Origin of the sequence: Pseudomonas sp. LS-2 (assembly GCF_003605735.1) — a bacterium.
Lineage (GTDB): Bacteria > Pseudomonadota > Gammaproteobacteria > Pseudomonadales > Pseudomonadaceae > Aquipseudomonas.
This window is the reverse complement of the sequence record NZ_QXTJ01000043.1, coordinates 1-56,039: the sequence shown is the minus strand read 5'-3', so window position 1 is coordinate 56,039 and position 56,039 is coordinate 1. Positions and strand designations below refer to the sequence as shown.

Genomic DNA, 56,039 nt, shown 5'->3' with positions numbered 1-56,039 from the left:
GACGTCATTGCCAGCCTCGCCGATCAACACATCGACGCGCGCAAGCGCAGCGAGAAGACCGGCGTTGTGATCAGCGTCGCCACCGGCGATATCAATCGCGCCGTGCGGGTGCTGGACGCCGCAGGCCTGCCGCGACGTTCGCGCACCAGCCTGGGAGAAATCTTCAAGAAAGAAGGGGTGATTTCCACGCCCCTGGAAGAGCGCGCGCGTTATATCTACGCGCTGTCTCAGGAGCTGGAGGCCACGCTGTCACAGATCGATGGCGTGATCGTGGCGCGGGTTCATGTGGTGCTGCCAGAGCGCATCGCCCCCGGTGAACCCGTGCAACCGGCTTCGGCGGCGGTGTTCATCAAACACACCTCGGCGCTGGACCCCGACAGCGTGCGCGGGCGCATTCAGCAAATGGTCGCCAGCAGTATTCCCGGCATGTCCGGGGAGCCGCTGGACTCGAAGAAATTCGCCATCGTCTTCGTGCCTGCCGCCGAGTTTCAAGAGACCGAACGACTGGTCAATTTCGGCCCGTTTCTGGTGGACAGCGACCACCTCGGGTTCTGGAACAGCATGCTTTGGGTGGCGCCCTTTGCCGCCCTGCTGATTATCGTACTTCTGGTCCTGGGCATTCGGAGTGACTGGCGTGGGGCTGTGTTGCAGCGTATCGGGCTCGGACGCGGCGAGCGGTCGAACTTGCCGGTTCGAGCCTGATGCACAGCGCCGAGGACCGCTGGATTCAATGGTGGTGCGCGCCCTGGCAGTGGGCACATCCGGACTGGACCTCGCGGTTTCTCGAGTGCAGTGGGTTGCCGCCAACCGACCTCAGCGATCTGTTGCGGGTTCGTCCCGCAGCGTTTTTGCAGAGTGTCGGGATCGCGCCCAGCCAGCCGCCAGCGCCCGTCGAGGCGCTGCTGCAATGGCTCGCGCTGGATGCCGATCGGCAACGACAGGCGTTGAACCTGGCGGGGCGGATCTGTCTGATCGGCACTGCTCAAAGCGAGACCGGCAGTGCACCCGATAGCGAGCCCGCCCAGCACGAAACCTGGTGCCGATCAGTCGCCAAGGCATTACGCCCCGGCACCTGGCTGGACGGGAACACTGATGATCCGCGCCTGCTGCTCGCCACCTGGATTGGCGAAACATGCTGGCCAAGGCTGCGCCTGAGCTGGCCGCCGGACACCGTGCCGCAGACAGTTGCCCACCTGCCGTCGAACAAACTGCAGACCCTCTGGCAGGCGGTGCTGTGGCGGGTCATGACCCCATAACTTCCGTGCCTCGCACGTCATCCCAGGAATTGCCTATGCTCGCCAAACGCAGCCTTGTTCTGTCGTCGTCTGCGGTTCTCGCCGAAACCGTCCTGCGCCGTGAAGACCTTGCCGACATGCAGTTGGCGAGCGAAGTGCTGCGCCATGCGCAGCAGCAAGCGCAGGACATCCTCATCGACGCCCGGCAACAGGCACGGCAAGAACAGGATCAGGCGCTTGCGCAGTTCTGGGGCAGTGCCAACCGGTTTCTGCAGGACCTGCAACTGCAACGACAAACGCTGCAACAGGAGGCGATGGCGGCGGTGGAAGCGTTGCTCACCGCCACCCTGACGCGACTGCTCGATGATACCTCCCTGGCCGAGCGAACCCGCGCGCTGGTCAGGCACCTGGCGGCCAGTCAGCCCGATGAGGCAACGGCGACACTCAGTGCTCATCCAGACCTGTTGGACGAGCTGCGCCAGTGGCTGGCCGAGAGTCGCTTTGCCGAGCACTGGCAGCTCAAGGCCGACCCGTCACTGGCACTGCACAGTCTGCGGCTGAGCGATGCCAATGGCGCGTTCGACGTCGACTGGTCGCGCCTGCGTTGCGGTTTGCTGGGCACGCCGTCAGCCTGATGAGCATTGGCCGCTCGCTCGTGACCGTTTATGGAACCAGAGTGTGGGCTGCTTCCACTCAGGGGATGAACCCTACAGTTGGAGTGCCGGCATGATCAGTTTCAAATCCCTGCAAAACCACCTCGACCACTCGTTCAGTCGCGCCCAGTCGGAAATGGACGACGCCGCCGAAGCCGCCTCGGACAGCGGCACCATGGAAGACCTGCGCGCCTTCAACGACGCGTCCCAGCAAACCAACGTAGCCAACATGATCCTCAATGAGGGGCTGCGCGCCAAACACGGCATCACCAAAGCGATCATCGACGGCGTTCAGTGATCGCACAGCGTTCTTCAATCGGTGGCGCGAGCCGCAAATGGCCTCGCCACCGGACTGCAACCCTCGATACCTGGCAACCAGGAGTGTGAAATGCGCAAGGCTTTTATGTGGTTGCCTTTGCTGATGATCGGAGTGACTGCGCCCACCCTGGCCGCCGTCCCCGAAGCGTGGAAACACACGGCGTACGCCTATGACGCACGGCAGACCGACCTTTCGACAGCGCTGGGCGACTTCGCCAAGGAGTTCGGCATCGGACTGGACATGGCGCCGATTCAAGGCACCCTCGACGGACGCATTCGTGCACAGAATCCCCAGGAGTTCCTCGACCGACTCGGTCAGGAACATCACTTTCAATGGTTCGTCTACAACGAAACCCTGTACATCAGCCCGACCCGCGAGCAGACCTCGGCGCGCATCGAAGTGTCGCCCGAAGCGGTCGATGACCTGCAACAGGCGCTGTCTGACGTCGGCCTGCTGGACAAGCGCTTCGGTTGGGGCGCATTGCCCGACGAGGGCGTGGTGCTGGTGCGTGGCCCGGCCAAATATGTCGACTTCGTGCGCAACTACAGCAAGAAGGTCGAGGCGCCGGAGAAGGCCGAGAAACAGGACGTCGTCGTCTTGCCATTGAAATATGCCAACGCCGCCGACCGCACCATTCGCTACCGCGATCAGCAACTGACCGTGGCCGGGGTCGCGAGCATTCTTCAGGAATTGCTGGAAAGCCGCTCCCGTGGCGAGTCCATCAACGGCGTCAGCCTGGTGCAGGGGCAGGGCAGCACCGCCAGCGGCATGACCGGTGGAACCCATGACAATGGTCTGAACTACGGGGGGCTGGAGAGTGGCGGCTTCGACACCGGTGCCCTCGAACAGGGGCTGGACCGCGTCCTCGGCTCTGGCGGCAAACGGGGCGCCGCGGGCAGTGGCGCCAGCGGTCGCTCGAAGATCCGCGTCAGCGCCGACGTGCGCAACAACTCGGTGCTGATCTACGACCTGCCCAAGCGCAAGGCGATGTACCAGAAACTGGTCAGGCAACTGGACACCCCGCGCAACCTGATTGAAATCGACGCGGTGATTCTGGACATCGACCGCAACGAACTGGCGCAACTGTCCAGTCGCTGGAACTTCAACGCGGGCAGCGTCAGTGGCGGCGCCAATCTGTTCGAGCAGGGCACCAGCTCTACGCTGTTCATCCAGGACGCGGGCAAGTTCGCCGCCGACCTGCATGCGCTGGAAGGCAACGGTGCCGCTTCGGTGATCGGCAATCCGTCGATCCTGACCCTGGAAAACCAGCCCGCCGTCATCGACTTCAGCCGTACCGAATTCATCACCGCCACCTCCGAGCGGGTCGCCGACATTCAGCCGATCACCGCCGGCACCAGTCTGCAGGTGATTCCTCGCTCGCTGGACAAGGGCGGCAAGTCTCAGGTGCAACTGATCGTCGACATCGAAGACGGCCAGATCGACACCTCACAGATCAACGAAGACCAGCCCGCCGTGCGCAAGGGGAACGTCAGCACGCAGGCAGTGATCGCCGAGCATGGCTCGTTGGTGATCGGCGGTTTTCATGGCCTGGAAACCACTGACAAGGTCAACAAGATCCCGTTGCTGGGTGACATTCCGGTGATCGGCAAACTGCTTTTTCAGAACCGCAGCCGCGAACTGAATCAACGTGAACGGTTGTTCATCCTCACGCCCAGGCTGATTGGCGATCAGGTGAACCCGTCACGCTACGTCGAGATCAGCAATCCCCACGATGTTGATGACCAGATGAAACGCATCAAACAGCGCCGTGACGGAGGCGAGGAGCCGACCCGTGGCGATGTGCAGAACGTCTTCACCCAGTTGCTCGACGGTGTGGCGCCGGTGGGGTTCAACAGTGGCGAGACGCTGCCGTTCGAGGCCGACAGCCTGTGCGATCCGGGCCAGGGGCTGGTGCTGGACAAACAGCGCTCCCAGTGGTTTTCGAAGAAGGATTGGGGCGTTGCCGTGGTCGTGGCACGCAACACCACCGGCAAACCGGTGCGCATCGATGAAAGCCGCTGCGGCGGACGCTGGGTCATGGGCGTCAGCGCCTGGCCTCATGCCTGGTTGCAGCCGGGGGCGGAAAGTGAAATCTACATTGCCGTGCGCCAACCCCAGGTGTCGACCAGGGCCACGAGAAACCGACCTTCGCTGCTCAAGGAGGCCACACGATGAACGTGCGTGCTTGCGTGATTCTCCTCGTACTGACCGCCGTGCTCGGGGGCTGCGCGAGTCATTCCGGTTGCTCGGGGTATGCTTGCAAACGCCCGGATTCCAACGACCGGGAACTGGTGATCTGGTGGCCGCCGGACATGCGTCAGGGCATCGACGAGCGCGACCATGAAACGGACTTCACCGTGGTGCCATTGAAGGATTGAGCATGATTCGAGTATCGGAAAAGGCCGCGTTCTACGCCCATCTTGCCGCCGAGCGAACGGCGATCTGGCCGGTGGCAGCGGGGGTGGCGTTCGTCAGCCGACGGGAACACCGTGACTGGGGCATCGCCTTGCATATCGAGGGCCGTGCGCTGCGTCCCGAGCAATTGCGCGATGCGCTGCAACGGCGCATCTCTCAGGCAGAACGCTTCAACGACTATTTCCTGTTTCTCGACGTGCAGCGCGATTTCGTGGTCTGGCACGCCGTGCCGCAGATGCCGGATTCGCAAACCCGCCTGGACAGCATCCGCCAACATGAATTGATACTGGCGGGGCTGGATCATCTGAACGACCTGGAGCCTTGATTCACGGGTCTTTCAAGTCGAACGCAACCGCAGAATCCGCGCCCCGTCGAACGGGTCGGTCAACCAATGGCCGGTCACCCCGAAAGTGGCGTGCAGCCGTTCCGGCGTCAGCACCTCGAACGGCGACCCGAGCGCCACCAGCTGTCCGCCATCCATGACCGCCAGGCGATCACAGGCCAGGGCCTGATTGAGGTCGTGCAGGGCGATGACGGTGGTGACCGGCAACTGATGCACGAGCCTGAGAATCGATAATTGCTGCTGGATATCCAGATGATTGGTCGGTTCATCGAGCAGCAGGATCTGCGGCCGTTGTGCCAGGGCCCGGGCGATGTGCGCGCGTTGGCGTTCTCCGCCTGAGAGGGTGTGCCAGGCGCGGTGGCTCAAGTGGCTCAGGTTAACGTCGGCGATTGCCTGATCGACAATGCGGTCATCGTGATCTGCCCAGGGTGCCAGCGCCGAAAGCCAAGGCGTGCGCCCCAGTTCCACGGCTTGGCGCAGGCTGATGGAGTCACTGGTTTCGGCATGCTGTTCGACCACCGCCAGACGTTGCGCGATCCCACGACGTTGCAGCGCAGACAATGCCCGGCCGTCCAGGCGCACTTCGCCGGAGGTGGGCGTGGCGATGCCCGACAGCAGGCGAATCAGCGTGGATTTGCCCGACCCGTTGGGGCCGACGATGCCGAGGTTTTCCCCCGGCCGGATGGCCAGACTGACGTCGCGCAGCAAGTGCGCGCCCTTGACCGCGTAACTGAGGCCGGTGGCGCTGAGCAGGCTGCCGAGCAAATCGGTACTGGCATTCATCGTGTGCGATTCCCTCGGATGAGGATCAGGGCGAACACCGGCGCGCCGACCAGCGCCGTGATCACCCCGATGGGCAGCACCTGTCCCTTGATCAGCGTGCGCGACAGCACGTCGGCTGCAATCAGGAATAACGCGCCACTCAAGGCACTCAGCGGCAACAGGCGCTCATGTCGAACGCCCGCGACCATGCGCACCGCGTGGGGGATGACCAGCCCGACGAAACCGATGGAGCCGACAATCGACACCATGACCGCCGTGACCAGCGCGGCGGTGGCAATCAGGATGGCCTGGACCTGGCGCACGGGGATGCCCAGCGAAGCTGCCGAGTCCGCGCCGAAGGTGAACGCATCCAGCGAACGGCGATGCCACAGGCAGATCAGCAGCCCGAATAGCACCACCGGCACGGCCAGCGCCACCGAAGACCAGCGCACGCCACTGAGGTTGCCCAACAGCCAGAACATGATGCCGCGGGCCTGTTCGGCACTGGCGGATTTGGTGATCAGGAACGAGGTCAGCGCGTTGAACAGTTGCGATCCGGCGATCCCCGCCAGAATGATCTGACCCGCTGCCGTCTGACCCCGCGAAGAGCGGGCGAGCAGGGCCACCAGCGCGAAGGCGGCGAGGGCGCCGACGAACGCACCCATGGACAGCGAAATCGCCCCGGCGCCCAGCCCGATGATCGCCACCAGCACCGCGCCGGTCGAAGCCCCGGCGGAAATGCCCAGCAGGTACGGGTCGGCCAGCGGATTGCGCAGCAACGATTGCAGCACCACCCCGCAGATCGCCAGACCCGCGCCGCACGCCGCCGCCACGATGGTGCGGGTCAGGCGGTAGTTCCAGACGATGCCTTCATCGATGGCGTCCAGCGGATAGCCGGCAGCCCATAGCTTGTTCGCCAGCACCTGAACGATGACGGGGAGGCTGATCGACGTCTCGCCAATCGCCACACCCGCGACCACCGCCACCAGCAGCACGGCGCTGACCCACAGGCCATGGCCGATCCATCGCCCGGCATTTGTACGGGTCATTGTGCGGTGGTGGCCTTGGCCAGTTGTTCGATGCCATCGAACAGCCGCACGCTGGACTCCATGGCACTGGCGTCCATGATCACGATGCGGTTGTTCTTGACTGCATCCATGTTGCGGGTAACGGGGTCGGACCTGAGAAACGCCAGTTTTTTCTCGTGATCGTCAGCGGGAAAGCGACGGCGGTCCATGCGGGCGATGACCAGGAGAGTCGGGTTGGCCTTGGCGATGGTTTCCCAACCTACGGTCGGCCATTCTTCGTCGGAGTCGATGATGTTGCGCATGACCAGGGTGTCGAGCATGAAGCCGGGAATGCCCTTGCGTCCCGCGACATAAGGATCGGTATTGATATCGGGGCTGGAGAACCAGAACACTGCCGAGAGGTGCTTGCTGCCGTTGCGCGTCGCCTGTTCGACCGCTTTGGCCAGGCGCGCCTGGTAACCGGCAATCAGTTGCTGACCCCGATCCTGCACGTCGAAAATCAGGGCCAGTTGCGCGATGCTCTTGTACAGGGTTTCGATGCGGAACGCCTCCAGCCGCGTGCCGTCAGCACCGACCCGATTGTTCTTGCCCTCGCAGTCGGAGGGCAGGATGTAGGTGGGGATGTTCAGGTCCTGGAACTGCTGACGAGTACTGACCGCGCCTTGGGGACCGACCATCCACTCGAACTGCACCGGGACGAAATCGGGGCGCTTGCCGATCACCGATTCGAAGCTTGGGACATTGTCGGCAAGGCGCTCGATGTGGCTGTTGGCGTCTTCGTACGGCGCCAGAACCTCGTTGAACCACAACGAGGTGCCGACCACGTTCGGGCTCAGTCCGAGGGAATAGAGCATTTCAGTCGCGGCCTGGCCAATGGTCACGGCCTTGTGTGGGGCCTGGGCGAAGGTCAGCGGCACGCCACAGTTGTCGAGGGTCAACGGGTAGTGGGTCGGGGCGGCGAGGGCAGCGGCCGACAGCGTCAGACCGGTGAACAACGAGACAAGGTGGCGCAGCGACATGAACGGCTTCTCCGGTGAACCTGATGGCCGACAGGGCTGGCACCGGAAAGCACATCCCGACTCGCCGCCGAGCAGGCAGACAAGCACAGTTCACACACGAAGCGCGCACGGGTGTCCTTCCCGGACACCCCGCCGGTAGTGATTGACGCTTGCCGGCAGGTCTCCTGACTGGCGCATCGTCGCCACGCTTCGGCCTTCCCGGGATAACCCAGTGGCACATCTGAAGCAGGGCTCAGCGCCTACAGTTGCGGGGACAGTTCCGTTTGAGCCGTGCAGCGCAGGGCTCGCGGATTCCCTATTAATTCCCAGTGGAAACCGGCGGCGGGGATACTAAACGATTTGCGCAACACCGGCGAATCTTCAATGCCCGGCGTTCGATGGGTCAAACCCCGAAGCAGCAGGGCAGATCGAGTGTGTTTCCTCAGTCTGGTGCGCCGGAAAACTTTGTAGCAGTCCGGCTTGCCGGCGGCAGCGATCTGGAGGGCGCCACCGCCGGCAAGCCGTGCGGCTACAGCAGATCGAGTGTGTTTCCTCAGTCTGGTGCGCCGGAAACTTTGTAGCAGTCCGGCTTGCCGGCGGTAGCGATCTGGAGGGCGCCACCGCCGGCAAGCCGTGAGGCTACGGGTGAGGAGTGGACGGTCAGTCGAGGGCGAACGGCCAGCCGATGACCTTTTTCGGGCGTGGCGTCGCATAGGTGCGGACTTTGGAGGTCTTGAGCCCTAACCGCACCAGCGATTCGGCCAGCGCCACCGCCGCAGTCACACCATCGACCACCGGTACGCCGGCGCGATCACGAATCATCTGGTCCAGACCCGCCATGCCGCCGCAGCCCAGGCAGATCACCTCGGCCTTGTCCTTGTTCACGGCTTCGACCGCCTGCTCAGTGATGGCTTCCAGCGCGCGATCAGGCTTTTCTTCCAGTTCCAGCACACTCATGCCACTGGCGCGCACCGATGCACAACGCTCATAGACTCCTGCGAGTTTCAGCCGGTCCTCGATCAAAGGCACCGCGCGATCCAGCGTGGTCACCACCGAGTACTTGTGGCCCAGCAGCATGGCCAGGCTCGCCGCCGCCTCGGTAATGTCCACCACCGGCACCTCCAGCAGTTCCTGCAGGCCTTCGCGGCCATGCTCGCCATAACCCGCCTGGATCACCGCATCATAGGGCTGATCGTAGGACAGCACGCGGTCCATCACCGCGATGGCCGCCAGATAACTCTCGAAGTTGCCCTCCACCGACTCCGCACCAAAGCGCGGGGTCAGGCCGATGATTTCGGTGCCAGGGGATGCGACGCTGCGCGCCTGTTCGGCGATGGTCTGGGTCATCGACTCTGTGGTGTTCACGTTGACGATCAAAATGCGCATGGGTGGAAATCTCTCGCTTGCGGTCAATGCTGGGTATCTTGCACGGCAATGGCCTCGCCACTGACGTCTTTGAAGGTTTTGCGACGCTCGGCCAGCAACAGGTACAACGCTGCGCCTATGGCCGCGCCCATCAACCAGGAAAACGGCGACACCGACTCGAATGCCGGCACCAGCGCGGTGATGGTGGAGATGATCGCGGCCGGGATGAACGCCCACACCGCCCGCAGATTGACCCCGCGCCAATAGTGATAGGCGCCGGTCGGGTCCTCGGTATACAGCTGCGGAACGTCGACGCGACCCTTGCGCAGCAGCCAGTAGTCAGCCGTGATCACACCGTACAGCGGGCCGAGCAGGGCGCCCAGCCCGGACAGAAAATACACGATTACCAGCGGGCTGTTGTAGAGATTCCACGGCAGAATCAGCACCGCCACCGTGGCGCTGAGCATGCCGGCCCGGCGGAACGTCAGGACCCGTGGCGCCAGGCTGCTGAGCACGAACGCCGGGGCGACGAAGTTGGCCATGATGTTCACCGCCACGGTGACAATCAGGAACGCCAGGCAGCCCAGCACCAGAAAGAAGGTGTTGGGGATGGTCTTGATGATGTCGGTGGGGCTCTGAATGATCTGACCGTTGATGGAAAACTGCGCGCCGCAAATGATCACGGTGATGAACGCAAACAGCAGCACGTTGACCGGCAGGCCCCAGAAGTTGCCTTTGCGGATGGTTTTCTTGCACGGCGCCGAGCGCGAGAAATCACAGAAATTCAGAATCAGCGTGCCGTAGATCGCCAGCCACAAGGCGCTGCCGGCAAAAATGCTGCGCCACATCGGCAGACCTTCGAGCGGTGCGCCGTTGGACCAGGCGATGTGCCCGTTGGCCTGAGTGAACATCCACCCCGCAAGGCTGGCGACCGTGAGCAGAATCACCGGCCCGGCGAAGGCTTCGTAGCGTCGTACCATCTCCATGCCGTAGGCGAGAATCACGAACTGCACCACCCAGATGCTGAGGAAGCACAGCCAGCCAAGCGATGACAGGCCGAGCCAGGCGTCGTGATCGTAGTCGGCCAGTGCCGGATCCAGCGCAGTGAGCAGCACCCGTAACACGACCGAGGCCAGATAGGTCTGGATGCCGAACCAGGCGATGGCGATCACGGCGCGAATCAGCGCCGGGATCTGCGCCCCGAAAATGCCGAAACTCACGCGGCTGATCACCGGGAACGGCACGCCGGTCTTCTGGCCCATGTCGCCGGTGAGGTTCATGCACAAATAGACGAACGCCGCGCCGATGGCCAGCGACAACATGATCTGCCAACCGCCAAGACCCAATGCGTAGAGTCCGATGGCGAACGAGTAGTTCGCCAGATTGTGTACATCATTGGTCCACAGGGCGAAGATGCTGTATCCACCCCAAGTTCTGCCTTCGGCTTTGCTGGGGGCGAGGTCTTTGTTGTACAGGCGGGGGCTGAGCGCCGGATGGTCGGCGGTCGTGGCACGGGCGGCAAGGGCAGGATCGAGGGTGTTGTCTACTGGCATGTTCAACAATCTCCGGCGCTATTTGTATTTGTTTTTGTATACAGTGCGCAGGCAAGACTAACTGAAATGACAGATGAGTCAACGAGCAGGTTACAGACAGCGCGGATCGACAGGTTCGCGAAGGCCCGCGAACCTTATCTTTTGATAGCCGCCCGGCCGGGCGGCTACAGAGGGCGTGGCGTGATCAGTCCTTCATCGGCACCGGCGCCTGGGGGGCAATAAACCCCTGATCACGCATCGCTTGCCAGAATCCATCCGGCACCTGGGCATTGAGGGCCGCCACGTCTTCGGCGATACGAGACGGACGACTGGCGCCGGGAATCACCGCTGCCACGAGCGGGTTGGCGAGCACGAACTGCAACGCTGCCGACTTGATGTCCACCTGGTACTGCCGAGCGATTTCCTGAATGTGCGCCACTTTGTCGAGCATGGCCGGCGGCGCGTCCTGGTACTCGAAATGCTTGCCGCCGACCAGCACGCCGGAGCTGTAAGGGCCCCCGACGACGAACTCTGCATTGTGCTCGCGCGCCTTGGCGAACAGGCGTTGCAGCGGTTGTTCATGGTCCAGCAGCGAGTAGCGACCGGCCAGCAGAAAACCGTCCGGTTGCGCCTCGGTCAGATCCAGCGTCAACTCGCAGGGTTCGACGCGATTGACGCCCAGCCCCCAGGCCTTGATCACGCCTTCTTCGCGCAGACGGGTGAGGGTGCGAAAGGCGCCTTTGCGGGCAATGTTGAAATGCTCGATCCACTCGTCGCCGTGAGCGTCCTGCGCGACATCGTGAACGAACACGATGTCCAGTCGGTCGGTGTTCAGCCTCTCCAGGCTCGCGTCAATGGAGCGCATCGTGGCGTCAGCGGAATAATCGGTGATGATCTTGTTTTTCAGGCCGTAGCTGAACGGACCGGCGGCGGCTTCTGTATTCAACTCATCGGAGATCAGGCGCCCGATCTTGGTGCTCAGGGTGTATTGATCCCGCGGCACGGTCGCCAGCGCCTTGCCCAATCGCTGCTCGGACAGGCCGGCGCCGTAGATCGGCGCGGTGTCGAAATAGCGAATACCCTGATCCCATGCCGATTGAACAGTGGCAGCGGCCTCTTCTTCGCTGATCTCGCGGAACATGTTGCCCAGTGGCGCGGCGCCAAAGCCGAGGCGGCCGATGATCTTGTCGTGCAGACTCATGAGGGTGTCCTGTCTGGGGGGATGGAGGTTCGGATACTCCGTAAGAAGTCAGGGTCCGATGTTGTGTAGTGATCCTCCATTGAAGCAGGAGTTCGGCTGTTTGTGATCCGGTGATCCCGTGTAGCCGCAGACGCTGGGCTCAATTACGCATGTAAGGTCCGAGCTTCCCCCTCACACGCGCCATGCAACTTTTCACGCCCTGAGGGCTTCCAACGTTTCAGGCCGCGACGATTAATCCGCAAAGGGAGGGCAGTAGATGAGCGAGCACATCGTCCATTTCCATTGTGGGGTCGATCAGACCAGCACCGACCATTTCCGCGACCGCTGCCTGGAAGCCATCGGCAAGGGCGCCACCGGTCTGCTGCTGAACCTGTCCACCGCAGGCGGCAGCACCGCGCTGGGGTTCACGATCTACAACTTCCTCAAATCCCTGAAGGTACCGATCCGCGCGCTCAACAGCGGCAACATCGAATCCATGGGCATCGTCATCTACCTGGCCGCCGAGGAGCGCATCGCCTGCCCTCATTCGCGGTTCCTGATCCACCCCATGACGTGGTACTTCAGCCAGAGCTCGGTCGATCATTCGCGCATGCGCGAATACCTGCGCAGCCTGGACAACGACCTGCAACGCTACGTGAACATCTATTTGAGTGAAACCCAAGGCGCTGCGCACCCGCTGGACATCGGCCGCTGTCTGTCGGCGGAGGAGAAGGTCATACGCGCCGAGGACTCGCTGGGCTGCGGCATTGCCCATCGCGTCGAACAGCTGCAATTTCCCGAAGACGCGGTGCACTGGACAGTGAGCGCAAGCTAGGCTCAACCTGTGAAAACGGGTCGTGATCGACCCAAACTGAACGACGAGGATCCTGCCATGCACACCCAGCCCCAAACAGTTACGGACACCGGCGCACACCGCGCTGTCCATCCGGCCGAAGAAGACGTTGAAGTGGATGTCGATAACGATCCGGGCAACGAAGATCCCGGGTCTCAGTTTGACCGCGACGCCACCGTGCCGCTGATCGATCCTGATGAATGAGGCGCGCTGAACCCCACACATGAAAAGAGCGAGAGCTTTCGCCCTCGCTCGTTGCGCTGATCGACGTTGAACTGAACGTTGATCAGGATTTGCGGCCTGCGCCACCTTGCGGCATGGAGCCGCCTTTCTTGCTGGCGTCATCACGCTTTGCGTCTGACGTTCTCTGCCGGTCGTTAGCGACATTGCTGCCACCCGAAGCCTGGCCACCTTTTTTGCCTGCGTCGGAGGCTTTCTGGCGATCGTTGGCGAAGTTGCCAGGGTTCGATTTTCCGGTGTTAGCCATGATTACGTACCTCTTGTTATGAGAAAGGCGAGTCATGTGGCTCGCATTAAATGGGATGGGGGTACGCGCCGGTTGGTTTAAACAATTGTTGTCTTACCGGACAAACGGCGTGGGTTCCAGACACGCCGAGCACGTATACGCACAACGCTTTCTGCGCAGCATCCGCCAGCCAGGCCTCTCCCGCAGTTCAAGCGCAAGCGGTGAGGGCTGTGACGTCGTCACATGTGCACTTCGACGGCCAACGGCAGATGGTCGGACAGATGCGTCCAGGGTCGCGTCCCGAGGATTTTCGGGTCATGACTGGTGGCGTTGCGCAGGTACACCCGGTCCAGCCGCAACAGCGGGAAGCGCGCCGGGTAAGTCTTGGCCAGTCGCCCCAGATTGTGCTCGAACGCCTCGTGCAGATACTGACAGCGGCCCAGGCGTTTGTTGCCCTGCAACTGCCAGTCATTGAAATCACCGGCGATGACGACCGGCGCGTGCTCGGGCAGTGAATCGAGCAACGAACACAGCAGGTCCAGCTGTAACTGGCGGTGACTTTCCAGCAGGCTCAGGTGGACGCAGATCGCATGCACTTCCTCATGCCCCGGCACCTGCAATACGCAATGCAACAGGCCGCGTCGTTCGGGCCCGGTGATCGACACGTCGAGATTGCGGTAATGCAGAATCGGGTACTTGGAAAGGATGGCGTTGCCATGGTGCCCATCGGGGTAGACCGCGTTACGACCGTAGGCGAAATCGCTCCACATGCTGTCGGCGAGGAATTCGTATTGGGAGGTCACCGGCCAGTCGTGGTAACGGGCCGCGTGGCGGTCATGGCCGCCCAGCACTTCCTGCAGAAACACCAGATCGGCGCCTGTGCTGCGGACCGCTTCGCGCAACTCAGGGAGGATGAAGCGACGATTGAAGGCCGTGAAGCCCTTGTGGGTGTTGACGGTCAGCACGCGCAGTCGGTGGACGTCGCGCGTCCCCGCCATGTTTACCGGGGGAACGCTGACGTCAGAAGTGTCGGAGGTCACACGCACGCTCCTGTTGCATGGGGATGTGCTATTTCCGACCGATGCGGTTTCCGGCAGTTCAGCTTTTCCGGCTGAAACTGCTCGGCACTCAATTACAGCCGCGTGTCTACGGCGGGCCGTCGCGACAGCAACAGCGTCAGCCCCAGTGCGAGAATCGACAGCAACGCGGCGAAGAAAAAGATCCAGCCATAACCCATGCCCAGCGCGATGGCGCCCATCAAAGGGCCGGCGATGGCCAGCGCCAGATCGAAGAACACTGCATAGGCGCCCAGGCCGGCACCGCGACTGCTGTTGGGCACCTGTTTGATCGCCTCGACACCAATGGCCGGGTAAACCAGTGAAAGGCCGAAACCGGTAAGGCCCGCGCCAATCAGGGCAACCGTGGTGCTGGGTGATAGCCACAGCAGCGCCAGGCCGACGGTCTCCACCGACATACAGGTGATTGCCGAGCGGAAGCCGCCGAAACGGGTGATGGCATTGATGAAGAACAGCCGCGCCACGATGAAGCAGATGCCGAATACCGTCAGGCACCACGCCGCGCCTTCCCAGCCACGGTTGACGTAGTACAGCGTGATGAAGGTTGTCAGCGTGCCATAGCCGATGGACGACAGCGTCAGGCTCAGACCATAAGGCGCAACCCGGCCGAATACCGACCAGAACGCCATACGCTCGCCGCGCACGACGGGGACGGGCGGCTTGTTGCGAATCAACAGCAGCGCACTCAGGGCCAGCACCGTGAGCACCAGCCCCAGACTGACGAAACCCAGCGCGCCGACCATGACCACGCCCAGCGGCGCACCGATGGCAATGGCGCCGTAAGAGGCAATGCCGTTCCAGGAGATCGAGCGAGCGGTGTGCTCCGCGCCGACCTGACCGATGCACCAACTGATGGTGCCGACACCGATCAATCCCTGGGAGCCACCGAGTATCAGCCGGGCGATGACCAGAATCACCAGACTGGCGCTGGCATAGCGCTCCAGCAGCATGGCTGCGAGGGTCATGACGCCACTGATCGCAATGCCCGTCAGCCCGAAGACGATGGCCCGCTTGGTGCCGATGGTGTCGCAGATCCGGCCTGCCACCGGGCGGCTGAGCAGTGTCGCCAGGTATTGCGAACCGATCACCAGGCCGGCGACCACAGCGCTGAAACCCAGCTGATCGTGGACATAGCCGGGCATGACCGCGATGGGCAGGCCGATGCACAGGAAGGCAACGAAGGTATAGAAGACGATGGAGACGATTTGCAGCGTGATCGCCATGGAACTGGTGTTCGAGGGGGGGGCTTTCGGCGGCAGGGCGGCAGACATGGGACTCTTCGCTGGAGCGGTGGGAGTGCTTCATCATGGCTCGGGATGCGCAGAAATGAAAGCTGGCTAACGATTTAAAACTGTCGAATCAAAACGGTCGAACGGCACGGGCCCCGTGCTGCTCTGTATCTCGATCCCCGCCCAATAAAAAGCCCCGTCACCAGGACGGGGCTTTCGGATGCAACGCGTGGCGGCTTAGAACACCACACCCTGACTGCGCAGGTAATCGTCGTACGTACCGCTGAAGTCGGTCACGCCGTTGGGGCTCAGCTCGATGATGCGAGTGGCCAGCGACGATACGAACTCACGGTCGTGGCTGACGAAGATCAGCGTACCCGGGTAGTTCTCAAGGGCCAGGTTCAGCGCCTCGATGGATTCCATGTCCAGGTGGTTGGTCGGTTCGTCCATCACCAGCACGTTCGGCTTCTGCAGAATCAGCTTGCCGAACAGCATACGGCCTTGCTCACCACCGGAGATGACCTTCACCGATTTGAGGATTTCGTCGTTGGAGAACAGCATCCGCCCCAGGGTGCCACGGATGATCTGCTCGCCCTGCGTCCACTGACCCATCCAGTCGAACAGGCTGACGTCGTCTTCGAAATCATGGGCGTGGTCCTGAGCGTAGTAGCCCAGTTCCGCGCTTTCGGTCCACTTCACGGAACCGGCGTCCGGCGTCAGTTCACCCATCAGCGTACGCAGCAGGGTGGTTTTGCCAATGCCGTTCGGGCCGATGATCGCTACACGCTCGCCGGCTTCGACGGTGAAACTGAAGTTCTTGAACAACGTCTTGCCGTCGAAGCCTTTGGACATGTGCTCGATGGTCACGGCCTGGCGGTGCAGCTTTTTGGTCTGCTCGAAGCGAATGAACGGGCTGACGCGGCTGGAAGGCTTGACCTCGGCCAGCTGGATCTTGTCGATCTGCTTGGCGCGGGAAGTGGCCTGTTTGGCTTTGGAGGCGTTGGCCGAGAAGCGGCTGACGAAGGTCTGCAGTTCGGCAATCTGGGCTTTTTTCTTGGCGTTGTCCGACAGCAACTGCTCGCGGGACTGGGTCGCCGCGGTCATGTATTCGTCGTAGTTGCCTGGGAACAGACGCAGTTCGCCGTAATCCAGGTCAGCCATGTGGGTGCAGACGCTGTTCAGGAAGTGCCGGTCGTGAGAAATGATGATCATGGTGCTGTTACGCGCCGTGAGAACGGTTTCCAGCCAGCGGATGGTGTTGATGTCCAGGTGGTTGGTCGGCTCGTCGAGCAGCAGCACTTCAGGATCGGAGAACAATGCCTGAGCCAGCAAAACGCGCAGCTTCCAGCCCGGCGCGACTTCGGTCATCGGGCCGAAATGCTGTTCCAGCGGAATGCCCAGACCCAGCAGCAGTTCACCGGCGCGGGATTCGGCGGTGTAGCCGTCCATCTCGGCGAATTCGGTCTCAAGCTCGGCAACGGCCATGCCGTCGTCTTCGCTCATTTCCGGCAGCGAATAAATGCGGTCGCGCTCGGCCTTGACCTTCCACAGCTCTTCGTGACCCATGATCACGGTGTCGATCACGGTGAATTCTTCGTAAGCGAACTGATCCTGACGCAGCTTGCCCAGGCGCACGTTCGGCTCGAGCATCACCTGACCGCCCGACGGCTCCAGGTCGCCGCCCAGGATCTTCATGAACGTGGATTTGCCACAGCCGTTGGCGCCGATGAGGCCGTAGCGATTGCCGTTGTTGAATTTGACCGAAACGTTCTCGAACAGCGGCTTGGCGCCGAACTGCATCGTGATGTTAGCTGTGGAAATCAAGTGCGTATCCTGCTTGGGTTACAAGTGTGTAGTAGGTGTTTGCCTTCATCCATGGCCCAGCGTCTGGTCGATCCGGATTCGAATCGGCAGCTTCTCTACCGCCTTCCGGAGGGAGGCAGGGCTGAGGCAGTGGGCAAAGGTGGAAGCTGTGTCTCGACGCCATCTTCAGCGGGGTCCGGTCGCGAACGCAGGTTCGTGCCAGCCCTGAAGTGCATGGTCGCGTAGGGGTAATGCGTGTCATGTTGACGCCGCCGATGAATCTGCGGGGCGCTCAGTGCTGACGTAAAGTGCGCGATTGTAACACCGGTCGTTCGGATCTACATCCCGTGCTTCTTCAACGGAGGGGGAGTTAACCCGCTTGATAAGGCTGGCCACCGTCTCGTTACAGCGCCAGTCGCGGTGTATGCTGCTCATCCCTCATTCGGGAGCAAGGGCTTTGAAAGCTTTCGCGTTTCTTCGTGATCCTACGTTTCTCGCCGGTGTGCCCATATTGGTGGTCGGGCTCATTTACGATTTGCCGCTATGTACCGGGTTCGGTCTGTCGTTGGTTGCCTGCGCAATGATCGTCAACTGAGCGGTCAGCCGCACGACATCCCCTCACACTCCCTGAACGGCGCTATACGCGTGCGCTTCGCGATAAACTCCGTTTTTTGCGGCGAAGCCATGGCGCTTGAGCCGCCAGCCATGATGGGAAAGGGTCGAGGGTGTGATCAGAGAACTGAAGACATTTATCTGTGTGGCGCGGCGGGGGACGTTCGCGGCGGCGGGGCAGGAGGTTGGGTTGACCCAGTCGGCGGTCAGTGCGCAGATCAAGAACCTGGAAGAAAGCCTGGGCGTGCAGCTGTTCGATCGGTCGGCACGCGCCGCCACGCTCAACTCGGCGGGGCAGCGGGCGATTCCGCTGGCCGAGGAGATTCTGCAGCTCTTTTCGCGCATGGGGGCGCCCGATACCGGGAATGACTTCCACGGTGCCTTGCGCATCGGCGCCATCGGGACCGTACAGACCGGCATTCTTCCACAAGTGCTCGTCGCGCTGAAGGCCAAAGCGCCTTTCATCGAGGCCAGCCTGATCCCGGGGGTCTCACTCAATCTCCTGAGTCTGGTGGATTCCGGTGATCTGGACCTGGCGATCATCATCAACCCGCCTTTCGCGCTGCCCAAGGACCTGCGTGCCGAGGTCATCGCCCACGAGCAGTTTGTCCTGATCACGCCAACCAACGTGCGCGGCAGCGATCCGATCCAGCTGTTGCGGGACCATCCGTTCATCCGTTACGACCGAAACTCCTTCGGCGGACGGCGGGTGACTCAGTTTCTGCGGGAGCAGAGGCTGCACGTGCGTCAGACCCTGGAGCTGGATGAACTCGATGCCATTGTGAAAATGGTGCGCAGCGGCCTGGGCGTTGCGCTGGTGCCGCTGGCAGGGCTGTGGCTGGAGAACGTGTCGGACGTCAGGGTCGTGCCGTTGGGCGATCTCACGTTTGTCAGGGAAATTGTCCTGGTGACGCGCTATCAGCAGCGTCATGTTCCGCTGCTCAATCTGTTCCGCACCTGCGTGGTCGACGCCATGGCCCGGCACAGCGCCCTCGGCCGGGAAGCCAGAGCCTCTTCGTGATCCCGCCGAGGATGATTGAAACATCAGCCTCCCGCACTGAATCTGCGCGCTATGAAAGAATCTGCCGCAAAACGGTACGAAACGCTGCGACTCATCAAAATTATTGTGGCTCAGCGCGCGAAAAATCCGCTTTTATCACGCGGTCTTTCAGTCAAGAATCAGCTCACGCACAACAACCATCAGGAATACCCGTGAGCCTTTCTCCTTTCCATCTTGCAATCCCTGTTTATGACCTGGCGGCTGCGCGCCACTTTTACGGAGACGTTTTCGGTCTATCAGAAGGCCGCTCGAGCGCGCAGTGGGTCGACTTCGACTTCTACGGCCACCAACTGGTGATTCACGAGCACCCGAAGACCGCGTCTCAGGAATCGGTGCACTCCAATGCTGTGGACGGTCATGACGTTCCGGTCCCTCACTTCGGCATCATCCTGCACTGGGATCAGTGGGAAGCGCTGGCCGACCGCTTGCGTGCCCGGGAGACGAAATTCGTGATCGAACCCTACATTCGGTTCAAAGGGCAGGTCGGCGAACAGGCNTGGAGTTCAAGGCCTTCAAGGACATGAGCCAGCTGTTCGCCAAGTAAGCCTCGCCATTTGATCTCGCGGATCAGCGCGCCACTTCGCTCAAGAACGCTTTGACAATGGACTTCGCCGCCGGGTTGACCTTCAGATTGCCCAGTTCCTTGGCGGTGAACCATCGACAGTCGGCGATTTCATTCTTCGGCATCGGGGTGGCGATGAAGGTGACGGAGACTTCGAAAACGTGGTGCAGCACGGTCTCGCCTTCGAAGCGGGTGATGTAAGAGAGGTCTTCGAGGATCAGACCTGTCTCTTCGCGCAGTTCGCGGGCCGCGGCTTGCGCCGGAGACTCGTTGGCCTCGACCTTGCCGCCCGGGAGCGTCCAGCGGGCCTTGGGTTTGCGCACGTAAAGGATTTCGTTTTCCCGTCGGCAAATCACTGTGGCTCGTTCTTTCATTGGATGTTCCCTCCACCGTACAACCTGTGAGATGCGCGTGATCGGTAGCTCGTCACGCGCTTGTCACAAAAGCTTCATAAAGTGCTTTGAAGCATTTACGGTGCCAACGTTCCCCTTGATTTCACGTCGCTAACGTCCTGATAGAACCTTAGCAGTCCGCTGCCAGATGCAACGTGACATCTGAGTGACAACCTCAAGTCATTGGGAAGGGGTTTTTTGCGGCTGCACGGACTCCTTGTGCTGGCTTTTTTTCTGTGTCGTCTGCTTGTGCGTAGTTGGGGTTTGCGGGGACGACTTGGGTGGGGTGGACTTCTCCATCGAACCCGGCGGAGGAGGATTGGCGGGCTTTTTTTCGTAGCCTTGAGCGTCGCCGCCATTTCCGCCTGCGGGCGATGAGGGATTGACCCCCGGAGGCAGGGCCGACCCCACGTCGCCGGCCGCGACTGCGGGGCTGCTCATCGTCAATCCCGAGCCGAATGTCACGACGGCAACCAGCAACGCCCTGGATATTGTTGATCTGTTCATGGCGAATCTCCCGATTGAAGTGCTGCGTGAGGTTAGGCCGCGGTCTTCATCCCAATGTGCCCGTTGCGTGACGAACGGTCGGCGCGCTTGTTGAAGGGGCCCCGGAAGGGTGACCGTTCCGATGTCAGGCGGTTGCTCCTTTGCTAACCGCCCGATTGTGGCGCGTCGCGCACAACACTGGGGCCTCGTTACCCACGCGTTGAGGTGAACAGTAGCGTCCCGGCATCCCCGCAGCGTCTTCTCGCTTTCCTGTCTTTCCTAGCCCATTGATATCTCTGGATTTTCCGGCGCTGTGTTTTCTCGCCGGTTCTGTGGCACACTTTCTGCTGTCCATTCCGTTGTTACATACCACGTTCCGCTGTAGCGGAATAAACGATACCTCGGCGGAGTTTTTGACATGCATCGCGGACCTTCACTTTTGAAAGCTTGTGCGTTTGTTCTGGCGGCAACAGCTGCTCTGACTTCCACCGTCCAGGCAGCCGACAGCAAACTGGACAGCGTGTTACACCGCGGCCATCTGGTGGTCGGCACCGGCAGCACCAATGCCCCATGGCACTTTCAGGGCGCCGACGGCAAGTTGCAGGGTTTCGATATCGACATCGCGCGAATCGTCGCCAAAGGATTGTTCAATGACCCGACCAAGGTCGAGTTCGTGGTGCAGTCGTCCGATGCGCGGATTCCCAATTTGTTGACCGACAAAGTCGACATGAGCTGTCAGTTCATCACGGTCACCGCCAGCCGGGCGCAACAGGTCGCGTTTACGCTGCCGTACTACCGCGAAGGCGTGGCGCTGCTGCTGCCGGCCAACAGCAAATACAAGGAAATCGATGACCTCAAAGCGGCGGGCGATGGTGTCACGGTGGCCGTGCTGCAGAACGTCTACGCCGAAGAACTGGTGCATCAGGCGCTGCCCAAGGCCAAGGTCGATCAATACGACAGCGTTGATCTGATGTACCAGGCCATCAACTCCGGCCGCGCCGACGCCGCTGCCACCGATCAGTCTTCGGTCAAATACCTGATGGTCCAGAACCCTGGCCGCTACCGTTCTCCGGCCTTCGCCTGGAGCCCGCAGACCTACGCCTGCGCCGTGAAACGTGGCGATCAGGACTGGCTGAACTTCGTCAACACCGCTCTGCATGAAGCCATGACCGGGGTCGAGTTCCCGACCTACGCCGAGTCCTTCAAGAAGTGGTTCGGCGTCGATCTGCCGACACCGGCCATTGGCTTCCCGATGGAATACAAGTAACGCCGCGACATGAATTACGTCCCAACTGACGGGGCAGGGAAGGCCGTGGCGCCTTCCCGTCCCAGGTACTGCTGACCATGAATTATCAGTTGAATTTTGCAGCCGTCTGGCGGGATTTCCCCAGTCTGCTGACGGGGCTGGGTCTGGGCCTCGAACTGGCGTTGATCTCCATTGCCATCGGCTGCGTGATCGGGCTGATGGCCGCGTTCGCCATGCTGTCGCGCTACCGCGCATTGCGTGTGGTGTCCTCGGTGTACGTCACGGTGATCCGCAATACGCCAATTCTGGTGCTGATCCTGTTGATCTACTTCGCCCTACCGAGCCTGGGGATTCGCATGGACAAGATCCCGTCGTTCATCGTCACCCTGTCGCTGTATGCCGGGGCGTACCTGACCGAAGTGTTTCGCGCCGGCCTGTTGAGCATTCACAAAGGCCAGCGTGAAGCGGGTCTGGCGATCGGCCTGAGCGAATGGCAGGTGCGGGCTTACATCATCGTGCCGGTGATGCTGCGCAATGTGCTGCCCGCGTTGTCCAACAACTTCATATCGCTGTTCAAGGACACCTCGCTGGCAGCGGCCATCGCAGTGCCGGAACTGACCTATTACGCGCGCAAGATCAACGTCGAAAGCTACCGGGTGATCGAAACCTGGCTGGTGACCACGGCGTTGTACGTCGCAGCCTGTTACCTCATCGCCATGCTCTTGCGCTACCTCGAACAGCGCTTGGCGATTCGCCGCTAGGAGGCCCGGGACATGTACGAACAACCTACCTGGCTGCATGAACTGTGGATCGCCCGCGAGGCGCTGTGGAACGGTTTCCTCACCAGCGTGCAGTGCGCGGGTCTGGCTATCATTTTCGGCACCGTGATCGGCGTGTTTGCCGGGCTGATCCTGACCTACGGCAAGCTGTGGGCGCGTCTGCCATTTCGTTTCTATGTCGACCTGATTCGCGGCACCCCGGTCTTCGTGCTGGTGCTGGCCTGTTTCTACATGGCGCCGGCGCTGGGATGGCAGATCAGTGCGTTCAATGCCGGCGCCCTGGGCCTGACCCTGTTCTGTGGCTCCCATGTGGCCGAGATCGTGCGCGGCGCCTTGCAGGCGATTCCCCGAGGGCAGCTGGAAGCGGGCAAGGCCATCGGCCTGACGTTCAGCCAGTCCCTCGGTTATGTGCTGTTGCCACAGGCCTTGCGCCAGATCCTTCCGACCTGGGTCAACTCGTCCACCGAGATCGTCAAGGCCTCTACCTTGTTGTCGGTGATCGGCGTCGCCGAACTGCTGCTCAGCACCCAACAGGTCATCGCACGCAATTTCATGACCCTGCAGTTTTACCTGTTCGCGGGATTTCTCTTCTTCGTCATCAACTACGCCATCGAGCTTCTTGGGCGGCAAATCGAAAAACGGGTGGCCTTGCCATGACACAGACTCAAACCGCGACCGCCGCCCCCGCTCTGCTGAGCATCGAAGGGCTGCACAAATCCTACGGCCCCGTGGAAGTGCTCAAGGGCGTAGACCTGAAGATGAACAAGGGCAACGTGGTGACCTTGATCGGCTCCAGCGGCTCGGGCAAAACCACGCTGCTGCGCTGCGTGAACCTGCTGGAAGAGTTCCAGGGCGGTCACATTCGCCTCGAAGGCCAGGACATCGGTTACAGCGACGTCAACGGCAAGCGTGTGCGTCATCCGGAAAAGCTCATTGCCCAGCATCGGGCGATGACGGGCATGGCGTTCCAGCAGTTCAACCTGTTCCCGCACTTGACCGCACTGCAGAACGTCACGCTGGGCCTGCTCAAGGTCAAGAAGCTGCCCAAGGATCAGGCCGTCGCGCTGGCCGAGAAATGGCTGGAGCGCGTTGGCCTGCTGGAACGCCGCAATCATTTCCCCGGTCAGTTGTCCGGTGGTCAACAGCAGCGTGTGGCGATTGCCCGCGCCATCGCCATGAACCCGAGCCTGATGCTGTTCGACGAAGTGACCTCGGCGCTGGATCCGGAGCTGGTCGGCGAAGTGCTCAGCGTGATCAAGGGGCTGGCGGAAGAAGGCATGACCATGCTCCTGGTCACTCACGAGATGCGCTTCGCCTACGAAGTGTCGGATCAGATCGTTTTCATGAATCAGGGCCGCATCGAGGAACAAGGCCCTCCCAAGACATTGTTCGAGCAGCCGAAGTCGGCCCGCTTGAGCGAATTCCTCAAGAACATCCGTTTTTAAACGCTCGATCAAAGGAGATTTTTCATGAGCATTACTCGTTACGGTGCAGGCAGTACCGCAGGTGGCGGCCAGCCACGTCCTTTCGCCCGCGCCGTAGAGGCTGACGGCTGGCTGCATGTGTCGGGACAGGTGCCGGCTCTGGACGGTGAAATCATCGTCGGCGGCATCGTCGAACAGACCCATCAGACCATGAAGAACCTGGTGGCGATTCTGGCCGAAGCCGGTTACGGCCTTGAAGACGTGGTGCGCGTTGGCGTGTGGCTGGAAGATCCTCGTGATTTCTGGAGCTTCAACAAGGTATTTGGCGAATACTTCAAGCCGGAACACGCCCCGGCCCGGGCCTGTGTGCAGGCGAACATGATGGTCGATTGCAAGGTCGAGATCGACTGCATCGCATACAAGAGGAAGGCGTAAGCCGGGTCCAGGCAACTGGCGTGTAGCAGCACGGTTTGCCGGCGGTGGCATTATTGAAACCGCTACCGCCGGCAAGCCGTGCTGCTACGGGATCGCGCGATGATCGCTACAACTGATGCGGCAGGGTCGCGGCGATGTGGCTTAAACTGCCAGCCTTCTTTTTAAAGAGACACCCCCGCTCAATGGAAAGCGCAACCATGACCGAAGACACCATCAAACGCCGGGCCCGTGGTCTGGACAGGGCGTTCGATATTCTCGATTTCCTCAAGGAAAAGGGCACCCCGCTGCGGCCGAACGAAATTGCCAGTGGCATCGGCAGCCCCAAGTCGACGGTTTATGAGCTGGTCAGTTCGCTGCTGGAGCGGCGCATCCTCGAAACCGTCGGCAAGGACGGCCACGTCTACCTGGGGCGTCAGCTGTATTTCCTCGGGCAAGCGCACTTGCGGCACTTCGATTTCACCCGCGAGGCTGAGGTCAGTCTGGGTGAAATCGTCGACCAGACCCGCGAGACCGCGCAGATGTGCCTGCTCAATGGCCGTAAATACACGGTCGCGTTGATGAAGGAGGGCGCGCGGCATTTCCGGATTTCCTCGGACATCGGCGAAGACGCGCCGATTCCATGGACCGCTTCCGGGCGTTTGCTGTTGGGGCACCTGAGCGATCAGGAAATCATCGACCTCATCGACCCTGAAGACTTCATTCTGCCGGACGGTCAGCGACTGCCGCTGGACGTCTTTCTCGCTGAGATTCGCAAGGCCCATGAAGAAGGCTTTTTCTCCTTCAACAGCATCGCCGATACCTTCACCCACTGCTTCGCTGCGCCGGTGAAGGACAAACAGGGCATCTGCATCGCGACCTTGTGCATCGTTGCCCCGAGGGCCGATGCCATGACCCATTACGACGATTACCGACGCGTGCTGATCGACAGTGCCAACGGCCTGGCCCGCCGCGTCAACGATTAGCAACGGTCGTCGGATCAATGATTGATGACCTGCACCGAACAAGAATTGCGGAGAACAGACATGACGATTGCCACAGTTGAAAAGGGCGCCGCCAAACCGGGCGACCAGTTGGTGCTGGATGTGAGCCTGCCGGCGCTGGTGATCCACGACAAGGCGCTGGAGCACAACCTGCGCTGGATGCAGAAGTTCGTCAGTGACAGCGGCGCGGAACTCGCCCCCCATGGCAAGACCAGCATGGTGCCGGCGCTGTTTCAGCGCCAGTTGCAGCACGGCGCCTGGGGCATGACTCTGGCGACAGCGGTTCAAACCCGCGCCGCCTACGCCCATGGCGTTCGCCGGGTATTGATGGCGAACCAACTGGTCGGTGCGCCGAACATGGCGATCATCGCCGAGATGCTGACGGACTCGATGTTCGACTTCCACTGCATGGTCGACCACCCGGACAACGTCAAGGCGCTGGGTGAGTTCTTCGCGCAGAAAGGCCTGCACCTGAACGTCATGATCGAGTACGGCGTGGTGGGCGGGCGTTGCGGCTGCCGCAGCGAAGAGGAAGTCATGGCCCTGGCCGACGCCATCGCTGCTCAGCCGGCGTTGAAGCTGACCGGTATCGAAGGCTACGAAGGGGTGATCCATGGCGACAAGGCCATCAGCGGCATCCGTGCATTTGCAGCGTCGCTGGTGCGGCTGGCCGTGACCCTGCAGGACAAGGGCGCGTTTGCCCTGAATCGTCCGATCGTCACTGCATCCGGTTCGGCCTGGTATGACCTCATCGCCGAAGAGTTCGACAAGCAGCAGGTTCGCGACCGTTTCCTCGCGGTGCTGCGTCCCGGCAGCTACGTGGTACACGATCACGGCATCTATAAAGAAGCGCAGTGCTGCGTGCTGGACCGTCGCCAGGACCTCAACGAAGGTCTGCAACCGGCGCTGGAAGTCTGGGCGCACGTGCAGTCGATGCCGGAGCCGGGCTTCGCGGTGATTGCGCTCGGCAAACGTGACGTGGCGTTCGATGCCGGCATGCCCAACCCGATCAAGCGTTACACGCCTGGCGTGGTGCCTGCTGTGGGCGATGACGTGAGCGCCTGCAGGGTCACGGCCGTCATGGATCAGCACGCCTTCATGACCGTCGCCCCTGGCTGCGAATTGAAGGTGGGGGACATCGTTTCGTTCGGCACTTCGCACCCGTGCCTGACGTTCGACAAATGGCGGGTCGGCTGTCTGGTAGGCGATGACCTGAGCGTGATCGAATCCTTCGACACCTTCTTCTGACCGGAGCCTGCGATGAGCGAATTTGTCAGCCACCGCCATCCGCGCGTGGCCCTGATCGGCGAGTGCATGATCGAGCTGCAGCAGCACGCGAATGGCACGCTCAAACAGAGTTTCGGCGGTGACACGCTGAACACTGCGGTGTACCTGTCGCGCCTGCTCGGATCGGCGTCCCAGGTTGATTACGTCACCGCGCTGGGTGACGACAGTTTCAGCGACGCCATGTGTGCGATCTGGGCCGAAGAAGGTATCGGCCTCAGTCGCGTGCAGCGCCTGCCAAGCCGCTTGCCGGGGTTGTATTGCATCCAGACCGACGCCAATGGCGAGCGCCGTTTCCTCTATTGGCGCAACGAAGCGGCGGTGCGCGAGTGCTTTACCACGCCCGCCGCCGACCCGATTCTCGCGGCGTTGCCGGAATACGACGTGCTGTATTTCAGCGGCATCACTCTGGCGGTTCTGGGGGAGGTCGGGCGTGCGCGGTTACTGTCGACGCTGGGCGACGCCCGCGATCGCGGTGCCCGCGTGGTGTTCGACAACAACTACCGGCCACGGCTGTGGCGCAGTGTCGATCAGGCGCGGCAGGCGTATCGGGCGGTGATGCATGAGGTGGATCTTGCGCTGTTGACCGAAGAGGACGAGCAAGCCCTGTTCGACTACGCCGACAGCGAGCAGATCATGAGCGCTTATCGCGACATGGGTGTCAGCGAGGTGGTCATCAAGCGGGGTGCCCAGAGCTGTCTGGTGCGTGCGGACAACCGGCGTTACGAGATCGCCGCGCAGCCGGTGCAGAAGGTCATCGACACCACGGCGGCCGGGGATTCGTTCAGCGCCGGGTACCTGGCCCGACGTCTGCGCGGCGGCAGTCCGCAAGAGGCCGCCGAAGCGGGGCACGGGTTGGCGAGCCTGGTGATTCAGCATCCTGGGGCGCTGATTCCGCGCAGCGCGATGCCTGCATGACATTCCAGGCTTGCACATGAACACCTGTAGGAGCGCGCTTGCCCGCGATTGCTTTCAGCCAGCCGACGAATCGGGCAGCTGACCCACTGCAATCGCGGGCAAGCGCGCTCCTGCGGAGTCGAGTGCAGTCTCGATTCGGGCGTCGAATGTGCCAGGATCAATCCCGGTAAAACACCTGCACCAGGTGATAGCCGAATTTGCTCTTCACCGGCCCGTGCACCGTGCGCAGGGGCTTTTTGAAAATCACCTGATCAATCGCCCCGACCATCTGGCCGGGGCGCACTTCACCCAGATCGCCGCCGCGCTTGCCGGACGGGCAGGTGGAGTACTTCTTGGCCAGCACATCGAACGCCTCGCCCTTGGCAATGCGTTGCTTGAGCTGCTCGGCTTCTTCTGCGGTCTTGACCAGAATGTGGCGGGCTTGAGCTTTCATGATGAAATCGCCTCGATAAAAAGCGGCGCATTATGCCTTTGCGGCGCGAATTCAGGTAATTTCCTTCACCTTGGTCGGACGAGCGTTACGCTAACCTTCAGCGAACGTTGATGATGGTCGATGGTCGCACCTACAAGCACGCTGTGTAGCGTCGACCTGCAGTCTTCTTAAACCTTTATGTGCGGTGTGAATTATGGATTTCCCGGCGTTGTTGAAGGTTCTTGCCACCCAGGACGGGTCGGATCTCTACCTTTCCACAGGCGCGCCGCCCTGCGCCAAGTTCAATGGCGTGCTCAAACCTCTGGGCACCGAGGCGTTCAAGCCCGGCGACGTGGCGCTGATCGCCGACGGCATCATGGACGCCGAGCAGCGGGCGGACTTCGACCGTGAACTGGAAATGAACTTGGCGTTCTCTCTGTCAGGTGTCGGTCGCTTCCGGATCAACATTTTCAAGCAGCGCAACGAGGTCTCCATCGTCGCGCGCAACATCAAGCTCGACATCCCGAAATTCGAAGACCTGCACCTGCCCAAGGTGTTGCTCGATGTGGTCATGGAGAAACACGGCCTGGTGCTGTTCGTGGGCGCGACCGGCTCGGGTAAGTCCACGTCGCTGGCGGCATTGATCGACCATCGCAATCGCCACGCCAGCGGCCACATCATCACCATCGAAGACCCGGTGGAGTTCATTCACAAGCACAAGAAATCGATCATCAACCAGCGTGAAGTGGGGGTCGACACCCGCAGCTTTCATGCGGCGCTGAAGAACACCCTGCGCCAGGCGCCGGACGTGATCCTGATCGGCGAAATCCGCGACCGGGAAACCATGGAACACGCGCTGGCCTTCGCTGACACCGGGCACCTGGCGATCTCGACCCTGCACGCCAACAACGCCAACCAGGCGCTGGACCGCATCATCAACTTCTTCCCCGAAGACCGTCGTGCGCAGTTGTTGCATGACCTGGGCAACAACCTCAAGGCGTTCGTCTCGCAACGGCTGGTCAAGACCACCGACGGCAAGCGCCGGGCGGCCGTGGAAGTGATGCTCGGCACGCCGACCATCCGCGACCTTATTCATCGCAACGAGCTGACTGAACTCAAGGGGATCATGGAGAAGTCGACGAATCTGGGCATGCAGACGTTCGACAATGCGCTGTACGACCTGGCCATCGAAGGGGCCATCACCGAAGACGAAGCGCTGAAAAACGCCGACTCGGCAAACAACGTGCGATTGCGCTTGAAGTTGCACACTGAAAGCGGCGTCAGCCACATCACCACACCGCCCCCCGCGCCGCAGGCTGCAGCTCAGGTGGATGTGAAGGATTGGGGATTGGTGGATGAGCGGGATGAGCCTGGTGCGTGACGTTGTCTGGATGCTGTAGCAGTCCGGCTTGCCGGCGGTAGCGTTTTCAGAATCGCCACCGCCGGCAAGCCGGACTGCTACAGGGGGCAGCTACAGGGGGCAGCTACAGGGGTCATACCTGGTAGGGTTACCGCGCCAACCAGCCACCATCGATATTCCACGCTGCTCCCCGCACCTGTGCACCGGCCTCGCTGCACAGGAACAGCGTCAGCTCTCCCAGTTGCGACGGCGTAACGAACTCCAGCGACGGCTGTTTCTCGGAAAGCAGATCATGTTTGGCTTGCTCAAGGTCACCGGTTTCAGCACCGCGATCGTCGATCTGCTTCTGCACCAGCGGCGTCAGTACCCAGCCCGGGCAGATGGCGTTGCAGGTGACATGGCTGGTGGCGGTTTCCAGGCCGACGACCTTGGTCAAACCGATCACCCCGTGTTTGGCGGCCACGTACGCCGCCTTTCCCGTTGACCCGACAAGGCCGTGTACCGACGCGATATTAACGATGCGCCCCCAGCCCTTGGCTTTCATGCCTGGCAAGGCGAGGCGGGTGCTGTGGAACACCGACGACAGGTTGATCGCGATGATCTTGTCCCAGCTCTCCACCGGGAAGTCCTCGACCGCGTCCACATGCTGAATGCCGGCGTTATTGACCAGAATGTCCACGCCGCCGAATTCGCGCTCGGCGTAGGCGATCATGTCGGCGATCTGCCCCACGTCCCTGACGTCGGCCGGGTGATGACCGACCTTGCCGCCGAACTGCTTGACCTGTTCGATCACCGCCGATGCATCGCCAAAGCCGTTCAACACAAGGTTGGCTCCGGCCTTGGCAAGGGTGAGGGCGATCCCCAGCCCGATCCCGCTGGTGGAGCCGGTAACCAGCGCGGTTTTACCTTGCAGACTCATGTTGGATTCCTCATACGATGCCGGTTGCATAGAAAGTTCCGATCACCACGAAGACCGCCAGGGTCTTGATGATCGTGATCCCGAAAATATCTTTATAGGCTTCGCGGTGGGTCAGGCCGGTGACCGCGAGCAGGGTAATGACCGCGCCGTTGTGGGGCAGGGTGTCCATGCCGCCGCTGGCCATGGCGGCGACCCGGTGCAGCACCTCCAGCGGAATGTTCGCCGCATGGGCGGCTGCAATGAAACTGTCGGACATCGCCGCCAGCGCAATGCTCATGCCGCCCGACGCCGAGCCGGTGATGCCTGCGAGCAGGGTCACGGTGATCGCTTCATTGACCAGCGGGTTGGGGATGCTCTTGAGCCCGTCGGCCAGCACCAGGAAGCCCGGCAACGAGGCGATGACAGCGCCGAAGCCATATTCGGATGCCGTGTTCATCGCGGCGAGCAAGGCGCCGCTGACCGCGCCTTTGCTGCCCTCAGCCAGTTTCGACTTTACAGTGCCGAAAGCGAACAGCAGCACGAATACNGATCTCGGTCTGCACGGGCGTTGCCATGCCCGGCAACGCCAGGGTGTGGGTCTTGCCGTACCACTGCGGAATCCATTGAGTGAACAGCAGGTTCATCATACCCACCAACAGCAAGGGCGCCAACGCGATCCACGGGTTGGGCAACGTGATGTCGGCCGCGGTTTCCGGCTCGTTGCGCAACTCGGTGCCGTAACCTTCACCCGCCCGTTGCGCTTTGTTGCGCTGACGCTGGAGAAACAGCATGCCTGCACAGAACACGAATACGGTGCCGATCAGTCCCAGCCATGGCGCCGCCCAGGCGGTGGTGTTGAAAAAGGTAGACGGGATGATGTTCTGAATCTGTGGCGTGCCGGGCAGGGCGTCCATGGTGAAGGAGAATGCGCCCAGGGCGATGGTCGCCGGAATAAGGCGTTTGGGGATGTCGCTCTGGCGGAACATTTCCGCCGCGAACGGGTAGACCGCGAACACCACCACAAACAGCGAGACACCGCCGTAAGTCAGCAGGGCACAGACCAGCACGATCACCAGTATCGCCTGGCGTGTGCCTAGCACGCCAATGGCGGCGGCGACGATCGAGCGGGAGAAACCGGAGAGTTCGATCAACTTGCCGAACACGGCGCCGAGCAGGAAAACCGGAAAGTAGAGTTTGACGAAACCGACCATCTTGTCCATGAACACGCCGGTGAAGGCCGGGGCCACTGCTGAAGGGTCGGTCAGCAACACCGCGCCTAGGGCAGCGATGGGGGCAAAGAGGATAACGCTGTAACCACGGTATGCAGCAAGCATCAGCAGCGCGAGCGCTGCCAGGGCGATGATCACACTCATCGAGTGTCTCCTGTTGTTTTTGTTATGACCGCGGTCATGCCGCGTTACAGGAGGTATAGCTACTTTCGTGCCATCGCGCTAACAGGCTGATTCCGAAAGGCTTTTCTGAATTAAGGTGAGAAAGCTTGAAGTCGTTGTCTCTTTATTGAGACATGAGGCGATCTTTCAGTAGCCGTCCGGCTTGCCGGCGGTGGCGATCACAAGGCCGCAACCGCCGGCAAGCCGTGCTGCTACAGGAGTCAGAACGCTATTTCCCGGAAAAGAGACGCCGCGTCTCTTTAATGAGACTCCGCAATCCCTAACGCTGCCATCTTCTTGTAAAGCGTCGAGCGCCCGAGTCCCAGTTGCCGAGCCGCCAGAACCACATTACCCCGGCATTGGGCCAGCCTGGCCTGTATCAACTCCCTGTCGAAGCGTTCACGGGCCTCGCTGTAGGTTTCCTCGGAGAGCGGGGCTGCATGTCTCTCCCACGTGGCGTCTTTTTCGATGGGAACCACGGTGCCAATCGCGGCGCGAATCTCCTCGCTGCTTAGTTGCAGATCGTCACTGAGCAATGCCGCGCGCTCCAGAACGTTGCGCAACTCGCGGATATTGCCAGGCCAGGCGTGCTGGCCCAGCATGGCCATTGCCCCGGCCTGCAGTTCGTGCTGGCTGCGCAACTCCTCCAGGATCGCTTCGCTCAGCGCGGGCAGATCGTCCAGACGCGCGCGAAGGGGAGGCACTTCAATGGGCAGAACATTCAACCGGTAATACAGGTCGGCTCGAAATTCCCCGCGTTTGATCGCCGCCTCAAGGTCAGTGGACGTCGCGGCGATCAGGCGCACATCGCTTTTGATCATCTCGTTGGAGCCTACAGGCTCGTATTCCTTTTCCTGCAGGACTCGCAGCAGCTTGCTCTGTAACGGGAGGGGCATGTCGCCGATCTCGTCAAGAAATAGCGTCCCGCCTTCCGCCAGATACAACTTGCCCTGACGACCCCGGCGATCGGCCCCAGTGAATGCGCCAGGCGCGGTGCCGAAGAACTCCGCTTCCAGCAATGTCTCGGGGATCGCCGCGCTGTTTATGCTGACGAACGCCTTATGTGCCCGTGGTGAGGTGTTGTGAATGGCATGCGCCAGCAACTCCTTGCCGGTGCCCGTCTCGCCCAGCAACAGCACCGGCGAGTCGGTGCTGGCGCTGCGACGGGCGCGACGTTTGACTTCAAGGCTGGCGGCGCTGGTGCCGATGAAGTGAGCGAAGCTGTATTTGGCCTGACGGGCGCGCAGCAACGAGCGGGTCGAGGCGAGTTCCTGCTGCATGCTGAGATAGCGTTTGAGCAAGGGCGACAACGCATGCAGTTCGTCGAACAGCGCAAACCCGATGGCGCCGATCACGCCGCCACTGTCGTCATGAATCGGCAGGCGCATGACCACCAGCGGATCCTTGGCGGTGTCCATCATGTCCAGCAGGATCGGCTGGCCGTTACTCGCCACCTGACGCAAGAGGCTGCCGGGGATGACTTTTTCGCAAGGCTGGCCCACCGCGCGACTGGCGTCCTCCAGACCGAAGCGCCTTGCATAGCGCTCGTTGATCCAGACGATTCGCGCTTCCTTGTCCACGATCACAGTACCTTCACTGGACTGCTCGATGATTTCGAACAGCGAACGGATCGCTAACCTCCGTACGCGTCGGTAATCCTTGAGGCTGTCACTGTCTTTCATGCACTGTTCCGAAGTTCCTGTTTCCCCGGCATCTGGCCGCACAGACTGCTGGTTGTTGCCGGGTTCTCTCAATTGAAACCCGGATGCGCTGCCGCCAGTAGCTCCTTGGTGTAGGGGTGCTGGGGCGCGTCGAATACGTCATGACTGGCGCCCCGTTCCACGACCTTGCCGTCCTTGACCACGATCAGGTCATGGGCGAGCGCCCGTACGACGGCCAGATCGTGGCTGATGAACAGATAGGTCAGGCCGTGTTTCTCCTGTAATTGGCGCAGCAGCGCGACGACCTGCTTCTGCACGGTACGATCCAGTGCGGAAGTGGGTTCATCGAGCAAAATCAAGGCAGGTTTGAGCACAAGGGCGCGAGCAATGGCGATACGTTGCCGTTGCCCGCCAGAAAATTCATGGGGATAGCGATGCCGGCTCAGCGGATCGATGCCGACTTCCTCCAACGCGCGAATCACTTCGTTTTCACAGCAGACCTTGTCCAGCTCGCTGTGCACTTCCAGCCCCTCGCTGATGATCTGCGCCACCGACATGCGCGGGCTGAGGCTGCCGTAGGGGTCCTGAAACACCACCTGCATCTGTTTGCGCCATGGGCGCATCTGCTTCTGGTTGAGGCTGTCCAGCGCGTGACCCTTGAAACGGATACTGCCACGGGATTCCAGCAAGCGCAGGATTGCCTGACCAAGTGTCGATTTTCCCGAGCCCGATTCGCCGACGATCCCTAGCGTTTTACCGCGTTCGATGCTCAGGCTGATGTCGTCGACGGCTTTGAGGTATTCCTGATGGCGATTGAAAATCCCGCCTCCGAGCGAGAACCAGACCCGCAGATTATCGACCTCCAGCACCTTCTCGCGGGTGTCGCGGGGCAGGGGTTCACCGGCAGGCTCGGCGTCCAGCAGCAACTGGCTGTAAGGATGTTGCGGATGCTTGAACAGTGTGTGGCAGTTGGACTGCTCGACGATTTCCCCCGCCCGCATCACGCAGACTTTCTGAGCGATGCTGTGCACCAGATTGAGGTCGTGGCTGATCAGCAGAAGGGACATGTTCAGACGTTGCTGCAGCTCTTTGAGCAGCAACAGGATCTTGCGCTGAACGGTGACATCCAGCGCAGTGGTCGGCTCGTCGGCGATCAGCAGCTCCGGTTCGCAAGCCAGGGCCATGGCGATCATCACCCGCTGCCGCTGACCACCGGAAAGCTCATGGGGATAGGCATTGAGCCGCTTCTTGGGGTATTGAATCCCGACCAGCTCCAGCAACTCGAGAATGCGGACCTTCGCCGCCTTGCCGCTCAGCCCCTTATGCAGCAGCAGGGTTTCGCCGATCTGTTTGGACACCGTGTGCAGCGGGTTTAGCGAGGTCATGGGCTCCTGGAAGATCATCGCGATCTGATTGCCGCGAATCTCGCGCATCAGCTTGCCATCGGCGCCCAGCAGTTCCTTCCCTCGATAGCGAATGCTGCCGGTGCAGACCGTGCCCGCCTGGGGCAAGAGTTGCAGGATGGAATGCGCGGTGACTGATTTGCCGGATCCAGACTCACCCACCAGCGCCAGGCACTGACCGGCCGGAATGTCGAGGCTGAGGTTCTTCACCACCGTGTTGCCATTGAACGACACCGACAAGTCTCGGATTTCAATCAGGTTTTCAGACATGTCAGGACCTCGGGTCGAAAGCATCGCGCAACGCCTCGCCAATGAACACCAGCAGCGACAGTATCAATGCCAGGGTGAAGAAAGCGGTAAAGCCCAGCCACGGCGCCTGCAGGTTCTGCTTGCCCTGGCCGATCAGTTCGCCCAGCGAAGCACTCCCGGCGGGCATGCCGAAACCCAGGAAATCCAGTGCGGTGAGCGTCGAAATAGCACCGGTCAGAATGAACGGCAGGTAGCTCAGGGTGGCGTTCATGGCGTTGGGCAGAATGTGGCGCAAAATCACCTTGCGATCATCCAGCCCCAGCGCCCGGGCTGCCTTGACGTATTCCAGATTGCGCCCGCGCAGAAACTCGGCGCGCACCACGTCCACCAGCGCCAGCCATGAAAACAGGGCCATGATCCCCAGCAGCCACCAGAAGTTCGGCTCGACGAAACCGGACAGGATGATCAGCAGGTACAGGACCGGCAGCCCCGACCAGACTTCCAGCAGGCGCTGGCCGATCAGATCCACCCAACCGCCGTAATAGCCCTGTAGCGCGCCAGCGGCAATGCCGATCAGCGCGCTGATGACGGTCAGCGCGAGGGCGAAGAGTATCGACACCCTGGAGCCGAAGATCACCCGCGCCAGAACGTCGCGTGCCTGATCGTCGGTGCCCAGCCAGTTGATCGCCGAGGGCGGGCTGGGGGCGGGTCTGTTCAGGTCATAGTTGGGCGTGTCGTCACTGAACGGGATCGGCGGGAACAGCATCCAGCCGTCGCCCTTGGCGATAAGCTGGCGCACGTAATCGCTGCGGTAGTCCGGCTGGAAGGGCAGTTGGCCGCCGAATTCCTGCTCGGTGTAGCGTTTGAAGGCGGGGAAGTACAACGCGTGCTGATAACTGAGCACCAGCGGTTTGTCATTGGCGATCAGCTCGCCGCACAGGCTGATGACGAACAGGCCGCAAAACAGCCACAGCGACCACCAGCCACGGCGGTTGTTGCGAAAACGCTCGAAACGTCGGCGAGCCACCGGAGACAGTCTGCGCATCATGCATTCCTCGCGCTGAAGTCGATTCGGGGGTCGACCAGGGTGTAGCAAATGTCCCCGACCAGTTTTATCAGCAGTCCGAACAGGGTGAAGATGAACAGCGAACCGAACACCACCGGATAATCGCGGGAGACGGCAGCTTCGTAACTCATGCGGCCCAGGCCGTCGAGGGAGAAAATCACCTCGATCATCAACGAGCCGGCGAAGAACACGCTGATGAACGCCTGCGGAATGCCGGCGACCACCAGCAGCATCGCGTTGCGGAACACATGCCCGTAAAGCACGCGGCGCTCGCTCAGGCCCTTGGCGCGGGCGGTGACCACGTATTGGCGGGTGACTTCATTGAGGAATGAGTTCTTGGTCAGAATGGTCAGCGTCGCGAACCCGCCAATGACCAGCGACGCCACCGGCAGCACCAGATGCCAGAAGTAGTCGGCGATCTTGCCCAGCGTGGTCAACTCGTCGAAGTTTTCCGAGACCAGGCCGCGCACCGGGAACCAGCTCAACGAAGTGCCTCCGGCGAACACCACCACCAGCAGCATCGCGAACAGGAATGCCGGCATCGCATAGCCGATGATGATTGCCGTGCTGCTCCAGATGTCGAAGTGGCTGCCGTGCTTGACCGCCTTGCGAATCCCTAGCGGGATCGACACCAGGTAGGTGATCAATGTCGCCCACAGACCGAGGGAGATCGACACCGGCATCTTCTGCAGGATCAGGTCGGTGACCTTGGCGCCACGGAAGAAACTGTTTCCGAAATCCAGCCGCGCATAGTTCTTCAGCATCAACCACAGGCGTTCATGCAGCGGTTTGTCGAAGCCATACTGATGCTCGATTTCCTTGATCAGCTTGGGGTCCAGGCCGCGGCTGGCCCGGGACTGGCCGGCGTTCATGGTTTCGGTGTGGCCGGCGCCAATGGTGCCGCCGGCCACGCCTTGCAGCTTGGCGATGGCCTGTTCAACCGGTCCCCCCGGTGCAGCCTGCACGATGAAGAAATTCACCAGCAGAATAGCCAGCAGGGTCGGGATGATCAGCAGCAGGCGCCTCATCAGGTAGCCGAGCATTACTTGACCTCCGAGGGAATGGCCGATGCGCCCCGTTGCTGGGCGAACTGTTCGTTGGTCAGGGCTTGAGGGCTGATTTCCCACCAGGTGTCGATGGCCTCACTGTTGCTGGCCTGCACTTTGGGAATGCCGAAGCGGTTCCACCAGACCGTCGAAGAGCCGGGTGGGTAGTAATTGGGGATCCAGTAATAGCCCCATTGCAGGACGCGGTCCAGCGCATGGGCGTAGTCGATCATGGCCGGTTTGTTGTCTGCCTTGGCAAGACCGGTGATCAACGCATCGACTGCCGGGTCGCGCAGCACCATGTAGTTGCTGGAGCCGGAGTCCTTCGCCACCCTGGAGCCGAAGTTGTTGTACAGCTCCATGCCCGGCGAAGTCGATACGCCATAGCCGGTCACGATCATGTCGTAGTCCCGCGCCATGACCCGGTTCAGGTATTGCGCGGAGTCGATGCGACGGATCTCGAAATCGATGCCGATCTGCGCCAGGTTGCGTTTATAAGGCAGAAGGATCTTTTCAAAACCGCTCTGGCCATTGAGGAACGTGAAGCTCAGAGGCTCGCCTTCAGCGTTCACCAGCTTGTCGCCCTTGGGCATCCAGCCGGCCTCTTCCAGCAGGCTAAGCGCCTGAAGCTGCTTGTCGCGGATGAAGCCGGTGCCATCTGTTTTGGGCGTATGGAAAACCGTGGTGAAGACTTCCGGCGGCACCTCGCCGCGCAGCGGCTCGAGGATCTTGAGTTCCGACTCGGTGGGCAACTCTGTGGCGGCCAGGTCGCTGTTGGAGAAGTAGCTGTTCTGACGCACGTAGACGTTGCGCATCATCTGCTTGTTGGTCCACTCGAAGTCCCACAGCATCGCCAGCGCCTGACGCACGCGCCGGTCCTGAAACTTCGGACGATCCAGGTTGAACACGAAACCCTGGGAGCTTTGCACCGACCCCTTGGCCAGGTGCGCTCTTTGCAGACGGCCTTCTGTCAGGGCGTCGCCGTCGTAGCCAATGGAGTAACCGGTGGCCGAATATTCGCGGTTGTAGTCATAGCCGCCGCCGCGCAGCACCTGGCGCGCCACGTCGGTGTCGCCGAAGTACTCGACTTTGAAATGATCGAAGTTGTACATGCCGCGATTGACGGGCAGGTCCTTGGCCCACCAGTCGGCATTGCGTTCGAAGGTGATGCTGCGCCCCGGGTCGACCTGGCCGATGCGATAGGGGCCGCTGCCTACCGGGGCTTCGAATCCACCGCCGTTGGCGAAGTCGCGGTCCTTCCACCAGTGTTCCGGAAACACGGGCAGGGACGCGAGGTCCAGCGGCAGGGTCCGGCTTTCATTGCTTTTGAAGTCGAAGCGTATCTGCGTCGGTGACTCGACTTCGAGGCCTTTCACGTCGCCGAACTCAGTGCGGTAGGACAGGCTGCCCTGAGTCATCAGCAGGTTATAGGTGAACCGTACGTCCTCTGCGGTGATCGGGGTGCCGTCGGAGAATCGCGCTTTAGGGTTCAGGAAAAAACGCAGCGACATGCCGTCGGCGGCCCTTTCCATCTTTTCTGCAATCAGGCCGTAGACGGTGTAGGGCTCATCCAGTGACTTGACGGCGAGGGGCGAATACAAAAGCCCATTGACTTGTGAGACACCGGTGCCCTTGTCCAGATACGGCATGATGTGGTCGAACTGACCGATTTCCTGCGCAGACCGCCGCATGCTGCCGCCTTTTGGGGCGTCGGGGTTCACGTAATCGAAATGCTGAAAGTTCGCCGGGTAGCGGGGCGCCTCACCGTAAACGGTCAGTGCGGGTTGTGGTGCGGCGGACAGGGATTGGAAACCTGAAACCAGGACAAGTGTTGCAGCCATCAGCGATGAAAAAACAAAACGCATTACACGAATCCTGACTGATGTTTTGGCGCAACATCAGGGTTGAAGGTCATGAACAGGCGATTGCGGCCCGTTCGTTTGATTGTCCGTTGTTTTTATCAGCTACCTCCGGTGGCAAGGTACCGCAATGCCGTGATCTTTGTAACCGCACGATCACTGTGGTTGAAGACTTCATTACGTTGCCGTCTGAACCCATCCGAATTCAAGGCACCCGGGAGCGGTGAATACGACAAAACGAAGCAAAATCTTTGCCGCAATTGCCCGGGCAGCAGTTTGCGGTGCGCTAAATACAAACGGCCCGCTTTTCAGGGCGGGCCGTTCGAGGTAATCGCTGGAATATCAGTCCTGACGGCTGGTCACTTCCAGCAGGTGGTAGCCGAACTGGGTTTTGACCGGTCCTTGCACCACGTTGACTGGCGCGCTGAAGACCACGGTGTCGAATTCCTTGACCATCTGGCCCGGGCCGAAGGAACCCAGATCGCCGCCTTGACGGCTGGAAGGGCAGCTGGAGTTGGAGCGTGCTACTTCGGCAAAATCAGCGCCGCCTTCGATCTGAGCTTTGAGTTCGTTGCATTTCTCTTCGCTGGAAACAAGGATGTGGCGGGCAGTGGCTTTGGCCATTAGGGGTACTCCTGTCAAAAAAAAGAAACGAGCCTACCGGATTAAGGGCCGATTTTCCCGATAAAGTTCCGGCTCGCCCGTCGGGCAGGCATTTCCACGACCCAAGGTGTTAACCGTAACGGCCCACATAACCGTCATTCAAAGGCGTAACAGGGTATTGGCTGTAGACGCCGACGCCGGGATCAGAAACGGGCCGCGTCAATACCGGCCCGTCTCTGACAATGGCCCGCTTATCGGTAGCGCAGTTTATGGACTGCATCGCGCAGCAGGCGCTCGGTGCCGTCCCAACCGAGACAGCCATCGGTAACCGAGACCCCGTAGCGCATCGAGTCGCTCAGGGGTTGGCAGCCCTCGAACAGGTGGCTTTCGATCATCATGCCGATCAGCGTCCGGTTCCCGGCCAGGCGTTGCTGCAGGACATCATTGAACACCTCAGGTTGGCGCAAGGGGTCCTTGCCGCTGTTCGCATGACTGCAATCGACCATGATCCGTGCCGCGATGCGGTGCTTGTCCAGGCTCGCATTGACGCTGGCCACGCTCTGCGCATCGTAGTTCGGGCCGCTGTGGCCGCCGCGCAGCACGATGTGTGTGTCGCGGTTGCCTTGTGTCTCGATGATGGCCGGGTGGCCGTGGCGATCAATGCCGAAGTGGCGATGGGCATGGGCGGCGGAGCGAATCGCGTCGCAGGCCACGGAAACGCCGCCGTCGGTGCCGTTCTTGAAACCGACGGGCATGTGCAGGCCGCTGGCCATTTCCCGGTGAATCTGCGATTCGGTGGTCCGCGCGCCAATTGCCACCCAGCTCAGCATGTCGTCGAAGTAACCGGCGGCCATCGGTTGCAGCAGTTCGGTCGCGATTGGCAAGCCTAGCTGGATCATTTCGCGCATCAACTGACGAGACAGGGTCAGGCCGCCGACCATGTCGTCGCTGCCATCCAGATGGGGGTCGTAAGCCAGGCCTTTCCAGCCGACCGTGGTTCTGGGTTTTTCCACGTAGGCGCGCATGACCAGCAACATCTGATCACTGACTTCGGTGGCAAGACTCGCCAGACGCTGCGCGTATTCGAGGGCAGATTCGGGATCGTGAATGGAGCAAGGGCCAACGACGACCAGCAGACGGGAGTCTTCACCGTTGAGGATGGCGCGCACGGATTGACGATGGGCGGCGACTTGGGCGGTGAGCGAAGCGTCCAGCGGCAACTGGTGTTTCAGTGCCAGGGTGCTGGGCAGGCGTTGCGGAGCGGGGTGACTGTCGATCAAGGTCACAGGGCTGGACGGCAGGTCAGACAGGTTTTTTGCGGCGACGGACGAATTCATGTGTTGGGCTTCCTGGCCGGCGGGCTATGTCCCGCGCGGACCTACTGGGGTGTTCGACAATTGGCCGTATTGGCTGTGTGTGTTGATTCGCCACCTGTCAGTGACCGATCGGAGGCGGCAGGCTGTCCCGAACGGAGGTTGCTAAATCGCCATGCAAAGTCGATGTCGTTACGGTAATAGGTGCTGTAGTTCATGTCGTGGATCCTCAATTTGAAGCGTTAGTCAGTTTTTGCAGGGGCCAGAAAAACGAAACCCCCGGTCGGGAAGCCGACCGGGGGTAGAGTTATCTCTGGTTGGCGTCCCGTGATTGTTGGGCGCCGTTTGGGTATCAGGCGCGCCAGTGGCTAAACCAATACCCATAAAAATAAGAAGCAACGGAGCGGACCGCAGTCGCATCCCACGCAGCCAGAACCACCGCCTGACGGGAATCGTCGGCAGCGCGCTGAAGCTGTGAAGGAGTGAAACGCAACATGGTGTATCTCCGTGGAATGCCAGCGAGCTTACTTCAGGGGAATGCCACTATTCAATTGGAAAATTCAATGAAATCGATTGAGATACGCTGACCAGCGAAGTTGCAGAGCCTGCGTCAGGCTGTCTTGCGGCAGGCAGAGGATGGGAAAGTTGGGGAGGATCCGAGATGCGCATTAATCCACCGATCGGCGATGTGGACGTCGATCTTCGTCCCGCCACGGTTGAAGATCTGGCCTTTGCCCGCGAATTGACGCGGGTCAACATGCGTGAGTACTACGCCCATTACGGTCTGATCTGGCAGCCAGAGGCATTCGACGCAGAGTGGCCGCTGCGCGAAAGCTACCGAGTGTACAAGGGCGAGAGCGTCATCGGGTTTCTCGGGTTCACGGTCGAGAGGAATTATCTTTATGTACGCGACATTCAGCTGATCGAGGCTTATCGGGGGGAGGGGGTAGGCGCGTGGATCATGGGCTGGGTCGGGCGTGTCGCCAAGGGCCGCGGGTGTGAAAGCGTGCGTCTGAAAGTGTTCAAGAACAATCCGGCCACCGTCCTGTACCGACGGCTTGGCTACACAAGCGTGGGCGAGGAAGCCGCGCTTTTGTGGATGGAACAAATGATCGCGCCTTGATGTTCATCAACCGCGCATTCGTCCTGCCAACAATGAACCCTTAGTTGCACAATAAAAACTTATCTGACGGTATGTAGTGGCCCTGAAGACCAACTTTGAAGAAACGTCCTACAAATAAGAGGGGTTAACTAACCTACTCTAACGGCTGATCGCGTTTGTGGGTCGGCTCTGGCGGAATGACCCCAATTTTCATTCCCAGCAACACGGCGACTTTATGCGATTCGCCGCGCCGTCCCTTCTTCCGGCCCGAGAGAATCTGGTAGGTCGTGGCCGGGTCGACGCTGTTTTCCCGGGCAAACTCTTGAACAGATTTCCCCTGCTGTTCCAGCCAGGCCTTGGCTTGTGCTGCGGTGCGGATTCCGGGCATAGTTCAAAACCGTTCAAGTCTGTTTAAATTTATCTCGATTCTACCATTCGTAAGGATGGGGTCAACAAGGTTATGCATTCAAATGAGTGGAATTGGAGCCCGGCTTAGGGAAGAACGCGAGCGCTTGGGGCTTTCGCAACGAGCGTTTGGAGAAATTGGTGGCGTGGAGCCGAATGCGCAGGGCAAATACGAGAGCGGTGACCGTACACCCAAAGCCGACTATCTGGCGGCTGTCGCTGCCAAGGGCGTCGATGTGCTGTACGTGTTGACCGGAACCCGCACTCCCGCGCCGATCGAAAACCTCAGCGAGGTCGAAGAGTGGGTGCTGGGTAGCTACCGCACACTGGTGAAGGAGGATCAGGCAGCAATTCTGCGACTGACCACCACGTTGGCCGAATATAAAGCCACCTACGCAATCGAAAAGAAAATGACCTCGAATGAGGACTGATCCCCTCGATTGACGGCAAGCGTACGTTTGAAGATTTTTTGCAAGTTTCACGGTCCACGATGAGCGTTTGGCGGTATTGTTACGGATCATCCTGCATGGCCACTGGAGCGTTGGTTTCGCGCTAGGTCCTGCACTTTCTTTTTGTTAAGGTGACGTGCATTCGTCATAAATTGTTCGTGAGGTGTCTGCTTGATTAGGGTGCTGGTTGTCGATGACCATGATCTGGTTCGGACAGGTATCACGCGCATGCTCGCTGACATCGACGGTCTGCAGGTGGTCGGGCAGGCCGACTCCGGCGAAGAGTCGTTGAAAAAAGCCCGTGAGCTCAAGCCCGATGTGGTGCTCATGGACGTGAAAATGCCCGGTATCGGCGGTCTGGAAGCCACCCGAAAATTGATGCGCAGCCACCCCGACATGAAGGTGGTGGCAGTGACGGTGTGCGAGGAAGACCCGTTTCCGACCCGCTTGCTGCAGGCCGGCGCGGCGGGATACATGACCAAGGGCGCGGGTCTCACCGAAATGGTCCAGGCCATTCGCCTGGTGTTCGCCGGGCAGCGTTACATCAGCCCGCAGATCGCCCAGCAACTGGCGCTCAAGTCGTTCCAGCCGCAGACCAGCAATTCGCCCTTCGACCTGCTGTCGGAGCGCGAAATCCAGATCGCACTGATGATCGTCGGTTGCCAGAAAGTGCAAACCATTTCCGACAAGCTCTGCCTGTCGCCGAAAACCGTGAATACCTACCGCTATCGTATTTTCGAGAAGCTCTCGATCAGCAGTGACGTCGAGCTTGCGTTGCTGGCCGTACGTCACGGCATGGTCGATGCCAGCGCCTGAAATGACCCAGCCGTTTGATCCCAGCGCATTTCTCTCCACCTGCAGTGGCCGTCCCGGCGTGTATCGCATGTTCGATACCGAGGGGCGCCTGCTCTATGTGGGTAAAGCCAAAAACCTGAAAAAGCGTCTCGCCAGCTATTTTCGCAAGACCGGCCACGCGCCGAAGACCGGTGCGCTGGTCGCGCGCATTTCCCAGATCGAAACCACCATCACCGCCAACGAAACCGAGGCGTTGCTGCTGGAACAGACGCTGATCAAGGAATCGCGCCCGCCGTATAACATTCTTCTGCGTGACGATAAATCCTATCCCTACGTGCACCTGTCCGACGGCGAGTTTCCGCGGTTGAGCATTCATCGCGGCGCGAAGAAAGCCAAGGGCCGTTATTTCGGGCCTTACCCCAGTGCCGGCGCCATCCGCGAAAGTCTGAGCATTCTGCAGAAGACCTTTCATGTGCGGCAGTGCGAAGACAGTTTCTACAAAAACCGAACGCGCCCCTGTCTGCAATATCAGATCAAGCGTTGCAAGGCGCCGTGCGTGGGGTTCGTCGATCCCCAGGTCTACGCCGAGGACGTGCGTCACTCGGTGATGTTCCTCGAGGGGCGCAGCAATGCGCTGACCGACGAGTTGAATGCGTTGATGGAGAAGGCGGCGATGGAGCTCAACTTCGAGCACGCCGCCGAGCTGCGGGACCAGATCGGCCTGCTGCGCCGGGTNCGCCGCATTCGTTAACCCGGGCGGCGCCTGTGTGCACCTGATCAGCGTGCGCGCAGGACGAGTTCTCGGCAGCAAGAATTTCTTTCCTCAGGTGGGTATCGAGGAGGAGGTCGGCGAGGTCATGTCGGCGTTTCTGGCGCAATACTTCCTGGGCGGCGGCGAGCGCGAGTTGCCCAGCGAGGTCATTGTCAACGTGGTCAACGAAGACTTCCCGGCGTTGATCGAAGCCATCGATGCGTCGCGCGGTCGTGAAATCACCATCAGCCATCGGGTGCGCGGCACTCGCGCGCGCTGGCAGCAACTGGCCGTGACCAACGCCGAGCAGGCGCTGGCCGCACGACTGGCGAACCGGCAGCACGTGGCCGCACGTTTCGAGGCGTTGGCCGAAGTGCTGAAACTGGACGAGCCGCCGCAACGCCTGGAGTGCTATGACATCAGTCACTCCAGCGGCGAAGCCACCGTTGCGTCGTGCGTGGTGTTTGGCCCGGAAGGCCCCATCAAGTCAGATTACCGGCGCTACAACATCGAAGGTGTAACGGCGGGGGATGACTATGCCGCCATGCACCAGGCGCTGACCCGTCGATTCAGCAAAATCAAGGACGGCGAGGGCAAGTTGCCGGATATCCTGCTGGTGGACGGCGGCAAGGGGCAGTTGAACATGGCGCGCGATGTCATGAACGAACTGGCAGTGCCGGACCTGATCCTGCTTGGCGTTGCCAAGGGCACCACGCGTAAAGCGGGTTTCGAAACGCTGTACCTTAACGACGCCGCCCATGAATTCACGCTGCGCGGTGATTCGCCTGCGTTGCACCTGATTCAACAGATTCGCGACGAAGCCCACCGTTTCGCCATCACCGGGCATCGCGCCCGCCGGGGCAAGACTCGCCGGACATCGACGCTGGAAGGCGTCGCCGGGGTAGGGCCGACACGGCGTCGCGACCTGCTCAAGCACTTCGGCGGGTTGCAGGAATTGTCCCGCGCAAGCATCGAAGAAATCGCTAAAGCGCCCGGAATCAGTAAAAAGCTCGCAGAGTCGATTTATGCGAGCCTGCACAGCGAGTAGAATGCCCGCTCACCTCGTAGCCAGTTGTGCCGATGAATATCCCTAATCTGATCACCGTATTACGTGTCCTGCTGATTCCGATCTTCATTCTGTTGTTCTACCTGCCGTATTACTGGAGCTATACAGCGGCCAGTTCGGTTTTCGCCCTCGCCGCCGCCACCGACTGGCTCGACGGCTATCTCGCCCGACGCCTGGAGCAAAGCACGCCGTTCGGTGCCTTTCTCGATCCGGTGGCCGACAAGCTGATGGTCGCCGTCGCCTTGGTGCTGCTGGTGCAGGCCCATGCCAACTTCTGGCTGACATTGCCGGCAGCCGTCATCATCGGTCGCGAAATCGTGATTTCCGCCTTGCGCGAATGGATGGCGGAGCTGGGCGCTCGCGCTCAGGTGGCCGTGTCCAATCTGGGCAAGTGGAAGACCGCCGCGCAGATGCTCGCCCTGGTGATCCTGCTCGCCAATCCGCCCGCGTTCACCTTCTGGGTGGTGCTCGGTTACGTGCTGCTGATGGTGGCCGCGGGGCTGACCTTGTGGTCGATGGTGCAATACCTCCGCGCGGCATGGCCGCATTTGAGGACCACGACGGAGGAGAAGTGACGAGCTCTGGGCAGTGGGTCATTAGCGAGTAATGCCCGTGGTAACACCGACGAATCAACAGTGAGGCGTTTATTAAGACTCCCTTCTGTTCGATGGGGTGCTGCTCTCGCTGCTTCCTGCTGGCTCCCAGGTCGGCACTCCGCTGCATCCGCTCGCGGCAGAGACTAATCCCAACCTTACTTTCGGAATCGGTGAGAAATGACAGTCCCGTGGACGCAGCGCGCTCCGGTTCACGGTCGATGGGTGCGACGGTTCGGGCCTTGCAGGGCTCATCGACGGAAGTGATGGAGGAAAAATAAGTATTTTTAAATCAAGGGGTTGACGGGGTCATTTGAATCTATAGAATGGCGCCCACACCAAGCGGGAATAGCTCAGTTGGTAGAGCACGACCTTGCCAAGGTCGGGGTCGCGAGTTCGAGTCTCGTTTCCCGCTCCAGTTTGAACGCGTTCAATGTTAGCGGTTAGAGCATTTAACGTTTGGGGCCGAGTAGCAAAATGGTTATGCCGCGGATTGCAAATCCGCTTACGCCGGTTCGATTCCGACCTCGGCCTCCACTATAAACGAGCTCTGTAGATCAATGATTTACAGAGCTTTTTTATTTGCGTCGAAGATACAATTCGGCGGTATTTCAAAGCGCTTCGCGCTTGCTTCACCGGGTAGGGATGTATATATTCCCAGCTCTTGTCGTTCCGGGCAGTGGCAATATTTGCTGTAAGGGAACAGACGCGCGACACCGCCCTGATGGTGAAATTGGTAGACACACCGGACTTAAAATCATTGGTGTGTCAAAGCTTTTTTTCAGATCTCGCCTCCCAATCGTCCCCTCTACGCCTTAGAATATAAGGCTTCCGCGGTCTTTCGAGCTGATCTACTCTGTCTTCCGCCAGTCCAAGATTTGATCTTGGTAGCTTTTTGGGAGCCGCACTCAAAAAAATGTTCTCACTTAGAAATCCTGCTCTAGCTGTCCTGAGCCTTCAGGCGGTGCCTCTAAATTTGACCTATTTTAATGGCGATAAAAAACCCGGCGGTTAACCAGGTTTTTTGGAGCTACCAAGGCGTCGTGCCGTGGCCTCAAGAGCGTCTTGCTCGGTTCATTCGAAGGACATGAGCGGCGGTACTCTGCCTCGCACGTGCTCTATACGACGTCGCACCTCGGGTGGTCAGCATTGTGCAGGAGGTTGATTCTAATGCCTTTCACGTTGACACCAGAGTCATAGGCTTAACTAGCCGTACCTTGCATGATATTTTTTTGGGGTAGGGGGCTCACCCATCCAAGTAATCATTCGTGCCGCTTTGTTCATGAGTACTAACTGGCCGAATCTTACTTTGCACTGCCAACGATCAGTCAGGTCAAGTTGCCCAGCCTTTAAGCATGATGAGATCAGCGATTCGCGCGATCTCCGCCACATTACTCAGATCGTAAATAGATTCGACGATCTCGGCGTGGCTGCCATTCTCGTAAATAATCTTCTTTCTGATGTCTTGATCGAAGCAGCATTCAACATGGTATTCGCAATCTGCGAACTTTGTGACGACGGAAAAACCGCCGTGGTTTTTCCCGCCGTTTTTTTTGTGGCGAAGGATAGCATCAATAATCTCTACGGCTATCGGATTGTCGGTCGCTGGCCTCGGGAAGTGGATAGCGCTGACGAGTGTGTTGTTGCTCATTGTTGTCATAAAACTCTTTGAGTTGTTCACAGTTGTTATCCCTTTAGACGAGTCGTCTCGGGGGAGGTTAAGCAGCCGGGCAATACATGGTTTCCACAAATCACTCAACGTCTGTGCGCTTGTAAAATATCCGGCGACTAATATGTTTTTTATGAGGAATTTTATCGTGAAACTTCCCGGTATACCTCCAGAATCGTAACGTCTCGTGGGATACGCCAAGCATCAGAGCTGCTTCTCGGGGGTTAATATACTCACTCATACAGCTTCCTTGAATTCTGAAATATGTCCAAGCCGGTGCTGTCTTCGTCCGACTTGTCAATATACGTTAATTGAGCATTCGGAGAGCGTCAAGTGCCTGAGGGCACTTTTTTTGGTCTGAAAATATAGGGTCTTGTATAATTTGCACTTTACCGCAAACTCTTTCAGATAATTTGCGGTAAACAGCAAAATCTATAATTATTTAATTTAGTAAAGCGAGGTTTGGTATGTAAATAATTGTGCTTTTGTTTGATAAGTTTTATTGGTTTGATTAATGAAAATATAGTAGCTAGAGGTTATATAGACCGAAGTTTCTATCGCAATCGGCCTATGCCACCGAGGAAGCACACAACTTGAACTGCGTATCTAACCGAGGGGTTGGGCTTTTGACGTATACGTGACCGCAGCCTAAGGGGCTTTACGTAGAGAGTTTTTAAATCCTCGCCTGGGTGTGATCTTGCTATGCCGCGAAGGTGTCCAGCGTACTGCGCTCCGTATCGCTGAGCCGTACTCGCATCGAAGCGCCAACAACCATGCTGGCTATCCATCACTAGGCACCAGCGCTCCACCGCGGATACTCTTGCAGCGACAGCGAAAATCAGAAACTTATAAAAAGGGCAGCTGGCTGTTGAGTGTGAACCAGCTGAGGCTTGCGCCACCTATGTTTCGATCCGCCATGATACAAAATCTACACATGCTGAACTTGCCATAGAGAATACTGAGATCATAAATCTGAATGACGAGGTTCAGAGTCTGCGGTGCGGACGCATCGCTGCAGCTCACTGGCGAACACTGCCAGCAATCTTGATCCGCATTGGTGATTGAACGGAGATTGGTACGGCAGGTGGAACCCTCCAAAATTTTCGTTATTCGCCGAAGGCGGCTATGAAATTTACTCCAGCATTTTTTATCAGTCATAAGCAGATAGTGTTTTAAGGTGTGAATAACGTTTTCTGCATCCACGGCACCCGTGACTACGCCGGGTCTGTGACTAGCCGCTGCATGCTTCACAAATAGGTTTTTGTTCTCAAGCTTGACTCATTCTGCTTGAGCGTCAGATCGGGCATGACTGAATCGAACTGGATCACACGTTTTTCCAACTTTGCCTAAGGAGCGTACGCATGGTCTGGCGGGCACGCATTCGTCACTTCCCAGATCCAATCCGAGCTGCCCATACGTTCAGCAATGTATTGCTGTTAAAGTTCAATGTGACCTGGCTTGCGATCGCCGTGGAGAAATGTTCCGTTCGTGACTGCGAGGATCTTCTGTTTGGCGCTTCGGGTGCCTTCGCTCATATTTTCACATCGGGCGTCAATGACCCGGGCCCTGTCAAATTCTGGTGTCCCGCGAACGAGTCCGGATGCCTGCGGGACTTTGATCAAGCGGTTCGCAGCAATGGCAGCTTGAATCTGCACCGCTCGTTATCCTTTTGTTGATAAAGTCCCGCTTGGCGGCGAGAAGACCAAGCCAGGCTTTTCAAAGTTCTCATCAAGCCCAAGGCATTCATCGACAATGGCTTTAGCCGTCGAGTTGTTCTCTGCACTGATGTCCTCTACGTCCTGCACCCGGCCCGTCCCTGCAAAGCCACCTGCTGCTGCAAGTGAATGCCCGGCAGATCTACTTTGTTAGTAGCTGGCTCTGCTCGATAGCAGCACAGCCTGACTCTGTGAGGTCAGACGTAAGAGTTATCGTGGCGCACGCATCAGCAGCAGGCTGTGAGCGCTCCTATTGCACTAGGTTCTGTTTTCCTCTTCATCCTTATCCAGACGAGCAATGAGGCTCGCAAAGCCTTTGTTGGTGTTCTCCGTGGACAGGTTCGCGTATGTGCCCATCGCATCAGGTTCAGCTTTGAGGTACGCAAGCTCTTCACTCGACTCGATAGTTCTCTCGATGGCCTCATATGGCTTTTGATTAAGCTTGGATATCTGAGTGCCTGGTAGTATGTAGGAAAATGCCGATGTCGACATGAATTAAGTGCTTACTGAGAGCGAAAGTTAAGCCATGTTTGTAGGTTTCATATGTCGTCTCTGATGCGGTTTTCATAATCATATATATTTTTGCTTGTGCATAGTGATGATCATCTTTAATAATGAAAGCGTCGGAGGAAATACAGGAGCCAGGGCTAACTATCCTGCGGATAGTTTCTTAATTCGTTCGCTTTGCTCACTCTTTCGACCTGTCTCCCTGCGCTGTGCTTGTGAGAAATCAAAAACAATAAGAGTCAGAAAACCATGAGCAAAAAACGAGGCCCGGCACCAAAACCAGCCGAACAACAACGAACCAAGCGCATCAGCGTATATTTCTCTGACGTCGAATATGAGAGCCTGGCTCAGCGTGCCAGAAACAAACATGATCTGTGTAATTACATTCGTGCGCAGGTGTTTGCCGGACAAACGCAGGTCGTCGTCTCGATTCCTGAAGTAAACATCAAAGCGTATGGCGAGCTGGGACGAGTCGGCTCGAATTTGAATCAAATTGCCAGGCATCTGAATTCAGGTGCTCCCGTCGATCTGCAGCAGCTGCAGGCTGAGATAGCTGCGTTCAGGATGGCATTGATCGAGCAGCCATCATGAAAGGCATGCAGAAGATCTCCCGGGGTAGCAGCTTTAGCGGCGTCATGGCGTATGCCTTCGACGGTGACGTAGACAATCTCCGCGCGCTAGAAGGCGAGGTGCTCGGCGGCAACATGTCCGGGCATGATCCTAAATCCCTAGCACGCGAGTTCGGAGCATCCAAAGCCGTCAGGCCCGAGGTCGCAAAACCTGTTTGGCACAACTCACTGAGATTGCCAGCGGGCGATACATTGACTAAATACCAGTGGGTAGCAATTGGCGATGCTTATATGGCAAAGATGGGGTTCAGCGAGAATCACCAACGCGTTTATGTGCTCCACGACGATAAAGCAGGACAGCACATACATATAGTTGCTTCGCGCATTGCTCTTGATGGGAATCTGTTTCTCGGAAAAAACGAGAATCTAATAAGCACAAAAATTATTGCTGATCTTGAAAAAGAATTCAACTTGACGATCACCAAGGGTGCTGATTACGAAAACAAAAAAGTCGTCATGCCAGATCGTAGTAGACCGACTAAAGGTGAAGTAGGGAAATTTGAACGCACTGGTGAGTCGCCCAGTCGATTTGTTCTCGCAGAGCTTATTGATCAAGCGATAGCAGACAAGCCAACGGCATCCAAATTTGCCGAGCGACTTAATTTGGCTGGGGTTGAAGTGAGAGCAAATTTTAGTAAAAACAAGTTGAATGGCTTTTCTTTTGGTCTGGATGGAATTGGATTTAAGGGGTCTCAACTTGGAAAACAGTATACGGGTAAGGCACTTTTCGGACGGGGTTTAACGTATGAGCAAGATAGAGACTATGCGGAACTCAAGCAGTATAGCAGCGCAGCAAAAGAGCTCGCAAACGCTGATCGAGATAGAGCAAGCGATTCAACAACTGAGAGAGACAATCTCAATGTACGGAGAGCTGACCGCTCAAGAATTAATAGAGCCAATCAAAGCACTGTTGAGCGTAGTGGAGCAGACCAGGGACTCGGCGAACACTCTTCACGGCATAACGAATTCGGCGACGGAGTACCTGAGGCAGACAGCTCCCTTGCTGAATCGAGCAACAACAGCATTGAAAAGCATCCAAGAGCCAAAAGTTATCGAGAAAACGCTTGCAGAACGGCTCCTGGCCATGGCTCCGGCAGCGTCGTTACTGATCAGTATCATCACTCTCGCGGTAGTGATGTTACATCCGGTGTAGAGCTCTCTAATGTAGGGCCGATGCACACAGGCGATGAAGCTACGGACAATCTGAATAAGCTCGCCCACCAGGCAGCCATGAAAGAGGCAAATGAGACCATGGCTCGCCAGAGACGCAACCAAGCAGAATACGATGTTGTGCTCAAAAGGCGTTTTGCCGAGGCTCAAGCGACAATGAATCAACTGCTTGGAATCGGCGACAAGCCGATCCCTTTTAGTTACGAAAAAGCCCAGCTGCGGCCCTACAGTGCAAGACTTATAAGCCTTTCGGGCAGAGTGACAGATCCGAATTGGCGTGATCGGGAAATCGCGCAGTTTGCTAATGCAGTCGGAGCTGATGGTTTTGACCTGGCATTTTACGATCCTGGTAAAAAACGGGGTTCAACCAAAAAAAGCCTGTCTGCAGATCAGCTCGTCAGTCCGCGCACGGTTCGCGGCCTGACCAGTCATTTTTCGCGTAATGGCGATGTCGCTGCCAGACCGCAAGCTGGTGACTCCAAAGGTGTGATTCTACTTACAGGCCTGACTGATGAAGCGCTGCAAAAGCTCGAAGCTGCAGGCTTTTCACCCGCAGCAACGATCGATGTTGCTGGCAAAAAGCAGGCCTGGTGTCGAGCAGATGAGACGCTGACTGCAGAAGCGCGTCATAAGCTCTTAGAGCGTCTTTCTGACCTTACCGGCGTTTTGCACCAGGACAACGCTTACGGGCGCTTGCCAGGCTTTTCCAGGGGCACACATACAGCGACCCTTGTATCTGCCACAGGTCATTCAGCTACGGCGCTGAAAGATCATTTGAACGAGATTCGGTCTGAGATCCTGGACAATAAAATCAGCCTGCGCCTCGATCAAGCTGTGCTCTCCAGGGCGACACTGGACAAAGACGATTTCGACCACGTTGGCAGCACAAAATACCTAAAACCTGGCTGGTTTCAGGAGACTCGTGACCGCGTTAAAGCAGATGTAATGAATCGCACCGCGCAGGTCAGCAACGAGCGTATCGAAGCCAAGATTCTCGAAGCCATGGCACGCCAGAAAGTCCCAGTTTCTCAGGCTTACAGGGCTGTTATCAGCGAGTCCAGGTTCTGTGCCGGCATCGAGCTCAAGGTCGTGAGTCTGGTATCTCATGCGTACAAAGTTGTGGCTCTTGAAACTGAGGGGGAGATACCTGCAGGCGTAGACATCGATAGTGACGCTAGGCAGCGATTCCCGGAGCTTATGCCGTGTGCCAAAAGCGGCATCGATTCAGAGCAAAACGTAAGGCGCGAGCAATTGAGAATCGACGCTATGAATGAACAGCGTGCGCTTGAGCGTCAAGAAGACGACAGGCGCAGGGATCGTGCTCTCGAAGCCGCATTGAGCGTTTCGAGAGCACAGGCGCGGCTAACAAGAGGTTGATGAATTTTTTGGGTGTTAAAACTCCAGACCACTCTGCGAAGTTGTTCATAGGGAACACTTCAACCGGGTGAGACAGAGCCAGCCATATCCGGTAGGTGAGTGACGAGCTGGCGCCTGTGCTGTTTCAATGAAGTGTGAAAATGTGCGGTTCCCACTAAGGTGGCTTGCTCACCTACGGTGAGGTGATCCGGCTCTGGGTCATGATAGCCATACCCATCTGAGATGCAGTGCCCTGGCCACTTCGACTTCGTGTCTGAAGACTCGACGTCAAAGCGCACTTAACACCAAAGTAGTGGAAGAGAGATGCTTTTTTGGAGCCGCGCCCGAGTCTTCACGTTGTCAGGGTATTCCGTTAGGAGACTCCTTTCTATGGGCGCGTGCCTCGGAAGCCATGTCGGGCAAGGCCTCCGGGCCTGGTGGAAAATATTTTTGTTTTTGCCCCTTGAATTTTTTTTTTGAAAACGGAGTTCTTAGATTTGTAATCAAGAAACAGCGGGGATGGCCAATCCCACGCATTTCTTAATTTTTTCGCGTCTTTTCTGAGCTGCTTTTCAGCTTTTGATTGAATATGCATCCGCTACTTGGCTGGTTTGTTAGCTTCTGAGAAGCTCAGACATGGTGATATATGTGGCGCTACGGCCCCCTGGGCCGGAACCTTTCGCTTTTTCGCGGCGTAAGCCGCTGCTTGGCTTTTGTTTACAAACAAGCATGTGAATTTTTTTTCAAAAACACTACATGTTGTGTTTTACCGTGCTATCCTAGCGAATAAAACACTATATGTTGTGGTTTTAGTGATTCTGCAGTGGGTGCTCACCCGCTGACTTGACAAAAGTTAGTGCCCATGAATCTTACGTACTTGGTTCTACGCCGCAGTGGGTGGCTGTGATGAATTGGCTCGTGATACGTCGGGAGATGCATATCCGCCAGTTCAAGAGTCAGACCCTCGAAGTGGGTGAGGTCAGCCCCCTTATCTACTTCGTTTGGATCGTAGCTGGGGCCGTGGGACTTTAGCCAAGCCAAGCCAAGCCAAGCCAAGCCAAGCGCTAGCTATGCTGTAGCCGCATACGCTGCGGTTCTTCAAGTCCTACGCACTGATCCAGACCTTTCTAAAAAATCTCTCTCACGATCACTGGGCAGGCAAAAGATATAAGCCTTGAGCTTTTTGAGAACCCCGCCGCAGTCGGTACTGCGCCGACAAGTAGCAACCGCGATGTAAAGTCGGGCTGCGCACGCTGAAGCGGTACACGGAGATTGAACTGATGATCAATGACGTTCATCGGCTCGGCAGCGGAAGATGGCGTGCGCCAACCCGCCTCTCAATCGCTCTGATAACCCTACGTCTTGCCCCAAAGCCTTCTCAACGTAGTTTTCGCCATTCCAAGCTCCCTCGCGGCCTGGGCTTGTGTGAGCCCCTTTGACTTCAACTCCTGAACGACGTGCCGTTTCCTTTCAGCTTCAGCCATCGCTGGCGTCGTCATCGTTTCTGATTTGGATGGCAGTGCGGCATCTGCCAAGCCAAGCTCCTGCAACTCCGATAAGGATTCCATCAGCGTTTCGCGCGCGGTTTTTCCTTCGCAGGACGCGAGTGCCAGGACAAGCAGTGAAATTGGTTGAACATTCAGCGCGGATGCAAGCTCACCGCTCACCTCGACGGTCGGACTCGTCTTGGCTGATTCGAGCTGGCTGATGTGGGATTGAGCGACGGTCTTTGAGATATCCCCTTGGGTTAGCCCCTTCCGTGTACGAAGTAGCTGTAGTACCGCTCCAAACGATTCGCGCAGCGCCATTTCAAAATCCCAAAAGGGGACGGTATGCCGTGTTTGCCTGGAGCTGCACAAATCTATATATTGATATTTGTGGCCCTTACGCACGGCTAGCCTTCTTTCGGAGGCCGGAGAGCGTTCGAGGGGCTGGGTTTATTAGATATTGACGAGCGAGGTTGGGGTAGATGGATGGCTCTGTGGACTACGGCCTGTTGGGCGACCCTGGCGTTGTCACTGCAGGATCTGACCTTAGCCTTGAAGATGTCCTCGCACTGGCTAAAGTCCGATACCGCTGGATGCCCTGTTGTGTTGTAGAGGAATGGATCATTTTCGACGTGGTTGTGACTGGGGAGGAACTCGCCAAGGTTCATGCCGCCGGCTGCTTGCCGATGATCTTGTTCGCACACAACGTTAGGCACGACGACAACCGAAGGTTTGAGCCAGGCTCCTGGGTTCGGTCGACCATTGCTACGAAGTTAGACGAGGGGTTCCTGTTCGTCACTCGAAACACTGTGTACGTACTGAAGGGCAGCGGCCATCGTAAATCGGCCTCTTTGAAGGCCATCTATGCAATTCACTGAATACCCGCTCCGAAGCGGCGCCTGAGATTGAGATACCACAAATGTTCTGCACGCATGAAAGTGAAATGGCTGGATCAGTTGGGATGTTTGGGGACGGACTAGCTCACTGGCACGGCGTTTCAAGGGCCCTGAAGACCCCCTGGTACCACGTAAGTGTGAAGCGCTGGCAGGACGACCGATTCGTTTCAGTCGAGGAATTCGTAAATGATGAACCTCGGCTGTATGAGCTCCTGAGCCAGCAAGACGAGACACTCAAAGTCTCTGAGGTGCAAGTAGTCACTCCGTGGTGGGTGAACGGTGGAGAGTCTTGGAAAATGGAACGCCTTCGATCTCTGAGCATGGGTTGCGACCCCCATGACGTACCAATCTGCATTTTGGAGGTCGAGAGTGGAGCTGTGTATCACGACTCTCACGATCCGGAGTTCGATGCGGCCGCTCTTCGGAAAGTCCGAGTCATTTACCAAAGCCCGTTGGCTAGCCGCTGAGCGAAGTCGGGCTGACGCCTGATAGACCGGCCGCTTAGGCTTAAAAAACATTGTGAAGGCAAGGAGGCATGCGGTGAGCGTAGAGAACGAGTTGACTGCGGAGTTGCACAGCAGGCGCTTTACGAATTTTGACCGGCGTCGAATCCATAGAGCTCAAAGCCAGGTATATGAGCACGAAATCACCGCATATCTGGTCAACTCTCAGATCATCGGCTCTTCACTGGTGGGCGTGGTTTTTGGCCACATCAATAAAGGCCCCCACGGGCGCTATGCGGACGGACATTTC

Annotated in this window: 55 protein-coding genes, 2 tRNA genes, 4 pseudogenes and 1 riboswitch (1 of these 62 running past the window's edge); of the genes and pseudogenes, 33 read left to right on the top strand and 28 right to left on the bottom strand. The window is 59.1% G+C overall.

Annotated elements, in window-relative coordinates; all coding sequences use genetic code 11:
* From sctJ to D3M70_RS27560, 7 genes are all read left to right on the top strand, one after another.
* A protein-coding gene (gene sctJ, locus D3M70_RS27590; protein WP_120129012.1) for a type III secretion system inner membrane ring lipoprotein SctJ crosses the window boundary here: on the top strand, positions 1 to 702 show its 3' portion. The gene continues 102 nt to the left of window position 1, outside the view; 702 of the gene's 804 nt are visible here — the last part of the coding sequence; the start codon falls outside the window, past its left edge; its stop codon occupies positions 700 to 702.
* Entirely contained in the window at positions 702 to 1,256 is a 555-nt protein-coding gene (locus D3M70_RS27585) for a type III secretion protein (RefSeq protein WP_375233050.1), read from the top strand. Before sctJ ends, D3M70_RS27585 begins: the two co-directional genes overlap by 1 nt.
* Before the next feature lie 35 nt (positions 1,257 to 1,291).
* On the top strand, positions 1,292 to 1,870 hold the full coding sequence (gene sctL, locus D3M70_RS27580) for a type III secretion system stator protein SctL (RefSeq protein ID WP_120129008.1): 579 nt from the start codon (positions 1,292 to 1,294) through the stop codon (positions 1,868 to 1,870).
* Between the two features lie 91 nt (positions 1,871 to 1,961).
* On the top strand, positions 1,962 to 2,186 hold the full coding sequence (locus D3M70_RS27575; RefSeq protein WP_120129006.1) for a type III secretion protein: 225 nt from the start codon (positions 1,962 to 1,964) through the stop codon (positions 2,184 to 2,186).
* A gap of 90 nt (positions 2,187 to 2,276) precedes the next feature.
* A complete protein-coding gene (gene sctC, locus D3M70_RS27570) occupies positions 2,277 to 4,382 on the top strand; it encodes a type III secretion system outer membrane ring subunit SctC (protein ID WP_120129004.1) in 2,106 nt (701 codons plus the stop codon).
* Positions 4,379 to 4,585 (top strand): HrpT family type III secretion system protein, encoded by a 207-nt coding sequence (hrpT, locus tag D3M70_RS27565; RefSeq protein ID WP_120129002.1) that lies wholly within the window; start codon positions 4,379 to 4,381, stop codon positions 4,583 to 4,585. Before sctC ends, hrpT begins: the two co-directional genes overlap by 4 nt.
* 2 nt (positions 4,586 to 4,587) lie before the next feature.
* A complete protein-coding gene (locus tag D3M70_RS27560; protein ID WP_120129000.1) occupies positions 4,588 to 4,947 on the top strand; it encodes a type III secretion protein HrpV in 360 nt (119 codons plus the stop codon).
* 12 nt (positions 4,948 to 4,959) lie between these two features.
* Here the strand turns inward: D3M70_RS27560 and D3M70_RS27555 are convergent, their stop codons facing one another.
* The 6 genes from D3M70_RS27555 to D3M70_RS27530 form a co-directional block, all read right to left on the bottom strand.
* On the bottom strand, positions 4,960 to 5,748 hold the full coding sequence (locus tag D3M70_RS27555) for an ABC transporter ATP-binding protein (protein WP_120128998.1): 789 nt from the start codon (positions 5,746 to 5,748) through the stop codon (positions 4,960 to 4,962).
* Positions 5,745 to 6,776, bottom strand: a complete 1,032-nt coding sequence (locus tag D3M70_RS27550) for an iron ABC transporter permease (protein ID WP_120128996.1) — start codon at positions 6,774 to 6,776, stop codon at positions 5,745 to 5,747. The genes D3M70_RS27555 and D3M70_RS27550 overlap by 4 nt, the downstream gene beginning before the upstream one ends.
* Entirely contained in the window at positions 6,773 to 7,774 is a 1,002-nt protein-coding gene (locus D3M70_RS27545) for an ABC transporter substrate-binding protein (protein WP_120128994.1), read from the bottom strand. The genes D3M70_RS27550 and D3M70_RS27545 overlap by 4 nt, the downstream gene beginning before the upstream one ends.
* A gap of 136 nt (positions 7,775 to 7,910) precedes the next feature.
* A riboswitch (cobalamin riboswitch) is annotated at positions 7,911 to 8,109 on the bottom strand.
* Between the two features lie 304 nt (positions 8,110 to 8,413).
* Positions 8,414 to 9,139, bottom strand: a complete 726-nt coding sequence (locus D3M70_RS27540) for an aspartate/glutamate racemase family protein (protein ID WP_120128992.1) — start codon at positions 9,137 to 9,139, stop codon at positions 8,414 to 8,416.
* Positions 9,140 to 9,162: 23 nt separating this feature from the next.
* Positions 9,163 to 10,671, bottom strand: coding sequence for an NCS1 family nucleobase:cation symporter-1 (locus D3M70_RS27535; protein ID WP_120128990.1), 1,509 nt, complete (start codon positions 10,669 to 10,671; stop codon positions 9,163 to 9,165).
* A gap of 184 nt (positions 10,672 to 10,855) precedes the next feature.
* Positions 10,856 to 11,851 (bottom strand): aldo/keto reductase, encoded by a 996-nt coding sequence (locus tag D3M70_RS27530; RefSeq protein ID WP_120128988.1) that lies wholly within the window; start codon positions 11,849 to 11,851, stop codon positions 10,856 to 10,858.
* Positions 11,852 to 12,107: 256 nt separating this feature from the next.
* On the opposite strand from D3M70_RS27530, the gene D3M70_RS27525 reads away from it, so the two are divergent.
* Positions 12,108 to 12,665, top strand: a complete 558-nt coding sequence (locus D3M70_RS27525; protein ID WP_120128986.1) for an ATP-dependent Clp protease proteolytic subunit — start codon at positions 12,108 to 12,110, stop codon at positions 12,663 to 12,665.
* Positions 12,666 to 12,722: 57 nt separating this feature from the next.
* A complete protein-coding gene (locus tag D3M70_RS32135; RefSeq protein ID WP_165869906.1) occupies positions 12,723 to 12,887 on the top strand; it encodes a hypothetical protein in 165 nt (54 codons plus the stop codon).
* A gap of 82 nt (positions 12,888 to 12,969) precedes the next feature.
* On the opposite strand, the gene D3M70_RS27520 is transcribed toward D3M70_RS32135, so the two are convergent.
* The 4 genes from D3M70_RS27520 to D3M70_RS27505 form a co-directional block, all read right to left on the bottom strand.
* Positions 12,970 to 13,170 carry a general stress protein gene (locus D3M70_RS27520; RefSeq protein ID WP_120128984.1) on the bottom strand — a complete coding sequence of 67 codons (201 nt, stop codon included), beginning with the start codon at positions 13,168 to 13,170 and terminating at the stop codon, positions 12,970 to 12,972.
* Positions 13,171 to 13,388: 218 nt separating this feature from the next.
* Positions 13,389 to 14,147, bottom strand: coding sequence for an endonuclease/exonuclease/phosphatase family protein (locus tag D3M70_RS27515; protein WP_120129239.1), 759 nt, complete (start codon positions 14,145 to 14,147; stop codon positions 13,389 to 13,391).
* 134 nt (positions 14,148 to 14,281) lie between these two features.
* Positions 14,282 to 15,496, bottom strand: coding sequence for an MFS transporter (locus D3M70_RS27510; protein WP_120128982.1), 1,215 nt, complete (start codon positions 15,494 to 15,496; stop codon positions 14,282 to 14,284).
* A gap of 195 nt (positions 15,497 to 15,691) precedes the next feature.
* Complete coding sequence (locus D3M70_RS27505; RefSeq protein ID WP_120128980.1) at positions 15,692 to 17,278, bottom strand: ABC-F family ATPase; 1,587 nt, start codon at positions 17,276 to 17,278, stop codon at positions 15,692 to 15,694.
* A gap of 706 nt (positions 17,279 to 17,984) precedes the next feature.
* Between D3M70_RS27505 and D3M70_RS27500 the strand changes: the two genes are divergently transcribed.
* Both D3M70_RS27500 and D3M70_RS27495 read left to right on the top strand, forming a co-directional pair.
* A complete protein-coding gene (locus D3M70_RS27500; protein ID WP_120128978.1) occupies positions 17,985 to 18,890 on the top strand; it encodes a LysR family transcriptional regulator in 906 nt (301 codons plus the stop codon).
* 191 nt (positions 18,891 to 19,081) lie between these two features.
* Positions 19,082 to 19,425, top strand: a pseudogene (locus tag D3M70_RS27495) (VOC family protein); the annotation flags it as partial.
* Between the two features lie 71 nt (positions 19,426 to 19,496).
* Here D3M70_RS27495 and D3M70_RS27490 read toward each other — a convergent pair.
* Entirely contained in the window at positions 19,497 to 19,865 is a 369-nt protein-coding gene (locus D3M70_RS27490) for an NUDIX hydrolase (RefSeq protein ID WP_120128976.1), read from the bottom strand.
* 198 nt (positions 19,866 to 20,063) lie between these two features.
* Entirely contained in the window at positions 20,064 to 20,390 is a 327-nt protein-coding gene (locus D3M70_RS31795; RefSeq protein WP_133306532.1) for a hypothetical protein, read from the bottom strand.
* Between the two features lie 397 nt (positions 20,391 to 20,787).
* Between D3M70_RS31795 and D3M70_RS27485 the strand changes: the two genes are divergently transcribed.
* The 8 genes from D3M70_RS27485 to D3M70_RS27450 all read left to right on the top strand — a co-directional run bounded on the left by D3M70_RS27485 (position 20,788) and on the right by D3M70_RS27450 (position 27,435).
* On the top strand, positions 20,788 to 21,636 hold the full coding sequence (locus D3M70_RS27485) for a transporter substrate-binding domain-containing protein (protein ID WP_120128974.1): 849 nt from the start codon (positions 20,788 to 20,790) through the stop codon (positions 21,634 to 21,636).
* A gap of 77 nt (positions 21,637 to 21,713) precedes the next feature.
* On the top strand, positions 21,714 to 22,376 hold the full coding sequence (locus D3M70_RS27480; protein ID WP_120128972.1) for an amino acid ABC transporter permease: 663 nt from the start codon (positions 21,714 to 21,716) through the stop codon (positions 22,374 to 22,376).
* Between the two features lie 12 nt (positions 22,377 to 22,388).
* On the top strand, positions 22,389 to 23,051 hold the full coding sequence (locus D3M70_RS27475) for an amino acid ABC transporter permease (RefSeq protein ID WP_120128970.1): 663 nt from the start codon (positions 22,389 to 22,391) through the stop codon (positions 23,049 to 23,051).
* Positions 23,048 to 23,839, top strand: a complete 792-nt coding sequence (locus tag D3M70_RS27470) for an amino acid ABC transporter ATP-binding protein (RefSeq protein WP_120128969.1) — start codon at positions 23,048 to 23,050, stop codon at positions 23,837 to 23,839. Before D3M70_RS27475 ends, D3M70_RS27470 begins: the two co-directional genes overlap by 4 nt.
* Positions 23,840 to 23,863: 24 nt before the next feature.
* Positions 23,864 to 24,253, top strand: coding sequence for a RidA family protein (locus tag D3M70_RS27465; RefSeq protein WP_120128967.1), 390 nt, complete (start codon positions 23,864 to 23,866; stop codon positions 24,251 to 24,253).
* Positions 24,254 to 24,450: 197 nt separating this feature from the next.
* Positions 24,451 to 25,215, top strand: coding sequence for an IclR family transcriptional regulator (locus tag D3M70_RS27460; protein ID WP_120129237.1), 765 nt, complete (start codon positions 24,451 to 24,453; stop codon positions 25,213 to 25,215).
* A gap of 60 nt (positions 25,216 to 25,275) precedes the next feature.
* Complete coding sequence (locus D3M70_RS27455; RefSeq protein WP_120128965.1) at positions 25,276 to 26,481, top strand: amino acid deaminase; 1,206 nt, start codon at positions 25,276 to 25,278, stop codon at positions 26,479 to 26,481.
* Positions 26,482 to 26,493: 12 nt separating this feature from the next.
* Positions 26,494 to 27,435, top strand: coding sequence for a sugar kinase (locus D3M70_RS27450; RefSeq protein WP_120128964.1), 942 nt, complete (start codon positions 26,494 to 26,496; stop codon positions 27,433 to 27,435).
* A gap of 157 nt (positions 27,436 to 27,592) precedes the next feature.
* Here D3M70_RS27450 and D3M70_RS27445 read toward each other — a convergent pair whose 3' ends face one another.
* The gene (locus D3M70_RS27445) at positions 27,593 to 27,868 is read right to left on the bottom strand and encodes a peptidylprolyl isomerase (protein WP_037009819.1); all 276 of its coding nucleotides are present in this window, start codon (positions 27,866 to 27,868) and stop codon (positions 27,593 to 27,595) included.
* Between the two features lie 193 nt (positions 27,869 to 28,061).
* Between D3M70_RS27445 and D3M70_RS27440 the strand changes: the two genes are divergently transcribed.
* Positions 28,062 to 29,228 carry a PilT/PilU family type 4a pilus ATPase gene (locus tag D3M70_RS27440; protein WP_120128962.1) on the top strand — a complete coding sequence of 389 codons (1,167 nt, stop codon included), beginning with the start codon at positions 28,062 to 28,064 and terminating at the stop codon, positions 29,226 to 29,228.
* Positions 29,229 to 29,355: 127 nt separating this feature from the next.
* On the opposite strand, the gene D3M70_RS27435 is transcribed toward D3M70_RS27440, so the two are convergent.
* The 11 genes and pseudogenes from D3M70_RS27435 to D3M70_RS32125 form a co-directional block, all read right to left on the bottom strand.
* Positions 29,356 to 30,126, bottom strand: a complete 771-nt coding sequence (locus tag D3M70_RS27435) for a 3-hydroxybutyrate dehydrogenase (protein ID WP_120128960.1) — start codon at positions 30,124 to 30,126, stop codon at positions 29,356 to 29,358.
* A gap of 10 nt (positions 30,127 to 30,136) precedes the next feature.
* Positions 30,137 to 30,652 (bottom strand): annotated as a pseudogene (locus tag D3M70_RS33760) (GntP family permease); the annotation flags it as partial.
* Position 30,653: 1 nt separating this feature from the next.
* The coding region (locus tag D3M70_RS33755) for a GntP family permease (RefSeq protein ID WP_375233049.1) at positions 30,654 to 31,478 on the bottom strand (825 nt) is incomplete at its 3' end.
* 278 nt (positions 31,479 to 31,756) lie between these two features.
* The gene (locus tag D3M70_RS27425) at positions 31,757 to 33,178 is read right to left on the bottom strand and encodes a sigma-54-dependent Fis family transcriptional regulator (RefSeq protein ID WP_120128958.1); all 1,422 of its coding nucleotides are present in this window, start codon (positions 33,176 to 33,178) and stop codon (positions 31,757 to 31,759) included.
* Positions 33,179 to 33,246: 68 nt separating this feature from the next.
* Positions 33,247 to 34,830, bottom strand: coding sequence for an ABC transporter ATP-binding protein (locus D3M70_RS27420; RefSeq protein WP_120128957.1), 1,584 nt, complete (start codon positions 34,828 to 34,830; stop codon positions 33,247 to 33,249).
* A 1-nt stretch (position 34,831) separates the two neighbouring features.
* Positions 34,832 to 35,854: an ABC transporter permease gene (locus D3M70_RS27415; protein ID WP_120128955.1), complete on the bottom strand. Its 1,023-nt coding sequence runs from the start codon at positions 35,852 to 35,854 to the stop codon at positions 34,832 to 34,834.
* Positions 35,854 to 36,918 carry a microcin C ABC transporter permease YejB gene (locus tag D3M70_RS27410; protein ID WP_120128954.1) on the bottom strand — a complete coding sequence of 355 codons (1,065 nt, stop codon included), beginning with the start codon at positions 36,916 to 36,918 and terminating at the stop codon, positions 35,854 to 35,856. The genes D3M70_RS27415 and D3M70_RS27410 overlap by 1 nt, the downstream gene beginning before the upstream one ends.
* Positions 36,918 to 38,786 (bottom strand): extracellular solute-binding protein, encoded by a 1,869-nt coding sequence (locus D3M70_RS27405; RefSeq protein ID WP_120128952.1) that lies wholly within the window; start codon positions 38,784 to 38,786, stop codon positions 36,918 to 36,920. The genes D3M70_RS27410 and D3M70_RS27405 overlap by 1 nt, the downstream gene beginning before the upstream one ends.
* A 336-nt stretch (positions 38,787 to 39,122) precedes the next feature.
* A complete protein-coding gene (locus D3M70_RS27400; protein ID WP_074750513.1) occupies positions 39,123 to 39,404 on the bottom strand; it encodes a peptidylprolyl isomerase in 282 nt (93 codons plus the stop codon).
* 230 nt (positions 39,405 to 39,634) lie between these two features.
* Positions 39,635 to 40,720 carry a 3-deoxy-7-phosphoheptulonate synthase gene (locus tag D3M70_RS27395; RefSeq protein WP_120128950.1) on the bottom strand — a complete coding sequence of 362 codons (1,086 nt, stop codon included), beginning with the start codon at positions 40,718 to 40,720 and terminating at the stop codon, positions 39,635 to 39,637.
* A 328-nt stretch (positions 40,721 to 41,048) separates the two neighbouring features.
* Positions 41,049 to 41,192, bottom strand: coding sequence for a hypothetical protein (locus D3M70_RS32125; RefSeq protein WP_165869907.1), 144 nt, complete (start codon positions 41,190 to 41,192; stop codon positions 41,049 to 41,051).
* 165 nt (positions 41,193 to 41,357) lie between these two features.
* Here D3M70_RS32125 and D3M70_RS27390 point away from each other — a divergent pair, with 165 nt between their 5' ends.
* Positions 41,358 to 41,819, top strand: a complete 462-nt coding sequence (locus tag D3M70_RS27390) for a GNAT family N-acetyltransferase (RefSeq protein WP_120128948.1) — start codon at positions 41,358 to 41,360, stop codon at positions 41,817 to 41,819.
* Positions 41,820 to 41,952: 133 nt separating this feature from the next.
* Here D3M70_RS27390 and D3M70_RS27385 read toward each other — a convergent pair whose 3' ends face one another.
* Complete coding sequence (locus D3M70_RS27385; RefSeq protein ID WP_120128946.1) at positions 41,953 to 42,186, bottom strand: DNA-binding protein; 234 nt, start codon at positions 42,184 to 42,186, stop codon at positions 41,953 to 41,955.
* Positions 42,187 to 42,268: 82 nt separating this feature from the next.
* Between D3M70_RS27385 and D3M70_RS27380 the strand changes: the two genes are divergently transcribed.
* The 7 genes and pseudogenes from D3M70_RS27380 (at position 42,269) to D3M70_RS27355 (ending at position 46,394) form a co-directional block, all read left to right on the top strand.
* The gene (locus D3M70_RS27380) at positions 42,269 to 42,634 is read left to right on the top strand and encodes a helix-turn-helix domain-containing protein (protein WP_120128944.1); all 366 of its coding nucleotides are present in this window, start codon (positions 42,269 to 42,271) and stop codon (positions 42,632 to 42,634) included.
* Positions 42,635 to 42,823: 189 nt separating this feature from the next.
* On the top strand, positions 42,824 to 43,468 hold the full coding sequence (gene uvrY / locus D3M70_RS27375; RefSeq protein WP_120128942.1) for a UvrY/SirA/GacA family response regulator transcription factor: 645 nt from the start codon (positions 42,824 to 42,826) through the stop codon (positions 43,466 to 43,468).
* 1 nt (position 43,469) lies between these two features.
* A pseudogene (locus D3M70_RS33750) lies at positions 43,470 to 44,182 on the top strand (GIY-YIG nuclease family protein); the annotation flags it as partial.
* A 1-nt stretch (position 44,183) separates the two neighbouring features.
* Positions 44,184 to 45,246: excinuclease ABC subunit UvrC (uvrC, locus tag D3M70_RS33745; protein ID WP_256660008.1), on the top strand; the 1,063-nt coding region annotated here is incomplete at its 5' end.
* A 32-nt stretch (positions 45,247 to 45,278) separates the two neighbouring features.
* On the top strand, positions 45,279 to 45,839 hold the full coding sequence (gene pgsA, locus D3M70_RS27365) for a CDP-diacylglycerol--glycerol-3-phosphate 3-phosphatidyltransferase (protein ID WP_120128941.1): 561 nt from the start codon (positions 45,279 to 45,281) through the stop codon (positions 45,837 to 45,839).
* Between the two features lie 360 nt (positions 45,840 to 46,199).
* Positions 46,200 to 46,275: transfer RNA gene (locus tag D3M70_RS27360), tRNA-Gly, on the top strand.
* A gap of 45 nt (positions 46,276 to 46,320) precedes the next feature.
* Positions 46,321 to 46,394: transfer RNA gene (locus D3M70_RS27355), tRNA-Cys, on the top strand.
* A 796-nt stretch (positions 46,395 to 47,190) separates the two neighbouring features.
* Here the strand turns inward: D3M70_RS27355 and D3M70_RS27350 are convergent.
* The gene (locus D3M70_RS27350; RefSeq protein WP_133306531.1) at positions 47,191 to 47,538 is read right to left on the bottom strand and encodes a hypothetical protein; all 348 of its coding nucleotides are present in this window, start codon (positions 47,536 to 47,538) and stop codon (positions 47,191 to 47,193) included.
* A 70-nt stretch (positions 47,539 to 47,608) separates the two neighbouring features.
* Complete coding sequence (locus tag D3M70_RS27345) at positions 47,609 to 47,767, bottom strand: helix-turn-helix domain-containing protein (protein WP_120128937.1); 159 nt, start codon at positions 47,765 to 47,767, stop codon at positions 47,609 to 47,611.
* Between the two features lie 1,120 nt (positions 47,768 to 48,887).
* Between D3M70_RS27345 and D3M70_RS27340 the strand changes: the two genes are divergently transcribed.
* From D3M70_RS27340 to D3M70_RS27325, 3 genes are all read left to right on the top strand, one after another.
* Positions 48,888 to 49,202 (top strand): hypothetical protein, encoded by a 315-nt coding sequence (locus D3M70_RS27340; protein WP_120128935.1) that lies wholly within the window; start codon positions 48,888 to 48,890, stop codon positions 49,200 to 49,202.
* A 795-nt stretch (positions 49,203 to 49,997) separates the two neighbouring features.
* Positions 49,998 to 50,339, top strand: a complete 342-nt coding sequence (gene mobC / locus D3M70_RS27330; protein ID WP_120128931.1) for a plasmid mobilization relaxosome protein MobC — start codon at positions 49,998 to 50,000, stop codon at positions 50,337 to 50,339.
* Complete coding sequence (locus D3M70_RS27325; RefSeq protein WP_120128929.1) at positions 50,336 to 52,924, top strand: relaxase/mobilization nuclease domain-containing protein; 2,589 nt, start codon at positions 50,336 to 50,338, stop codon at positions 52,922 to 52,924. Before mobC ends, D3M70_RS27325 begins: the two co-directional genes overlap by 4 nt.
* A 1,334-nt stretch (positions 52,925 to 54,258) precedes the next feature.
* Here D3M70_RS27325 and D3M70_RS27320 read toward each other — a convergent pair.
* Positions 54,259 to 54,711 (bottom strand): helix-turn-helix domain-containing protein, encoded by a 453-nt coding sequence (locus D3M70_RS27320; RefSeq protein ID WP_120128927.1) that lies wholly within the window; start codon positions 54,709 to 54,711, stop codon positions 54,259 to 54,261.
* Between the two features lie 173 nt (positions 54,712 to 54,884).
* Here D3M70_RS27320 and D3M70_RS27315 point away from each other — a divergent pair, with 173 nt between their 5' ends.
* Positions 54,885 to 55,268: a DUF6957 family protein gene (locus tag D3M70_RS27315; protein ID WP_256660007.1), complete on the top strand. Its 384-nt coding sequence runs from the start codon at positions 54,885 to 54,887 to the stop codon at positions 55,266 to 55,268.
* Between the two features lie 558 nt (positions 55,269 to 55,826).
* Positions 55,827 to 56,039: pseudogene (locus D3M70_RS32410) on the top strand (hypothetical protein); the annotation flags it as partial.

Coding starts and splice junctions, on each gene's coding strand:
- D3M70_RS27585 (WP_375233050.1), top strand. CDS start 702: ATGCACAGCGCCGAGGACCGCTGGATTCAATGGTGGTGCGCGCCCTGG.
- sctL (WP_120129008.1), top strand. CDS start 1,292: ATGCTCGCCAAACGCAGCCTTGTTCTGTCGTCGTCTGCGGTTCTCGCC.
- D3M70_RS27575 (WP_120129006.1), top strand. CDS start 1,962: ATGATCAGTTTCAAATCCCTGCAAAACCACCTCGACCACTCGTTCAGT.
- sctC (WP_120129004.1), top strand. CDS start 2,277: ATGCGCAAGGCTTTTATGTGGTTGCCTTTGCTGATGATCGGAGTGACT.
- hrpT (WP_120129002.1), top strand. CDS start 4,379: ATGAACGTGCGTGCTTGCGTGATTCTCCTCGTACTGACCGCCGTGCTC.
- D3M70_RS27560 (WP_120129000.1), top strand. CDS start 4,588: ATGATTCGAGTATCGGAAAAGGCCGCGTTCTACGCCCATCTTGCCGCC.
- D3M70_RS27555 (WP_120128998.1), bottom strand. CDS start 5,748: ATGAATGCCAGTACCGATTTGCTCGGCAGCCTGCTCAGCGCCACCGGC.
- D3M70_RS27550 (WP_120128996.1), bottom strand. CDS start 6,776: ATGACCCGTACAAATGCCGGGCGATGGATCGGCCATGGCCTGTGGGTC.
- D3M70_RS27545 (WP_120128994.1), bottom strand. CDS start 7,774: ATGTCGCTGCGCCACCTTGTCTCGTTGTTCACCGGTCTGACGCTGTCG.
- D3M70_RS27540 (WP_120128992.1), bottom strand. CDS start 9,139: ATGCGCATTTTGATCGTCAACGTGAACACCACAGAGTCGATGACCCAG.
- D3M70_RS27535 (WP_120128990.1), bottom strand. CDS start 10,671: ATGCCAGTAGACAACACCCTCGATCCTGCCCTTGCCGCCCGTGCCACG.
- D3M70_RS27530 (WP_120128988.1), bottom strand. CDS start 11,851: ATGAGTCTGCACGACAAGATCATCGGCCGCCTCGGCTTTGGCGCCGCG.
- D3M70_RS27525 (WP_120128986.1), top strand. CDS start 12,108: ATGAGCGAGCACATCGTCCATTTCCATTGTGGGGTCGATCAGACCAGC.
- D3M70_RS32135 (WP_165869906.1), top strand. CDS start 12,723: ATGCACACCCAGCCCCAAACAGTTACGGACACCGGCGCACACCGCGCT.
- D3M70_RS27520 (WP_120128984.1), bottom strand. CDS start 13,170: ATGGCTAACACCGGAAAATCGAACCCTGGCAACTTCGCCAACGATCGC.
- D3M70_RS27515 (WP_120129239.1), bottom strand. CDS start 14,147: ATGGCGGGGACGCGCGACGTCCACCGACTGCGCGTGCTGACCGTCAAC.
- D3M70_RS27510 (WP_120128982.1), bottom strand. CDS start 15,496: ATGTCTGCCGCCCTGCCGCCGAAAGCCCCCCCCTCGAACACCAGTTCC.
- D3M70_RS27490 (WP_120128976.1), bottom strand. CDS start 19,865: ATGAAAGAACGAGCCACAGTGATTTGCCGACGGGAAAACGAAATCCTT.
- D3M70_RS31795 (WP_133306532.1), bottom strand. CDS start 20,390: ATGAACAGATCAACAATATCCAGGGCGTTGCTGGTTGCCGTCGTGACA.
- D3M70_RS27485 (WP_120128974.1), top strand. CDS start 20,788: ATGCATCGCGGACCTTCACTTTTGAAAGCTTGTGCGTTTGTTCTGGCG.
- D3M70_RS27480 (WP_120128972.1), top strand. CDS start 21,714: ATGAATTATCAGTTGAATTTTGCAGCCGTCTGGCGGGATTTCCCCAGT.
- D3M70_RS27475 (WP_120128970.1), top strand. CDS start 22,389: ATGTACGAACAACCTACCTGGCTGCATGAACTGTGGATCGCCCGCGAG.
- D3M70_RS27470 (WP_120128969.1), top strand. CDS start 23,048: ATGACACAGACTCAAACCGCGACCGCCGCCCCCGCTCTGCTGAGCATC.
- D3M70_RS27465 (WP_120128967.1), top strand. CDS start 23,864: ATGAGCATTACTCGTTACGGTGCAGGCAGTACCGCAGGTGGCGGCCAG.
- D3M70_RS27460 (WP_120129237.1), top strand. CDS start 24,451: ATGACCGAAGACACCATCAAACGCCGGGCCCGTGGTCTGGACAGGGCG.
- D3M70_RS27455 (WP_120128965.1), top strand. CDS start 25,276: ATGACGATTGCCACAGTTGAAAAGGGCGCCGCCAAACCGGGCGACCAG.
- D3M70_RS27450 (WP_120128964.1), top strand. CDS start 26,494: ATGAGCGAATTTGTCAGCCACCGCCATCCGCGCGTGGCCCTGATCGGC.
- D3M70_RS27445 (WP_037009819.1), bottom strand. CDS start 27,868: ATGAAAGCTCAAGCCCGCCACATTCTGGTCAAGACCGCAGAAGAAGCC.
- D3M70_RS27440 (WP_120128962.1), top strand. CDS start 28,062: ATGGATTTCCCGGCGTTGTTGAAGGTTCTTGCCACCCAGGACGGGTCG.
- D3M70_RS27435 (WP_120128960.1), bottom strand. CDS start 30,126: ATGAGTCTGCAAGGTAAAACCGCGCTGGTTACCGGCTCCACCAGCGGG.
- D3M70_RS27425 (WP_120128958.1), bottom strand. CDS start 33,178: ATGAAAGACAGTGACAGCCTCAAGGATTACCGACGCGTACGGAGGTTA.
- D3M70_RS27420 (WP_120128957.1), bottom strand. CDS start 34,830: ATGTCTGAAAACCTGATTGAAATCCGAGACTTGTCGGTGTCGTTCAAT.
- D3M70_RS27415 (WP_120128955.1), bottom strand. CDS start 35,854: ATGCGCAGACTGTCTCCGGTGGCTCGCCGACGTTTCGAGCGTTTTCGC.
- D3M70_RS27410 (WP_120128954.1), bottom strand. CDS start 36,918: ATGCTCGGCTACCTGATGAGGCGCCTGCTGCTGATCATCCCGACCCTG.
- D3M70_RS27405 (WP_120128952.1), bottom strand. CDS start 38,786: ATGCGTTTTGTTTTTTCATCGCTGATGGCTGCAACACTTGTCCTGGTT.
- D3M70_RS27400 (WP_074750513.1), bottom strand. CDS start 39,404: ATGGCCAAAGCCACTGCCCGCCACATCCTTGTTTCCAGCGAAGAGAAA.
- D3M70_RS27395 (WP_120128950.1), bottom strand. CDS start 40,720: ATGAATTCGTCCGTCGCCGCAAAAAACCTGTCTGACCTGCCGTCCAGC.
- D3M70_RS32125 (WP_165869907.1), bottom strand. CDS start 41,192: ATGTTGCGTTTCACTCCTTCACAGCTTCAGCGCGCTGCCGACGATTCC.
- D3M70_RS27390 (WP_120128948.1), top strand. CDS start 41,358: ATGCGCATTAATCCACCGATCGGCGATGTGGACGTCGATCTTCGTCCC.
- D3M70_RS27385 (WP_120128946.1), bottom strand. CDS start 42,186: ATGCCCGGAATCCGCACCGCAGCACAAGCCAAGGCCTGGCTGGAACAG.
- D3M70_RS27380 (WP_120128944.1), top strand. CDS start 42,269: ATGAGTGGAATTGGAGCCCGGCTTAGGGAAGAACGCGAGCGCTTGGGG.
- pgsA (WP_120128941.1), top strand. CDS start 45,279: ATGAATATCCCTAATCTGATCACCGTATTACGTGTCCTGCTGATTCCG.
- D3M70_RS27345 (WP_120128937.1), bottom strand. CDS start 47,767: ATGAGTGAGTATATTAACCCCCGAGAAGCAGCTCTGATGCTTGGCGTA.
- D3M70_RS27340 (WP_120128935.1), top strand. CDS start 48,888: ATGGTCTGGCGGGCACGCATTCGTCACTTCCCAGATCCAATCCGAGCT.
- mobC (WP_120128931.1), top strand. CDS start 49,998: ATGAGCAAAAAACGAGGCCCGGCACCAAAACCAGCCGAACAACAACGA.
- D3M70_RS27325 (WP_120128929.1), top strand. CDS start 50,336: ATGAAAGGCATGCAGAAGATCTCCCGGGGTAGCAGCTTTAGCGGCGTC.
- D3M70_RS27320 (WP_120128927.1), bottom strand. CDS start 54,711: ATGGCGCTGCGCGAATCGTTTGGAGCGGTACTACAGCTACTTCGTACA.